Annotated in this window: 48 protein-coding genes and 1 pseudogene; 25 read left to right on the top strand and 24 right to left on the bottom strand. The window is 65.8% G+C overall.

Annotated elements, in window-relative coordinates; genetic code table 11:
• The first annotated feature begins 5 nt into the window (after positions 1–5).
• Positions 6–3,332: an XVIPCD domain-containing protein gene (locus H9654_RS17800; protein ID WP_225212000.1), complete on the top strand. Its 3,327-nt coding sequence runs from the start codon at positions 6–8 to the stop codon at positions 3,330–3,332.
• Positions 3,333–3,418: 86 nt separating this feature from the next.
• On the opposite strand, the gene H9654_RS10955 is transcribed toward H9654_RS17800, so the two are convergent.
• Genes H9654_RS10955 through H9654_RS10945 form a run of 3 tightly spaced genes read right to left on the bottom strand, consistent with a single transcriptional unit; the run spans position 3,419 to position 4,341 of the window.
• Positions 3,419–3,625 (bottom strand): hypothetical protein, encoded by a 207-nt coding sequence (locus H9654_RS10955; RefSeq protein WP_406833469.1) that lies wholly within the window; start codon positions 3,623–3,625, stop codon positions 3,419–3,421.
• A gap of 9 nt (positions 3,626–3,634) precedes the next feature.
• On the bottom strand, positions 3,635–3,928 hold the full coding sequence (locus tag H9654_RS10950; protein WP_191770861.1) for a helix-turn-helix domain-containing protein: 294 nt from the start codon (positions 3,926–3,928) through the stop codon (positions 3,635–3,637).
• Positions 3,925–4,341 (bottom strand): hypothetical protein, encoded by a 417-nt coding sequence (locus tag H9654_RS10945; RefSeq protein WP_191770860.1) that lies wholly within the window; start codon positions 4,339–4,341, stop codon positions 3,925–3,927. Before H9654_RS10945 ends, H9654_RS10950 begins: the two co-directional genes overlap by 4 nt.
• Positions 4,342–5,078: 737 nt before the next feature.
• Here H9654_RS10945 and H9654_RS10940 point away from each other — a divergent pair.
• The 3 genes from H9654_RS10940 (at position 5,079) to H9654_RS10930 (ending at position 8,040) form a co-directional block, all read left to right on the top strand.
• Entirely contained in the window at positions 5,079–6,275 is a 1,197-nt protein-coding gene (locus tag H9654_RS10940; RefSeq protein WP_191770859.1) for a phospholipase D family protein, read from the top strand.
• A gap of 167 nt (positions 6,276–6,442) precedes the next feature.
• Positions 6,443–7,087 carry a hypothetical protein gene (locus H9654_RS10935; protein ID WP_191770858.1) on the top strand — a complete coding sequence of 215 codons (645 nt, stop codon included), beginning with the start codon at positions 6,443–6,445 and terminating at the stop codon, positions 7,085–7,087.
• A 2-nt stretch (positions 7,088–7,089) separates the two neighbouring features.
• The gene (locus tag H9654_RS10930) at positions 7,090–8,040 is read left to right on the top strand and encodes an XVIPCD domain-containing protein (protein WP_191770857.1); all 951 of its coding nucleotides are present in this window, start codon (positions 7,090–7,092) and stop codon (positions 8,038–8,040) included.
• 105 nt (positions 8,041–8,145) lie between these two features.
• Here the strand turns inward: H9654_RS10930 and H9654_RS10925 are convergent, their stop codons facing one another.
• Complete coding sequence (locus tag H9654_RS10925; RefSeq protein WP_191770856.1) at positions 8,146–8,946, bottom strand: hypothetical protein; 801 nt, start codon at positions 8,944–8,946, stop codon at positions 8,146–8,148.
• A 379-nt stretch (positions 8,947–9,325) separates the two neighbouring features.
• On the opposite strand from H9654_RS10925, the gene H9654_RS10920 reads away from it, so the two are divergent.
• A complete protein-coding gene (locus H9654_RS10920; protein ID WP_225211999.1) occupies positions 9,326–10,486 on the top strand; it encodes a YncE family protein in 1,161 nt (386 codons plus the stop codon).
• A 617-nt stretch (positions 10,487–11,103) separates the two neighbouring features.
• On the opposite strand, the gene H9654_RS10915 is transcribed toward H9654_RS10920, so the two are convergent.
• From H9654_RS10915 to H9654_RS10895, 5 genes are all read right to left on the bottom strand, one after another.
• Positions 11,104–11,316, bottom strand: a complete 213-nt coding sequence (locus tag H9654_RS10915; protein ID WP_191770855.1) for a hypothetical protein — start codon at positions 11,314–11,316, stop codon at positions 11,104–11,106.
• Between the two features lie 144 nt (positions 11,317–11,460).
• Complete coding sequence (locus H9654_RS10910; protein WP_191770854.1) at positions 11,461–11,760, bottom strand: hypothetical protein; 300 nt, start codon at positions 11,758–11,760, stop codon at positions 11,461–11,463.
• Positions 11,761–11,762: 2 nt separating this feature from the next.
• Complete coding sequence (locus H9654_RS10905) at positions 11,763–14,015, bottom strand: RHS repeat-associated core domain-containing protein (protein WP_225211998.1); 2,253 nt, start codon at positions 14,013–14,015, stop codon at positions 11,763–11,765.
• Complete coding sequence (locus tag H9654_RS10900) at positions 14,015–17,704, bottom strand: DUF6531 domain-containing protein (protein ID WP_225211997.1); 3,690 nt, start codon at positions 17,702–17,704, stop codon at positions 14,015–14,017. The genes H9654_RS10905 and H9654_RS10900 overlap by 1 nt, the downstream gene beginning before the upstream one ends.
• Positions 17,705–18,065: 361 nt before the next feature.
• On the bottom strand, positions 18,066–20,756 hold the full coding sequence (locus H9654_RS10895) for a UvrD-helicase domain-containing protein (protein WP_191770853.1): 2,691 nt from the start codon (positions 20,754–20,756) through the stop codon (positions 18,066–18,068).
• Between the two features lie 495 nt (positions 20,757–21,251).
• Here H9654_RS10895 and H9654_RS10890 point away from each other — a divergent pair, with 495 nt between their 5' ends.
• From H9654_RS10890 to H9654_RS10875, 4 genes are all read left to right on the top strand, one after another.
• Positions 21,252–22,064 (top strand): alpha/beta fold hydrolase, encoded by an 813-nt coding sequence (locus tag H9654_RS10890; RefSeq protein ID WP_191770852.1) that lies wholly within the window; start codon positions 21,252–21,254, stop codon positions 22,062–22,064.
• Positions 22,065–22,138: 74 nt separating this feature from the next.
• Positions 22,139–22,303 (top strand): hypothetical protein, encoded by a 165-nt coding sequence (locus H9654_RS10885; RefSeq protein ID WP_182657244.1) that lies wholly within the window; start codon positions 22,139–22,141, stop codon positions 22,301–22,303.
• Positions 22,304–22,350: 47 nt separating this feature from the next.
• On the top strand, positions 22,351–23,319 hold the full coding sequence (locus tag H9654_RS10880; RefSeq protein WP_191770851.1) for a polysaccharide deacetylase family protein: 969 nt from the start codon (positions 22,351–22,353) through the stop codon (positions 23,317–23,319).
• Between the two features lie 484 nt (positions 23,320–23,803).
• Positions 23,804–25,561, top strand: coding sequence for a tetratricopeptide repeat protein (locus H9654_RS10875; RefSeq protein ID WP_191770850.1), 1,758 nt, complete (start codon positions 23,804–23,806; stop codon positions 25,559–25,561).
• On the opposite strand, the gene H9654_RS10870 is transcribed toward H9654_RS10875, so the two are convergent.
• Entirely contained in the window at positions 25,562–25,936 is a 375-nt protein-coding gene (locus H9654_RS10870; protein ID WP_191770849.1) for a hypothetical protein, read from the bottom strand.
• Between the two features lie 331 nt (positions 25,937–26,267).
• On the opposite strand from H9654_RS10870, the gene H9654_RS10865 reads away from it, so the two are divergent.
• Positions 26,268–26,942: a hypothetical protein gene (locus H9654_RS10865; RefSeq protein WP_191770848.1), complete on the top strand. Its 675-nt coding sequence runs from the start codon at positions 26,268–26,270 to the stop codon at positions 26,940–26,942.
• Between the two features lie 57 nt (positions 26,943–26,999).
• On the opposite strand, the gene H9654_RS10860 is transcribed toward H9654_RS10865, so the two are convergent.
• The 5 genes and pseudogenes from H9654_RS10860 to H9654_RS10840 all read right to left on the bottom strand — a co-directional run bounded on the left by H9654_RS10860 (position 27,000) and on the right by H9654_RS10840 (position 32,060).
• The gene (locus H9654_RS10860; RefSeq protein ID WP_191770847.1) at positions 27,000–27,845 is read right to left on the bottom strand and encodes a class I SAM-dependent methyltransferase; all 846 of its coding nucleotides are present in this window, start codon (positions 27,843–27,845) and stop codon (positions 27,000–27,002) included.
• Between the two features lie 72 nt (positions 27,846–27,917).
• Positions 27,918–28,205 carry a hypothetical protein gene (locus H9654_RS10855; RefSeq protein WP_197974362.1) on the bottom strand — a complete coding sequence of 96 codons (288 nt, stop codon included), beginning with the start codon at positions 28,203–28,205 and terminating at the stop codon, positions 27,918–27,920.
• 57 nt (positions 28,206–28,262) lie between these two features.
• Complete coding sequence (locus H9654_RS10850) at positions 28,263–28,640, bottom strand: MerC domain-containing protein (protein ID WP_191770846.1); 378 nt, start codon at positions 28,638–28,640, stop codon at positions 28,263–28,265.
• Between the two features lie 58 nt (positions 28,641–28,698).
• Positions 28,699–30,302, bottom strand: a pseudogene (locus H9654_RS10845) (ATP-binding cassette domain-containing protein).
• A 156-nt stretch (positions 30,303–30,458) separates the two neighbouring features.
• Entirely contained in the window at positions 30,459–32,060 is a 1,602-nt protein-coding gene (locus H9654_RS10840; protein WP_191770845.1) for an EAL domain-containing protein, read from the bottom strand.
• Positions 32,061–32,304: 244 nt separating this feature from the next.
• Here H9654_RS10840 and H9654_RS10835 point away from each other — a divergent pair, with 244 nt between their 5' ends.
• The gene (locus tag H9654_RS10835) at positions 32,305–33,075 is read left to right on the top strand and encodes a lytic transglycosylase domain-containing protein (protein WP_191770844.1); all 771 of its coding nucleotides are present in this window, start codon (positions 32,305–32,307) and stop codon (positions 33,073–33,075) included.
• Positions 33,076–33,180: 105 nt separating this feature from the next.
• Positions 33,181–35,256, top strand: a complete 2,076-nt coding sequence (locus tag H9654_RS10830) for an NHL repeat-containing protein (protein ID WP_191770843.1) — start codon at positions 33,181–33,183, stop codon at positions 35,254–35,256.
• 33 nt (positions 35,257–35,289) lie between these two features.
• On the opposite strand, the gene H9654_RS10825 is transcribed toward H9654_RS10830, so the two are convergent.
• Positions 35,290–35,667 carry a YciI family protein gene (locus H9654_RS10825; RefSeq protein ID WP_191770842.1) on the bottom strand — a complete coding sequence of 126 codons (378 nt, stop codon included), beginning with the start codon at positions 35,665–35,667 and terminating at the stop codon, positions 35,290–35,292.
• 207 nt (positions 35,668–35,874) lie between these two features.
• Here H9654_RS10825 and H9654_RS10820 point away from each other — a divergent pair, with 207 nt between their 5' ends.
• From H9654_RS10820 to H9654_RS10790, 7 genes are all read left to right on the top strand, one after another.
• On the top strand, positions 35,875–36,294 hold the full coding sequence (locus tag H9654_RS10820) for a YciI family protein (RefSeq protein WP_191770841.1): 420 nt from the start codon (positions 35,875–35,877) through the stop codon (positions 36,292–36,294).
• 98 nt (positions 36,295–36,392) lie between these two features.
• Positions 36,393–36,815 (top strand): VOC family protein, encoded by a 423-nt coding sequence (locus H9654_RS10815; protein ID WP_191770840.1) that lies wholly within the window; start codon positions 36,393–36,395, stop codon positions 36,813–36,815.
• A gap of 2 nt (positions 36,816–36,817) precedes the next feature.
• Positions 36,818–38,062, top strand: coding sequence for an RNA polymerase sigma factor (locus H9654_RS10810; RefSeq protein ID WP_406833472.1), 1,245 nt, complete (start codon positions 36,818–36,820; stop codon positions 38,060–38,062).
• Positions 38,063–38,151: 89 nt separating this feature from the next.
• Positions 38,152–39,801, top strand: coding sequence for a M28 family metallopeptidase (locus tag H9654_RS10805; RefSeq protein WP_191770839.1), 1,650 nt, complete (start codon positions 38,152–38,154; stop codon positions 39,799–39,801).
• A gap of 138 nt (positions 39,802–39,939) precedes the next feature.
• Entirely contained in the window at positions 39,940–41,199 is a 1,260-nt protein-coding gene (locus H9654_RS10800; protein WP_191770838.1) for a sensor histidine kinase, read from the top strand.
• The gene (locus tag H9654_RS10795) at positions 41,189–41,959 is read left to right on the top strand and encodes a LytR/AlgR family response regulator transcription factor (RefSeq protein WP_191770837.1); all 771 of its coding nucleotides are present in this window, start codon (positions 41,189–41,191) and stop codon (positions 41,957–41,959) included. Before H9654_RS10800 ends, H9654_RS10795 begins: the two co-directional genes overlap by 11 nt.
• Positions 41,960–41,992: 33 nt before the next feature.
• Entirely contained in the window at positions 41,993–42,334 is a 342-nt protein-coding gene (locus tag H9654_RS10790; protein ID WP_191770836.1) for a hypothetical protein, read from the top strand.
• A gap of 3 nt (positions 42,335–42,337) precedes the next feature.
• Here H9654_RS10790 and H9654_RS10785 read toward each other — a convergent pair whose 3' ends face one another.
• The gene (locus tag H9654_RS10785) at positions 42,338–42,952 is read right to left on the bottom strand and encodes a hypothetical protein (RefSeq protein ID WP_042612764.1); all 615 of its coding nucleotides are present in this window, start codon (positions 42,950–42,952) and stop codon (positions 42,338–42,340) included.
• Between the two features lie 318 nt (positions 42,953–43,270).
• Here H9654_RS10785 and H9654_RS10780 point away from each other — a divergent pair, with 318 nt between their 5' ends.
• Positions 43,271–44,191, top strand: coding sequence for an oxygenase MpaB family protein (locus tag H9654_RS10780; RefSeq protein WP_191770835.1), 921 nt, complete (start codon positions 43,271–43,273; stop codon positions 44,189–44,191).
• A 44-nt stretch (positions 44,192–44,235) separates the two neighbouring features.
• On the opposite strand, the gene H9654_RS10775 is transcribed toward H9654_RS10780, so the two are convergent.
• Positions 44,236–46,353 (bottom strand): M13 family metallopeptidase, encoded by a 2,118-nt coding sequence (locus H9654_RS10775; RefSeq protein ID WP_191770834.1) that lies wholly within the window; start codon positions 46,351–46,353, stop codon positions 44,236–44,238.
• Between the two features lie 305 nt (positions 46,354–46,658).
• On the opposite strand from H9654_RS10775, the gene H9654_RS10770 reads away from it, so the two are divergent.
• The 3 genes from H9654_RS10770 to H9654_RS10760 all read left to right on the top strand — a co-directional run bounded on the left by H9654_RS10770 (position 46,659) and on the right by H9654_RS10760 (position 52,379).
• The gene (locus H9654_RS10770; RefSeq protein WP_191770833.1) at positions 46,659–49,616 is read left to right on the top strand and encodes a bifunctional diguanylate cyclase/phosphodiesterase; all 2,958 of its coding nucleotides are present in this window, start codon (positions 46,659–46,661) and stop codon (positions 49,614–49,616) included.
• 191 nt (positions 49,617–49,807) lie between these two features.
• Positions 49,808–50,617 (top strand): DODA-type extradiol aromatic ring-opening family dioxygenase, encoded by an 810-nt coding sequence (locus H9654_RS10765; protein WP_191770832.1) that lies wholly within the window; start codon positions 49,808–49,810, stop codon positions 50,615–50,617.
• A gap of 115 nt (positions 50,618–50,732) precedes the next feature.
• Positions 50,733–52,379 carry a Na+/H+ antiporter gene (locus tag H9654_RS10760; RefSeq protein WP_191770831.1) on the top strand — a complete coding sequence of 549 codons (1,647 nt, stop codon included), beginning with the start codon at positions 50,733–50,735 and terminating at the stop codon, positions 52,377–52,379.
• 108 nt (positions 52,380–52,487) lie between these two features.
• Here the strand turns inward: H9654_RS10760 and H9654_RS10755 are convergent, their stop codons facing one another.
• Positions 52,488–52,739: a DUF3297 family protein gene (locus H9654_RS10755; protein WP_042612769.1), complete on the bottom strand. Its 252-nt coding sequence runs from the start codon at positions 52,737–52,739 to the stop codon at positions 52,488–52,490.
• A gap of 147 nt (positions 52,740–52,886) precedes the next feature.
• Between H9654_RS10755 and H9654_RS10750 the strand changes: the two genes are divergently transcribed.
• Positions 52,887–53,429 carry a DUF6630 family protein gene (locus H9654_RS10750; protein ID WP_042612770.1) on the top strand — a complete coding sequence of 181 codons (543 nt, stop codon included), beginning with the start codon at positions 52,887–52,889 and terminating at the stop codon, positions 53,427–53,429.
• A gap of 21 nt (positions 53,430–53,450) precedes the next feature.
• On the opposite strand, the gene H9654_RS10745 is transcribed toward H9654_RS10750, so the two are convergent.
• The 5 genes from H9654_RS10745 to msrB form a co-directional block, all read right to left on the bottom strand.
• On the bottom strand, positions 53,451–53,729 hold the full coding sequence (locus H9654_RS10745) for a DUF4031 domain-containing protein (protein WP_191770830.1): 279 nt from the start codon (positions 53,727–53,729) through the stop codon (positions 53,451–53,453).
• 17 nt (positions 53,730–53,746) lie between these two features.
• Positions 53,747–54,265, bottom strand: coding sequence for a hypothetical protein (locus H9654_RS10740; protein WP_191770829.1), 519 nt, complete (start codon positions 54,263–54,265; stop codon positions 53,747–53,749).
• A 63-nt stretch (positions 54,266–54,328) separates the two neighbouring features.
• Positions 54,329–55,291: a flagellar motor protein MotB gene (gene motB, locus H9654_RS10735; protein WP_101100139.1), complete on the bottom strand. Its 963-nt coding sequence runs from the start codon at positions 55,289–55,291 to the stop codon at positions 54,329–54,331.
• Positions 55,292–55,294: 3 nt separating this feature from the next.
• On the bottom strand, positions 55,295–56,149 hold the full coding sequence (gene motA, locus H9654_RS10730) for a flagellar motor stator protein MotA (RefSeq protein ID WP_101100140.1): 855 nt from the start codon (positions 56,147–56,149) through the stop codon (positions 55,295–55,297).
• 100 nt (positions 56,150–56,249) lie between these two features.
• Positions 56,250–56,717, bottom strand: a complete 468-nt coding sequence (gene msrB, locus H9654_RS10725) for a peptide-methionine (R)-S-oxide reductase MsrB (RefSeq protein ID WP_042612775.1) — start codon at positions 56,715–56,717, stop codon at positions 56,250–56,252.
• Between the two features lie 126 nt (positions 56,718–56,843).
• Between msrB and H9654_RS17795 the strand changes: the two genes are divergently transcribed.
• Positions 56,844–57,266, top strand: coding sequence for a classical arabinogalactan protein 4 (locus tag H9654_RS17795; RefSeq protein ID WP_225211996.1), 423 nt, complete (start codon positions 56,844–56,846; stop codon positions 57,264–57,266).
• The last annotated feature ends 405 nt before the right edge of the window (positions 57,267–57,671 follow it).

Here is a 57,671-nt window from a genome sequence, read left to right as displayed (position 1 = left end):
GATCCATGCCCAACTACTCGACACACTTCCAAGACCATCATGGCATTGAGCAGCAGACGCTGAAGAACAGCGCGTTGCTTGCCAAGCTACAACAGCTTGGACGGTTCGACATCCACGCGCCGGAAAATCGGCTTTTCCTCCCTGTTAACCCCCAGTTCGCAGACACCTTAGGCGTCACACCGCACAATGGCGGTCCGCTTGGTGCCTACCAAAAGGGGATGCTGGAACGCCTGGATGACTTGGCGAGAACAAGGGACGGTAGGGCCGCTCTGGAAGGTGATCCGGCCGCCATGGATCGTATAGTCCACCGAGTCGAGCAACTACGTGACACGGTCAAGGTCGGCCTGATCAACGGTGATTTGAATACGAATACACCGCTCGGCCAAACGGCTGCGCTGACCAATCAAAAAGTCGAGGACTTCTTCCGAAATGCTTGGGCATACAACAAAAACCACGCCCAACAAATAGAAGCCCTGAAAGGCTTCACCGGCATAGACCACGGCTGGGGCGCAGTTGCTAGTTCAGAGTCACGCATCGTCACCACGCTCAACCAGATTCACGTGGACAGCCGCCCACCGACGCGCGGCGGCAACATTGAACTCCAGCGCAGCGGCCTGTCCCTCGCCATCGCCAACGCACACCACGACGGCCGCATCGTCCTATCCACCCAGGGCATCCACACTGTTGAAAAGGTACTTGGCGAGGAGGCTGCTTACCGCATCCGCGTCCCCCGCGGCCAACAAGGCGCCGCGTCCCTCGATCTCCTGATGGGCGAGGCATCTGCCCGCACGCTCGTCCGCTCCGGCGGGTTGCTCGCCACAGGCGCCGATGCCGTACTCACCGCCCGCCGCTCGGCCGAGCTGCTCGAACAGGGCAACGCCACCGCAGCCCAATCCGAACTCAACCATGCCATCGCCCGCAACATGGGCGGCTGGGCGGGCGGTGCCTCGACGGCCATGGCCCTTGGCGGCAGCGGCTTCGTGCCGGCTGCCGTGGTCGCGGCGGACGCCCTGCTGCTAAGCAAGGCCTTCGACAAAGGCGCGGATCTGCTGGACAACCGCGCCATCTACCACCAGACGGACAAGGCTGGCGTGGACTGGCAGTTCAACGGCCGGAACTGGGAACGGCAGGCGGCGATCGACCGCACGGCCGATGGCCGGAGTAACCCGGTTGAGCAGGGCATAGCGGCCAGCTACGAGAAGTCCCAGGAGCTCGGCGCCATGGCGGGCGCCAAGGCGGTGGAGCTCGCGCTGGCCAAGACCCCGACGCCCCAAGATCCCTTCCGCATTCCCGCCCAGCCAAGCGACCAGCGCGGGTTGGACAATGCAGACTGGCACCGAAACCCGGACAGCCAAGCCTGGGAACGCCAGGTCAAGACCGGGCTTTCCGGCGCCAATGACCGTGGTACTTACGAAACCCAGGTCGCCACGCCGGAGCGTGCCCAGCAGCTCAACCAGCAGTCGCTGGGGCGCATTGAATCCAACATCGCGACGGGCCAGGAAGCAATGGCGGCGACCTACCTGGCAGGCCATGCAGCCCAACGCGCGCAGCAGTACGGCGTTGCTATTCCCGCAGCGGTCGAGTCGGTGAAGGCCACCCCGCATGTAGTCCTCGGCTCGGATGGGCACCGCTATCAGCGTAGTGAAGCCGGGCACTGGCAGGGTGCGGAAGGGCAGGCCAGCGGAAACCTCGCCGCCGAGCTGGAACTCACCAACCAGATGCGCCAGCCCTCGCTGGAGCAGTGGCAGGATGAGTTGGCAGCCATCCAGTCCCGGCCGGCACCGTCGCCCGCGCAGGTGGAACAGAATGAGCTTGTGCATCGCTACCGCAGTGCCGGTGTAGATCTTTACGTAAACCCTGAAACCCAGCAGGCGATCGAACTGGCCGTGCAGCGCACCCGCGAGGCCAGCGGCATCACCGGACCGTCGCTGCAGCAGCTGCAGCGCAACGAGAGCGGGCAGTACGGGTATGACAGCCCCATTGCGCACTATCAGACTGGGCAGGATGGTGTGGCTCGCCAGGTGGCCGTTACGGGGAGCGATGAGCTGCGCCAGGCGCTGGGTGAGGTCCGCGCCCAGCAGGCAGTGCAGGCCCCCGTTCCGAACTCGCCGGAACTACGCATCGCCGCGCTGTCGCCCGATGAGCGCGAGGCCTACCAGCAGGCACTACGCGAGGCCAATCGCCAAGGCGTTTCCACGCAGGAAGCGCAGCAGGTGGCCAGCTTCGCTGCAGTCAGCGTGCATACGCCGCTGCAGGATGAGACCCACGCGCCGCAAGCGGCCGTTGATGTGGAGCGACAGCGCGATGCGGAGCCGGCAGCTGCCCTACCGCCGCAGACGATCCAGCCGGCCGCCGCGGTGGCCATGGCAGCAGCGCCCCCTGGCGCCGCGCCGGCGGAACCAGAGCGCCTCCAGCAAGCTCCGCCACGCGTGCAGCGAGAGGAGCTGCACGCCGAGCAGAATGCGCGTGCGGGCGCAAAGGCGAGCGAGGAGACGAGCCAGCGTGAAGCGCATAGCGCGCAGCAGGCCCAGACGCGTGCACCCACAACTACAGAGCACCATGCCGCTCAGGTCCAAGCTCCCGGCAGCCCGCAGCAGCCTGCGCAGGAAAGGGAGGCCAGCGTACAGCAGCGGCCGCCGCTTGCGCCTGAGTCAGGTGCCGATGCCTCAATCATCGCGACCACCGCGCAGCAGGTACCGTCGTTGCAGCAGCGCCCGACTGAGATTGCGGCGGCTGAATCTGCTTCGCATCCAGTGCCTTCCGCGAGTGCCCAGCAACCGCCCCATACGCCCATGCAGCCCGAGATTGAGGCCGCACAGCAGCCGGTGCACTCTGCTTCGACCACGCAAGCAGCCACTGCCTTTGCCGATGAGGCACAGACGCCACGTCCGTCCCCAGCACCCCTGCAGCCCGAGCATCCCGACCACGCGCTTTACCAGCAGGTGCGCGCCGGTGTGGCGGCGCTGGATGCCCGGCACGGGCGGGAATTCGACGAAACCAGCGAGCGCATGACTACCAGCCTGCTTGTACTGGCTAAGGACAACGGTCTTGAACGGGTGGACCACGTCCTGCTGAGCCAAGCGACGCCTGAATCACACGCAGGGAAGAATCTGTTTGTTGTCCAGGGTGAGCCGGATAACCCGGCGCACCTGCGTGCATCGATACCCACAGAACAGGCAGCGCAGACGCCGGTTGAACAGTCTGTGCAACAGTTGGAAGTGGTCAGTCAGCGGCAGGAGCAGGAAGCGTTGAAGCAGCAGCAGCAGGAGCAGGTGCAGCTGGATCAGGTGCAACAGCAGGATGCGCAGGCGCGTTCGATGGGCATGCGCTGAACCTCCTTCCTGTCAGTCCTCCAACGTTGGCTTCCGTTGCCTATTCACCCCTTGCACGTGTGGCTAGCCAGCATCGCGTTGCATTCCTACGTCGCTATTCTCCCCCACGACCACCAGTCCAGCCGCGCCAGCTCATAATCCTCGGCAAAGGCCATCGCCGCCTGGTCTCCCGGCAGGTCCACATACCGCTGCAGGACGGCCGCGTCCGCCCCAGCAGCCAAATGATCAACGGCGAAGTAGCGCACCAGCGTGGCATCAAACGCAGTCAGCCACGCCTCCGGCATGGGTGCCACGCCGACCACTCAAACCACCTCTATCCGCAACCGGATACCCAGCGCCCGCATGGCGCCCAGCACGCTGTCGAAGTAGAGCGGGCGGGTACCGCTCAGCTGCCGGCGCATGGCGTCGCTGCTCAGTCCGCACTCGTACGCGACGTGGCTCATTCCATATAGCTCGGACGCCAGCAGGAGGGATCGCGCGAAAGTCGATTCATCGTAGTTGATCATATGCAGGCGGCCATCCAGATACTCGGCCATTTCCGCTGCACGCAGATTGGTGACGCGCGCGTTGGCAAATCTGTTGTCCGGCACGCTCATGGCTGGCCCCCCATGGCACCTGCCGATGACCGCACCAGTTCTCGTCCGCAGACGCTCAGCTCTTCGATCAGGAAGCGGCCGAGCCCGCTATCCTGCTGACCGTCCTGCTGCCTCATATGCAACGAGTGCAGCACTTCAAAGATGGAGGCCAGTGCCTGCAGCGTGCGGATGGACACGGCCACATCAGCCTCCCGCTGAGGCTCCCCAGCGCAGCCGCAGGCAGTCAGCGGCACACCGGGTTCGGTATCGCGCACCACGCGAAGGTGCATCACGCGGCGCGCGTTGGTGCGTGACGTCTCAAACTCTTCGAGCCTGCGCTCAAGGCGCTCTATGAAATGCGGCGGGAAGTCGATCATCCGGTCGCCCATCAAGGCATACAGACGCTCTGCGCTAAGAGGATAGTGCGGATCCATCGGCGTACCTCACAAGGCTTGAGGCCACCTGCGCCGAGGCGTCAGGTGGCGGGCGATGCGGGTTGGCATACCGGGCGACCAAACCAAAAGACCGGCGGATCAGGGATCCCCACGCACCGCCCACCGTAAGACCGGTAACCGATGCAGTGCATTCTCCGCCGTGCCCAAAGGGCAAAACAGAGTCCAAGGTTTGGTGCGCTAACAGGATGCCAATCCCGGCTGACGCTCTTCGTCGCCAGCGCGTCCATACCATCAGCCATAGGTCATTGCGTACATGGGCGAATCTGCAAAAGTGACAGCGCATGGTTCTTCATAGGCGACGCAAGCGTGATCCCGGCCCATGGGCGCCCGGGGCTCACCGCAACGGCCTGTTGCGAACGTGGCGGCGGCCCGAAGCGACACGCGGCCTCACATTATTTTTGCAACTCCTCCCCCGGCCGTTGCTAAGTTCGCCCCATGCCACCCAAGGAACCTGCGATGACCCGGACGTCCCCCCTGACCCTGCTTGCCCTCTGCCTCAGCCCCGCCTTGGCCTTCGCACAGGAGCTCTCCGTGGCGCAATATCATGATCAGCTGCGGGCATAGTCTGAGCACGCAGCAGGAAACACGAGCTCTTGTGCAAGCGTGGGGAGAAGAGGGCTGGTGGGGTCCGAAACTGAACCGCGGACGCTTCAATGCTTAAGCTTCGCCTGTCGCTGCCGATAGCAGCAGATCGATCAGTCCAGGAAGGGCAACGCATGAAGCTCCTGCTGCATGATGAGAACTCGAAGAATTTCCTGCGTGAGCACTATGCAGCGGCCATCGCCGACGCGGTAGAGCTGTATATCGTTTCCGCTTACCTAACACACTGGGATTCAAGTATCCCGGCCCCGGCAAACGTTAAGCGCCTACGCGTAGTAGTCGGGATCGACTTCGGAATCACCCGGAAGGTAGCCTGCCGTGAGCTGCTGAACTGGATGCCTGCGGACAAGCTGAATGATTTCCGCGCAGCGGAGGGAATCACTGGCTTTCATCCGAAAGCGATATTCTGGAAGACAGCCAGTGGTGATTGCCGCTCCATCGTCGGCTCATCCAACCTCACGCGAGCTGCGTTCGACGGCAACGTCGAAGCCAACGTATACGGCACCCTTTCTGCGAGGGAGTTTGCTGCTGCGCGGAGCTGGATCGAGGATATGTGCGAGCCCAACCTGTCGGTGCCGATTTCAGAGGAATGGATCGAGCAGTATCAGGAAGGTCAAGTCCGTCCGAAGCGCACCGCCGAAAGCCAACCGCAGGCGCTGTCAGCCGCCAACAGCTCGCAGACGCCAACGCCGGTTATTCAGTTCCAGTTGCCCGACATCTCGCCCGAACGCGCTGCGGAGCTCATGAGGCGCAGGCGCGGCCAGCTGGCGATATTCGAAAAGGGCAGAGGCCAGTTTCAAGCACTTTTCCGTGCTGCTGCGGCCGGCAATGTGAGCAGCGCTGATTTCTACGCTCAGATAAATCAGCTCTGGAGCTTGAAAGCAGGCAATCGTCTCCAAGGGGCCGGCTGGGAGAGAAGAGGCGCAAAGGCTGACTTCTGCGAACTCGCCCGTGCATTCGTCTCGATCCTAGATGCGACCAGTGCCGAGCGCGATTCCGTGGTCCGCACCCAGCTCAACAACCTGCGAAAGACAGCCAATCCTGCGCGTAAGGCTTGGTTTTCGGAAATGCTTTCGCTGCACTGGCCTGCACGTTATCCGGTACTAAACAAGCCCGTCAGGCAGTTCCTCGCCGAAAACCGGTTCCGTCCGCCGCGCCGGGCGCCCGAGGGCGTCCGCTACATCGATTTGGCGCAGAAGCTCGCGGCGGCCTTGTCTCGCGCACCTGCAGGATATCCGGCCAAGACCATTGCAGAGCTGGACTACCTAATTTGGGCAGTAGCACCCGGTAATGAAGATAGTTCTAAACAATAAGATCTTCACGCTGGTAGCCACGCACCACAGCTGAGCAAGCAATGACCTAGTCGCAGCCCGCCGATTCTGTCATCACTTCCCGATAAGTCGCTTCCCTTATGCTCGGCAGGGCAAGGAAACCAGACTGCACGTCACTCAGTGCGGGAAGCCTCGAATAGGGATGCATCATGTTGAAATCATCATCAGGACGCCTTCAAAGCACTGCGCTGGCTCTCGCATTGGCCGTGCTCTCCGCCTGTAGTGGTCCGCCGCCTGCGCCGCCGTCCGTAGCGCCGCTTGATGCCGTACAGGCGGCCGCACGCACGCGGGTGCCGCTGACGCGGCCTGTCGCGCTGGATAAGCCGGGTGTGATTGCGGATCTGGAGTTTGATCTGCCGCCGCCTGGGGAGCTGGCAGGCTCTTCGTTGGTTATTGGTATTCGGATCGCTGAGGAGACGCCGAAGGCGATCGTTGCGCGGTCAAGCCTGATCGTGCGGGAAGGGCTGCCAGCACGCGTGCGCCTGCAGAAGCTTGACGGAGAATCGCGGACTGATGTGTCCCTTCTGCGAATAGCGCCGGAGTTGAAGAAGCGAGTCGAGCTTGGCGCTGATGGCTTCACGCCCAAGGCCTCGCCACATAGTGTCAATACAGGGATGATGCGCGAGGCTGGTCTGCTGCAGGACGGGCTTATCTATGATGAGCTCGCGCTTGCTTACGCGGGCTCGCCCGCGCCTGGCCGATACCACGTAGTGATCGAGTTGCTGGAGGATCGTCCAGCGCTCAAGGACAGTCCGGCTGAATTGATCATCGCCTATGACGGAAAGTCGAAGTGACCATGGATAAGAATGACGCATATACCCTGACCGTTTACGTGGCAGCGCCTGGCACGCCGATGGTGAATCCTGAGCAGCCGAACGAGTCCCGGGGGACATCGCTGACAGGACATATGTATCTGGAGACATCCCACGGCGCCGATGTGCGCAGCGCAGGTTGGCAGCCTGGGGATCGCCTACCCGGCGGCGGATATCTAGGCGATCCCGCAACTACCGACACCTCGACCTACGTCGCGCCGTATTACGCGCGCACTATCGAGATCAGCGAAGAGCAGTTCAACAAGATCCGCGAGTACTCGGCTGACCCGGTGAGGTACGGTCTGGATGCGAAGTACGACGCCTTCAGCAACAGTTGTACGGATTTCACCTGGGGCGCCCTCAACCACGCGGGGCTCCACGCCAAGGCGGTCGGCATCGAGTTCAAGAACTTCGAAGGCGTCATTCAACCCGCGAGGAATGTTCCGCATATCCAGAGCATTGAGGCGCCTTTTCCGGATAGCCCGCTCAACAAGGAAGAGCGAAACCCGTTGCCGAAGCAGACGTTCGAGCAGTGGCTGTATACCAGCAATGACCAGGCCTTGGGCGGGCAGATATCGCGGGGTGTTGCGGCACTCGACGCCTCCCACGGCCGTACCCCGGACGAAGCCAGCGAGCGCATGTGCGGCAGCCTGTTCTGCCTGGCAAAGGAAAACGGCCTGTCCCGCGTGGACCACGTGCTGCTCAGCCAGGCTAATGAGCAGGGGCACGCAGGCACCAACGTGTTCGTCGTCCAGGGCGATCCGTCAGACCCCGCGCACCTGCGCGCCAGCATGCCCACTGCGGTCGCAGTGCAGACGCCCGTGCATGAATCGATGGAGCAGGCGCAACACATCAGCCAGTCGCAGCAGCAGGTGGCCATGCAGGAACAGAGCCAAGTGCAGGAACAGCAGGCCGCCGTGCAGCGGATGGGGTGAGCCTGTAGAGCCGACTTCAGCCGGCTGGATTGAGGTTGTTCAAGCTGTGCCGACCAAGGTCGGCACTACAGGGACGTCACGGACGTCACGGACGTCACAGGTCGATTACTTCACCTCAGCCCGGCCAATCTGCGCACGTACGCCATCCTCCATCTGTTTCCAGTCCTTCAGCCACGTGCGCTGGTAGCTCATCTGGACGAACAGATTCCGCTTGGCATCGATGAAGTAGTGGATGCAGCCGGCGAGCTGCGCGGGGTCCATTGCGGCGATGGTGGGGTCGTTGCGCCCGCTGAGCGAGGGCTGCAGGGCCTTCGGGGGATCGCACGAGATGAAGGTGCCCAAACTGCCATCGGCGGACTTGGCGATGTACCAGTCCGGTTCATTACCGGGCGTGCGCGTCAGGGCCTTTTTGTAGCGGGCCTGGTAATCGCGGGCGTAGGCCGTCATCAGCTGTTCGTTGACTGTGTAGGGCGACAGTCCCCACTGCGGTGGCTGTTGCAGGCGCAGTTCCAGGCGCTCGCGTGGGTCGCGCCGCTCCAGGGAACCCGCTGCGCTGCTGCCGTCATTGTCCAGCTTGCGTTCCAGCATCGCCGTCGCCGATAGGCCTTCAGGGAATTCGATGGTGATCGGCACCTCGGCCAGCATTGCCTGCACCGCAGCCGCGCCCCGTAGGTTCGAGTCTGTGACGCGTGGACACATGGTCGGCGCGATGAGCGTGAGCTCCACCGGGCCCCGCGCGGGCGGCGCTTCGTCACCTGCCAACTCGCTCAATGGCCAACGGTAGGCCTGCGTGCCCAACACCACTACGGCGCTACCGGATTGATTGCCCGCGTACGCGCAGGGAAGCAGGCCGGCGAAAAGGATCGGAATCAGCACCGCTCGGGGATTTACTGACGGACGTGCCATGGGAAATCTCCACTCAGGTTGGTCCGATGGACTATGGAGATCGCTTGATGGACGAAAACCTGCTGGTCATCGATAGGCGTTACAGGTGCGTGGGAAGCGTCGTGGAAGACACCTTCAACGCGTGTTTCGCAGTGCGATTGGCGCCCTACCTCACTTCAAGGGGCGCGCTGGTCACAGGAATAAGGTGTCGTGCATGCGCCGAGGACCGACCAAAGTCGGCCGCCTCCGGGGAGGACGCGTCCACGGAGCTGGGTTACCATGTCGTCCTCAGCCAGCCTGCCCACGCATTCGTCGTGTGGCCGGCCGCTTCGGTGTTTCTGCACTGCATACGCGGCCGCGCGAGCCAAGGATCTTTCCTGACTCACACAAGGACGCTGCAATGAATTCGATCTCTTCCAAGACCCGGGGCATGGCCCGTCGCTGCACCGTTGCTGCCTTTGCCGTGGCGATTGCCATCGGCATGGGCGTGCCGGCTGCCTACGCGGCCACGCCGGCCGTCAGCAGCGCTGCCGCCGTGCAGCGCAGTGCCGTGGCGCAGGGCCTGTACGAGCTGGCCTACAGCGCCAGGCAGAACGCGGTCTACGTGGCCTCTTCGGGCGGCTTCGGCGACGGCGCCGGCCCGGCCCAGGTGCTGAAGCTGGACCCGGCCACCTTGGCCGTGCAGGCCACCATCCCGCTGGAGCGCAAGGGCTTCGGCGTGGTGCTGGACGATGCCAATGACCGCCTGTACGTGGGCAATACCGTGGACACCTCGGTGACGGTGGTCGACACCGCGCAGGGCAAGGCGCTCGGCATCGTGCAGCTGATGGAAAAGAAGGTGGGCAAGGATGGCAAGGCCAGCTACACCCACGACCTGCGCGAGCTGGTGGTGGACGGCGCCAACCACCGCCTGTACGTCACCGGGCACTCTGGCCAGGGCAGTGTGCTGTTCGTGGTGGACACGCAGTCGCTGAAGCTGCTGGACACTATTCCGGGCCTGGGCAACGCAAAGGCACCTGGCCTGGCATTGGATGCCGCCAACAAGCGCGTGTACACCAGCAACCTGCTGGGCGAAGTGGTGGTGGTAGGTACCGATACCGGCAAGGTGGAGCAGCGGTACAAGGTCACCGCCGAGCAGCCGATGAACATCGCGCTGGACCCGGCCGGCCCGCGTCTTTTCATCACCGACCAGGGCTCGGAGATGATCCGCAAGTACCAGGGCAGCAGCATCGAAGGCTTCACGTCCACGCACCCCGGCAAGCGCGTGCTGGTACTGGACCGAACCACCGGCAAGGAACTGGCCAGCATCCCGGCCGACGCCGGCACCCTGGGCATCCTGCTGGACGCACCGCGCAAGCGCCTGTACGTGACCAACCGCGAAGCAGGCACGGTGACCGGCTATGACAGCGACAGCTACCAGAAGACGGGCGAGTGGTCAGTGCCCACGCACCCGAACAGCCTGGCACTGGATGCCAGAAGCAACGTGCTGTACGTGAGCATCAAGAACGGCGACAAGGAAGAGAAGGGCGCACAGGAAAGCGTAGCCCGCATCGCCCTGTAACCCGGTAGTGAAGGCCGCTGGCCGTCAAGCTTTTGCGCGTGATGCCGCAAGCGGAGGGTGGGTGACGACCGTTGGTCGTCACTGATCCTTCCGGCGCCGGTCCGTCCTCACTCCGCGAACCGCTGACGCTGCACCCCGGTCGCCTACCTTCTGCGCCTGTTGCGAAAATTCACTACTGAAAGAACGGCGAGAAGTAAGGAAAAGCAGCCTAGGTAGCCGAGCAAATAGTGTCGGAAGAACAGCGCCTCTTCTTCCAAAACCTTGACCACCAACACTGCGGTGCATAGGGCGAAGATTGCGAAAGTCACGGCCGCGTTTATGAGATGAATGGCGTTCTTACTCATGGCGATCCCAGCCAGCCTTATTCACCATCCAAGAAACAATCTTGTTGGTTGCAAAGACCCACGCGATCGCAAAGATTGGTGTCAGGTTGTTTGCTATGCCGGGCGTATTCCAGGCTATAAGAACTCCGCAAGCGTATACGAGCACAAATGCCAGTGAGGCGAGAAATCGTTTCATGTGACTATCTTCCTCTGGGGGGCATCCCCGTACTTCATTGCCATCACGTCCAGGTACAGGCCTGAACGGCATGACGTTGATGGGATCGATGCAGCCACCTACGGATAGACCTCGACCGAAAGCTCCAGTGACAGCTCGGCCAAGCGCCTCATATCGTCAGTTGCAAGCGTAAAGCCGCTGTCCCCTTCGACGAAGACGCCGACATACAGCTCGGTTATGCCGCCTGTGAGCGCGATCTGGCGGAAAAGTTCTTGGCTTACTTTCAGCTGATCGATCCAGTCGCTTAGTCCCCTCACCGACATTACGGTCATGTTTCCGTGACGACCCCGATCATATACTTTGGAAAAGCAGTTTCCGCAGACAGCCATCCTCAGGCAAGGGTGGCCGTCTTAACGGCGAAAAACGCGAGAGGATTTCAGCCTGATTAACATGCTGGGCTACTGGGGTCCGGTAAGTCACCTGTTGACACGTCGGACCTCTTTCCATTTCTCTTTGAACAGGAGGAGACCTTGGAATGCATATAGATCCATCAACCTCATCCCCGCGATCAATGCTGCCGTGGAGAGCATCTCGACGAAGTCTCCCCTGATGTCGGGCATAAAAAGGTAGCCGTACGCGAACGGGAGAGCCCCGCACAACGCGGCGTACGAGAATGCGTAGGAAATCAGCGCTACGCGAGTCGTCGCTGCCGCGACTCCAACGGAGAGCGGAATGACAAATAAGAATGGTGCTAGCATAATTACGAGGATGTGCATCTCTAATCGCACCCGCAGCCAGAGCTGATTGTTGATCCCGCGAGTTCACCTGCCCCCGTAATCGATCCCTCCGCAATAGCAGCAGCCGTCCGACCTGGTGTTCTCAAAATGTTCGTCGCGCCCACCGGTCGCCCCACGACATTGAGGCGGATAACAGGGGAGAATTTGACAAGCGCATTTCCTGCAAAGCTTGCTGCACCTCCTCCAACCATTGATCCAGCCACGGCTCCTGCATTGTAGTTCTCGGCATCGAGCGCGTCCCTTCCCGACGCAATATTGCCTGCTGCTTGTCCAGCTGCGCTAGCCAGCGCCCCTCCAGCTGCTGCACCGGCCCAGTGCGAAGCATACGGGTTCACCGCACCAACGGCTGCACCGGCAAGAGCACCTACAATTATGCTTTTGGCGTCACCGCCTGATACGTAGCCGCCAATAGCTCCCGCAATGGCGCCATAGCATGCGCCGGGGAGACCGACCTGCCCCGTTGGATCGACGAAGGAAATAGGATTGCCGTTGGCGTACGCGTAGGTGTTAGTTCCACCAGCCAAGCCGATCGGATCGCTCTGCACATACCGGCCACTCTCCGCATCGTAATCCCGGAAGCCGTTGTACCAAAGCCCTGTCTCGGCATCGTAGTACTGCCCTGGGAAACCGATGTTGAGTCCGCCGATGCTGTCCTGGGTGACGCTCCGTCCATACGCGTAGTTGTAAGCCTTCCATACGACCGATTGGTTGCTGTCAGTTGCGTACTCGGGCCGCCCCAAGTGGTCGTTGTGGATGTTGACTACGTTGCCGTTGCGCACCAGACCCACCAGTTCATTACCAAACCACAGGTAGTTGGCCCACAGCCCATCCGTCTGCTCGGCAAGCAACTGGTTCTGACCAGCATAGAAGTAGCGGCTCGTGCTGGTCGCACTATGCTTGCTGACGCGCTGTCCCTGGGCGTTCAGCAGGTAATCAGTAACGCGCCCATCGACGTTGCTGCGCTCCATTCGGTTGAAGGCGCCGTAGTCATAGGTCGTCGTCCGAGCACCATGCGTCTGGCTGATGCGGTTGCCCAAGGCGTCATATTGATAGCGGCGGGTGCCTGAAGGATCAATAGCTTCCAGCAGGCGATTGCTTTGAGAATCGATGACAAAACGCGTCAAATCGGCGCCTGACTGGATCCCTACCAAGTTGCTGCCCGCGTCGTGGGAAAGCTGACTTTGCACGCCATTGCGGCTCAGTGATCCCAGTCTGCTCAGCTGATCGTAGCCAAGGTTCTGACTGAGACTGCTTGTACGTGCATCTGCAATCTGGGCGATCTCGTTATCTGGACTGTAGGCATAGTCGAGATAGCTCATCCAATCGCTAGGTCCTCTCACTGACATGGCGGTCATTCGACCGTCGAGATCGTGATTATATCCCCTGCCAAGACCGTTCCCGTAAGACAGCCATGCCCTGGCGCCGATGGCTTTCAGTTGCACGCCATTGATGACGCCATGGGTGCTGCCACCTGCACTGACAGAGAGTGAGTTGAGATGGCCTCCCGCAGCATAACCGTAGTTCGCCACGGATCCGTCAGGATAGAAGATTCTGGCGGACCGACCTAACGCGTCGTACTCATAGCTGGTGGAATTCTGCGTATGTGCGCCGCCATGGGTGATCCAGTCGTTCCTTCCGGTCAGCTGCCCTTGCGCGTTGTAAGCAAAGTTCGAATCAGTCCCAGGAGCACGGATACCACAGAGTCGGCCTTTACCACTGCTGCAATCATCGTACACGTAGGCGAGTTGCTGGCCATCGGAACTGGCTGCCAGTAACCGCCCCAGCCCATCGTAGGCATAGGTCGTGCTCGAGCCATCGTTGCGCGTCGTTGAGGAGAGCAGACCGGTTGCATCGAAGATATGCGAGGTGGTGCCGGTATCGGGACTGTTCTGGCGCCACAACTGCCCGAATCCATCATAGGCATACGTTGTAGCCAGTCCGCGTGGATCAACCACCCGCGTCGCCCGGTCGCCCAGGTCATACGTGAAGCTGGTCGTTCCGCCCGCGGCATCGATCTGCTTGAGCAGCCTGCCACGTGCGTCGTACTCCATGCGTGTAACACGGTTCTGTGAGTCGGTGACCTGGGTCAGGCGACCTTCGGCGTCATAGGCGTAGCGGACGTTCTGACCGCTGTTACCCCGTTCTGCGATCAGACGCCCCATCTCGTCGTATTCGTAGTTCGCGCTGAAGACGACGCTGTTCAGGCCCATCAGGGCAAGGGTCAATGCGGACATCAGCGAGCTCCTTCCTTGGCGTCCAGTCCTACACCCGGGGTGACGCGGCGCGGATCCTCACAGATACGTCCGGTGCAGATTGGCAGGTTGTTGTGTACGACCACCCCCGTCGTGGATCGTGGGCCCCATGCCGTGCCATTCGTCGCCATCTGCGCGGAGTACTCGAAGTAGCGACCGCCGTTCCCTGGATTCTCAGGAGAAATACGGCGACTGAACGTTACGGTCTCTCCCGGCTTTACAGGGGCGCCCAGCTGCATGTTCTCGGTGAGATGGATGAAGCCCCATGCGAGGTAGGTATCGCCATGCCAGACCACGTTGCCCGTGTTGCGAACCTGGGCACTGAGTGTGGTGCCTTCACCGTTAGTGATGTTATCGGGCGTTGTGGTGAAACTGAGATTCTCCGCCGTGCGCACGATCGATGGCACGCTGTAGGTGCCGGAGTTGTTGATAGTGAGGTTCGGCTGACCAAACGGCGAGATTCCGTGAATGTAGATTGCCTTTCCGCCGTGTGCACTACGTGTCGATAGGTCCAGTGGCAAGCGGAACCGGTATGCCTGGCCTTGGCTCTGACATGCATTGGCGACTTCGGGGCCGGTTGCCAGATCCGCGCGACCACCCGCCGCGAAGCTTCCCGTGCCCGCAGAGCCGCCGACATAGGCATGGACATCGATCGACCCCGCGTGTCCAACGGAACAGGCCCAACCCTCCACGAAGTAGTCCCAGTTCTCGTCTCGCGTCACTCCACCAATATCCCCGATGACGGGTGCCAGAGCGATCGCATGAACGCCCGAGCCTGGCAACGCTACGTTGTGGGACTGGCCGCGAGGCGATATTCCGTAGACAGTGACACGCTTACCACCCAATTGTTGTCGATGTGCGAGCGTAATCGGCAACTGGAAGCGATATGCGGTTCCGTTAGCTTGGCAAGTATTTCGCAAGGAAGCGTCGCCAGCTTGATTGGCCTGCGCGCTACCCAGATAGACGCCCCCTTCAGCGTAGCCGTCGACTTGGATTGATGACGCTGAACCCACAGCGCAGGCCCAGCCGTCGACATAGTGATTGAGGGAAGCGTCCCGGCCTATGCCATGGATTTGCCCCACCACCGGCGCATCTGGGATGGCGTAGCTATTGGAACCAGGCAAGGGCCTGTTATGCGCGGACCCCTGAGGCGAAACTCCATAGATAGTCACTCGCCGCCCACCCAATTCCTGGCGCTGGGCGAGGGTGATCGGGATGTTGAATCTGTAGCTGTTTCCGCTCGCACCGCAGGCCGCAGCCACGCCAGCTTCGCTGGCCTGATTCGCCGTAAAGCCTCCTATGAGAGCACCGTTATCAGCGTAAGCATGAACGTCAATGGAGCTGTTGGATCCGGAGGTGCACGCCCAGCCACCTATGGACCAGTTCCAGTTGGCATCGTGATTGATGCCCTCGATCACACCGGTCACCGCGCTCCCCATAGGGAAGTCGGCATGGCGCACTTCGGTCCGGGTCAGGTTCGACGCGTTGTCATAGCTGTTGTACGTCCAGGCATAGGTTCCATCGCCCATCGGACGCACTTCCTGCATCAGCCGCCGTGCCGCGTCATAGCTGAAACGGGTGGTCACACCGTCCGGGCGGGTGACACTTGCCACGTTGCCAGTGGCGTCGAACGTAGTGCTGGACGTTGCCCAGCCGGTGCCTATGCTTTGCTTCTGCGAGGTAATGCGTCCGCGGGCGTCATAGGTGATCTCAGTGACCTCACCGTTTGCGCCGGTAATCTTTCGTGGCAGGCCCAGGGCATTGTAGTTGGCGTAGGTAACCTGATGGCCTAGCGCGTTACGGACCGAGGCCAGATCGCCCTGGCCGTTGTAGGTCTCGGTCACATCGTCCTGGGCGAGGGGGCCGTCCGTCTTGACGGTGGCCTTCAACCCATTCGAATGATAGGTGTATGTGAACCGAAGCACGCGGCTCTGCTGGGATTGACCATTGGTACTGAGATTCTTTGTCGTGACTGTGGCGACATTGCCACGACTGTCATAGGTGTAAGTGACCTCGTGGTCGCCCGGCACGGTCATCTTGGTTAAACGATTGGTCGTGGCATCCCATTGCCACTGGGTGGTACGGGCGGCACTACTTCCCACCGCCTCAACCCGCTTGAGCATGAAGCCCTTGGCGTTGTAGTCGTAGTCCGTAAGGTTGTCTGTGAAATCATGGACAAGATCCGGGTAGCCATTGGCATCGTAGGACGCTTCCTTGAAGCTCGCGGGGCAGCGCGGCGATGCATCCCCGGCCACCGATACCTGTTTGCCGTCGTCATAGGCGGTGGTGGTGCGCCTGCCCAGCGGGTTGGTCGTGGTGACCTGGATCTTCACCGGGCGCTGCTTGGTCCCCGTCGTGCTGGCAATTGCGTTCAACGGCAATCCAGCGCTCATGCCTGCGGGCACAAAGCCACCGCCTGGGAGGGACCGCGGCACGTAGCAGATTTCCCCGCCGGGACGCGGTTCGCACCAAGGCGCCTCCGGTTCGGCGCCTCCATTCATTGGCTTGCCCGGAGCGACAGGAGCCGGTGGCGGGCTCACTGCCTCGGTGCTCAGCACGGAATAGCCAAAGGTATAGCGCTCCACACCACCGGCATGCTCGGACAGGGTTGCGCGCCTGTCGACGTCGTAGGCGAAGGTGGAGTAGCGGACGCCGTTGAACGACTTTCCGGTGAGCCCGCCCGCGAACCGCGCATCCTCGTAGTGGTACGTGATCGTGGTGGCAGGCGCGCCGGGGAGCGTGGTGCTGGCGAGCCGTGCTGTGCCACTGCCGAATGCATTGGCGGTATAGGTGTATTTGTAAACTCCACCCGCCGGATCCGTTACTTGGGTCAGCTGGCCGTTGGTCCACGCAAAGGTGACCTTCCTTCCAGAGGAATGGGTAACGGTTTGCAGGTAACGGTTGTTATAGGCGAACGTCCATTTCACCCCCTGCTCGTTACGGCGCTGGGTCATGAAGCCCTCGGCGTCGTAGGTCTCCACCCCACGGTCTTCGTTGACGAGGGTCAGCACGCCACTCGCGTCGCGGGTGATATAGGCCACCGGCTGGGCTTTGTCTTCGTACCAACGACCACTCGCGGTATCGAGCAGGAACTTGATGCGTCGGCCGTCGGGACGTTGCGCCCACAGGATATTCTGGGCGTCGGAGTAGACCAGCGAGTAATCGAAATTGCTCAGCCAGTGGCGGCCGAACAGGCCGGTGGCGCTCCAGTGATGGTTGTAGGTGCGCTGCAGGTAAAGGCCCATCTCGCCATTACTGGCGAAGTCGAGCTCATGTTCCACCTTGTTACCGGTGTAGAGAACGACGGGGTTGCCCGCCTTGCCTTGACAGTCGTCTTCCTTGTCGTCGGTTTCCTGCTCCTTGGAGGTCTTGGCGGCAACGAAAGCGCCGCGGGCTCCAGCGCCGGCCTCCATACCCGTTCGACGTCCCATCTCATTGAGATACGAGGTCGAAAATCCGCGATATGACTTCATGCCGGGAACAGTAGTGGTTACCCGGCCTAAATCTGTGGGCGGCGGAAGGCCGCCATTACCGTCCAGCACGCTTCGTACGCGAATCCCCTTCCTCGAATCCATGTCTGACGAGGCGCCGAAGACCGGCAATACCATGACGAGCCAAGGCAACGCTGTTGCCAGAGACGCAGCCAGCATCCGCTTGTCGCAGAATTCCATTCTCAATCCCCCGAGTGATACGCATGGCGCGTACTGCGCCTTCCCTGCGCTGTTGATTGGCTGAATACTATGTGAACTTCTGGCGAAATCCAACCGGGCGTCAGTTTGTGTGGCTTCGAAGGTGGTGAGTAGCGCCAAAAGCGACATATGGAGCGGGCACGCTTTCGCATGAGCGAAATCTGCCAAGCACTTCCGGCTCTGATTTCAGGGCTCAGTCGTCCGCTTGATACCGGAACGCGAGAGCTACGCGGCTGTGTAGAGCCGACTTCAGTCGGCTCGGCTGCGAACGCGCCGACCCGAGTCCGTTCTTGTCACGTATGACGGCCAGCGGCCGTCACTACCGTTCCCAGGCAACGTGCTGCTACGCGGTCAGCCGCGGCTTATGCTCGCACCGCGGGTATCCGGAGCACGAATGGAAGTCACCGTACTTCCCGGTCTTCTTCACGATGACGCCGGTACCGCATGCGGGGCACCGCTGCTCTTTCACCGGCGTTCCGTCCAGCGTGGTCACCTGCAGCGCGCCGTCCCGTTCCAGCTCGTCAAGGAATGCCGAGCGCTTGCCGGAAACAGTGAACATCGCCACCGAGCGCCGTGCCCGTGTCAGCGCCACATAGAACAGCCGTCGTTCTTCGCCCAGCGGAAACGTGTCCCCACTGGGCATCGCCAGCGACAGCACGTCATCGTCCGCGCGCAGGTTGGGGAAGGCGCGGTCCAGCAGCGCCGGCAGGATCACCACGTCCGCTTCCATGCCCTTGCTGCGATGGGCAGTAAGGAAGCTGACCTCCAGCGTCGCGCCGAAGCGTGAGCGCCAGTTGCCGGGCAGGTAGGTACGGTCGGCGTTGTAGCGGCCCAGCACGAACACACTGAGCTTGCCGTCGCGGCCTGCTGGCATCGCGCCGCTCAGGCACGCTTCGTGCAGCTGCTGCAGGTATTGGCCCACGGCATCGCTGAGCTGATCACGCGCGGCAACCTGGAACGCCTGCAGCACCGGCCCATGGCTCGGCGTGCTTGACCATACGTGCTTGCGGATCTGCGCCGGGTTGGCGCTGATGAAGCGGCTGGAGACATCGCACAGGGCCTGCGGGCAGCGGAAGGTCTGCTCCAGCCGCAACACCTGCCCGTGGCCGAACCATTCGCTGAAGCGGGTCATCACCGAGACGTCGGCACCGGCGAAGCGGTTGATTGACTGCCAGTCATCACCCACCGCGAAAAAGTACGTGCCCGGCTGCTGCACCAGGGCGCGGCACAGGCGTGCGCGGGCGCGCGATGCATCCTGGAATTCGTCCGCCATCACCAACGTATACGGCGATGCATGGCGGCCTTGTTCCAGGTGCTCCGCGGCCTGGTTGAGCATGTCCTCGAAGTCGATGGCGTGCTCTGCATCCAGCGCGTCGTCCCACGCCTGCAGCACCGGTCCGGCGATCTCCAGGAAGCGACGATAGCGCTCCTTGAACTGGTCGTCGGGCATCTCGCGCAGTCGCGCTGCCATGTCATCCAGGCCGAGGCAGTTGCTCTTGGCATGGCTGATAAAGGTGCGCATCAGACCGATCAGCTCGGCGTCGGGCATCGGCTTCTGGCCGTCGTCCGGTGTGTCGCGGTCCGGGTTGGGATCGACCGCCACGCCGCCCTCGGCCAGTGCCTGGCCCAGATCGTCGAAGGCCCATCCCATGCGCAGATCGTGCGAGCTGGTGTCCAGATGAGGGCCTTCCGTGTGCGGCAGCGGATCGGTGTCCGCGCCGCCATGCCGGTGATGCAGCCCGGCATCCGGGTAATAGAACTGCGTGGGCTGTGCATGGAAGGCCTCATCGCCTGCGTCGAAGCGTTGGCTGCGGTCGTACGCATAACGCACGCCGTTGTAGAACAACCAGTCGGCCAGGATGCAGTCTTCCACGCTGCGCACGCGCTCGCCCTGCAGGGTGCGCACGTAGCCGCTGCCGTCCTTGTCCCAGCCGTCGGCATCCATCGCACCGCCCTGTGCCGGCAGGTCGCGGCCGAACACCAGCCGGAACATGTCCCAGCGGGTGCGGAAGGCGTGCGAACGGTCCTTCAGCTGGTCGATGAGGTCGGCCAATCGATGGAAGCCGAGCGTGGCATCCACCGCCCAGTCGGGCACCTTGGGCCGGCGCCCGGTGACACTGGCGATGATCGCCAGGCCGAGCGCGTGGAAGGTGCGCGCCTGCACGACGCTGTCGCCCATGCCGAGGCGGGCGAACGCGCGATCAGTGCGTTGCTGCAGTTCGCCGGCGGCTTCCTTGTTGAAGGCCAGCATGACGATCTGGCGCGGCTCGGCGTAACCGCGCTGGATGGCATAGGCGGCCTTGGCGACCATGGTGGAGGTCTTGCCGGAACCGGCGGCGGCTACTACCTGCACGCGGTTGTCGAAGCAGATCACCGCGTGCGCCTGTTCGTCGGTGAGCGGGCGGCTTTCGACGCGGTCCAGCAGGGGGCGCGCTGCGTTGCGCTCGGTGGCGAGGATCTGCGCGTTGACGGCGTCGCAGGCCGCGTTCCAGTCCTGTTCCCACAGCTCCAGTTCGATCAACGCCGATTCGCGTTCGTCCTCATCCAGCGGCAGGTCAGCATCATGGAACAGCGCGTGCAGCGCGGTGGGTGAGAGACCCATCGCGGGGCGCGCAGCCAACAGGGCCTGCTGGTCGTCGTGGCCGATCCAGCGCCGTTGCGCGCGGCGCTCGGTCAGCAGTTCCTCGGCCTCACCGTTCCACTGCCGCATCAGGTCGAGGCTATGCAGGAACGCCGGACGACGGTCACGCTGGTCCTGTGCGCGTTCGGCTGCATCAAGGGCCGTGGCGAGGGTGCTGGCGTCCGCGTGTGAGAGACCGTCGAGGGTGATCGTTGGGCCGTCGCGGCGCTGTACCACGACGCTGGCCCACAACAGGCCGCGCTTCACGGATAGGTGCGCATCAAAGCCGAGGGTATGCCGGTGGATGGCATCGCCGAGGTGAATCAGCACGTCTTCGCCATCGAGGTGCAGTTCCCACGCGGCAGAGCGGGGCAGGGCGAGGGCCAGGCGCGAAGGTTTCCAGTGCTGCGTCATGCGTACTGCGGTCCTGCGGGATCGGTGTTTCAACGGTGTTGTCATGATAGGGCAGCGTGGGGGGGCGCGGGCGGCGAAGATGCCTTGGTAGCGCCGAGCCATGCTCGGCGGGATGCCTGCACCGCGCGGTGCGCTCGCCGACCATGGGTCGGCGCTACCAAAGCAGGTTCGCGCGATGTGCAGGTGATCACGCGGCAGGTTCGCGCGATGTGCAGGTGGTTCGGCGGGGAACGTGGACGGCAGACTGGTAGCGCCGAGCCATGCTCGGCGGGATGCCTGCACCGCGCGGTGCGCTCGCCGCCCATGGGTCGGCGCTACCAGAGCAGTTCGCGCGATGTGCAGGCGATCGCGCGGCGGGGTCGCGCGGGGTGCCGGCGATCCGCGCCGCAGCCCCGCCCCGTGCAGGCCATGTCACGACGTCGCCACGATCTTTCACGACGGCCCAAGCCCCGGCCCCTTAGCGTGGGGCACTTGTTCCCCTTGCATGGAGTTGCCATGACTGCTTCCCGTGTCCGTCTGCACGTTGAAGACTCCGGTGGGACAGGCCGCCCGGTCGTCCTGATCCATGGTTGGCCGCTGTCGGCTGATTCCTGGAAGGCCCAGGTGCCGGTGCTGCGCGATGCCGGCTACCGGGTCATCGCCTATGATCGCCGTGGCTTCGGGCGTTCGGACAAGCCGGCCGAGGGCTATGACTACGATACGCTGGCGGCCGACTTGGCCGGCCTCATCGAAGACCTGGACCTGAAAGATGTATCACTGGTCGGCTTTTCAATGGGCGGCGGCGAAGTGGCGCGTTACATCGCCAACCACGGCCAGGACCGCCTGCACAGCGTGGTGTTCGCCGCGGCGGTGCCGCCGTATCTGCTCAAGGGCAGCGACAATCCGGATGGGCCGTTGAGCAAGGAAGCCGCCGATGAGATGGCCGGCGCGTTGGCCAAGGACCGTGAGGCCTTCTTCGACGACTTCACCAGGAAGTTCTTCAGTGCCAACGGCAAGCTGAAGGTCACCGAAGCGCAGTGCCTGGAAGCGGTGGCGCTGGCCCACCAGTCCGACCAGGTGGCCGCACTGGGCTGCCAGAAGGCCTTCGGTACAACGGACTTCCGCGAGGACCTGAAGAAGGTCACCGTGCCCACCCTGATCATCCATGGCGACAGCGATGGCACGGTGCCGTACGAGGGCTCCGGCAAGCGTACGCACCAGGCCATCGCAGGCAGCGAAGTGGTGCTGCTGGAAGATGCGCCGCACGGCTGCAACACCAGCCACGCCGATGATTTCAACCTGGCCCTGCTGAACTTCCTCAAGAAGTAAGCGTTGCCACTTGCCTTCAACGACGCCCGGCCGCCACGCGGGGCGTCACTGCGTCCACGCCACGGGAACCTGTCATGCGCAAGTCGACCACGCCGCCCTGGAAGAAGCCCAATCCCAAGGGGCAGGCATCGCGCCCGCTGACGGATGCGCAGAAGGCTGCCGCACGGCAGCGGGCGGAGGAGAACGGGCGGCCGTATCCCAATCTGGTGGACAACATGTGGGCGGCCAAACAGCGGTAGAGTCTGGGGCTGCCCGACTACCCGCCCGCCGTGGCCCGGTTACCTCCATGACATCCCGCTTTTTTGCGTTGCTGTTGCTTGCCATCGCAGGCGTAGGCCACGCGGCCGAGATCGACCGGCGCATCGCGGTCACCATCGACGATCTGCCGTGGGCGCGACTGGACGAGATCCAGCCGCCGGACCTGCAGGCACGCCATCAGGCGTTGCTGGACCAGTTGAAGCAGGCGAACGTGCCGGTGGTCGGCTTCGTCAACGAGAACAAGCTGGAAGTGGGCGGCGTGGTGCAGCCGCAGCGCGTGCAGATGCTGCGCGACTGGCTGGATGCGGGCTATCAGCTGGGCAACCATACGTGGTCGCACATGGATCTGAACGCGGAAGGCGTAGAGGCGTTCCAGCAGGATTTCCTGCGCGGCGAGCGGGTGCTGCGTCCGCTGCTGGCCGAGCGTGGACAGGTGCCGGTGTGGATGCGCCACCCGTACCTGCGCGCAGGCCGCACGGCGCAGGACCGTGCCCGCATGGACGGGTTCTTCGCCGAGCACGGCTACCGCATCGCGCCGGTCACGGTGGACAACGGGGAGTGGGTATGGGCCTTCGCCTATGCCAACGTGCTCAACGAACAGGCCGATACGCCTGCGCGCGAGGTGGTGCTGCGGCAGCTGCGGCGAGGCTACGTGCCGTACATGTTGAACAAGCTGGATTACTACGAGGCGCAGTCGGTGACGCTGCTTGGCTATGCGCTGCCACAGGTGTGGTTGATGCATGCCAACGAACTCAACGCGGCGACCTTCGCCGAGCTGGTGGCGGCGACGCAACGACGCGGGTATCGGTTTGTCAGCCTGGGTGAGGCGATGCAGGACCCGGCGTATGCGCGTGGTACCACCGGGTATGACGGCCGCTACGGGCCGAGCTGGCTGCACCGCTGGGCAATGGCGGAGAAGCGCCCGAAGACCTTCTATGCAGGTGAGCCGGAAGTGCCGGCGTGGGTGAAGAAATTGGCGAAGGTGGATTACGAATAGTCGCCGCAGTGGGCGGGTGGGTCGGTAGCGCCGAGCCATGCTCGGCGAGCGCGCAGCGCGGCATGTGTCAGGCATCGCGTTGCCGGGACGCAGAGCCGCCGCGTGCGCGGCGTGGATCGAGCGAGCTCGACCCCTACAACAGCATGCGTTGCGCCCGCCTTACACCGCCATGCTGTCCTTGGCTTCGCTCAGTGCCTTGTCCGCGCGCAGCGGCTTCATCAGCGGGCTGGGTAGGGGCCTCGGTCATGGCGTCCTCTGTAGCTTTGGTGTCCACCCAAGATTACGGCAGGATCCGACAGCGAGGTTAACGCGGCCCAAGTGGAAGGCGGAGAGGCGGCTTCGTGTTCGGCTGCGGAGACTGCAGCGGCCTGGAATGGACCGCGACTTCCGGTGGCGCAGGCGGCCCGCGCTGATCGGTATTCGGCGTGCAGGCGCACAGCGCTCCTAGACTAGGTGGCATCAGGCGCACGACGGCGGAGGCGGGATGCTGCACCGGACGCTGCGGCGATCCATCGTGAGGGGCGGCTGGGCGCTGCTGGCGTTGGCCTGGCCGGTACTGGCCGGCGCGGCGGGTCCATCGGCCTGCAGCGGGCTTTCCACGAACCGCATGTTGCCCGATGCGCGTCTGTGCCGCAGCCGCCTGTTGCCTGCCGCCAACGGTGCGCCAGCGGAGGTGGTGGCGGCCTTGTTGGCCAACGCGGGCGAGGCGATGCACGGCGCGCGCGACGCCGTTGCCGAGCGGCTGCTGGACTGCGCCGATGCAGCGGTAGAGGGCACTGGAAGCGGCGCGGACGCATTACGTGCGGCGGTTTCCCGCCAGCGCGGTGTGCTCGACTATCGCCGCGAGCGGTTGCCCCAGGCACTGCGTCGGTTCGAATGTGCCGCAGCGTGGTCGCGGGCGGCCAACGATGCGGACGGAACCGCCCGCGCGCTCAACAACCTGGGCTCGGCGCAGCGTCGCATCGGTGATTTCCGGGCCGCGCTGGGCAGCCTGACCGAAAGCCTTGCGCTGCGGCGCGCGCAGGGCGGCGCGACCAACGCGGTGCTCAACAACATCGCCGATGTGTACCGCGCGCTGGGTGAGGGCGGGAGCGCGCTGCGCTACTACCAGCAGGCGTTGCAGGCGACCCGCGCGACCGGCGATGACATCGAGGCAGCGCACGTGCTGGAATCGATGGCGGACGTGACTCTGGACGCCGGGCATCCCGCGCAGGCCGCGGCCTGGCTGCGGCAGGCGCTGCAGGAGTACCAGCAGGCAGGCAACCGCGTATATGCCTTGCGCGTGCACGATGGGCTGATCCGGGTGGCACTGGCGCAGGGCGATGTGGACGACGCGCGCCGTTGGCAGGAAGCGGCGCTCGCGCTGGCCGATTCCTGGACGCTGCCATTGCCAGCGGCCCTGCAGTTGCAGGTGGCCCGCGTGCAGCGGACAGAAGGGCGGCTTCCGCAGGCGCGGATGCAGCTGGAATCGGCATTGGCGGCGCTGGCCGACCGGGACCCGGTGGAAGTGGATCTGCTGAAGGAGCTGGCTGCGGTGCAGGGCGCCAGCGGCGAGGTGACGGCAGCGAACGCGACGTTGGAGCGTGCCAATGAACGCGCGCTGGCGCAGGCGCGTGCCCAGCACGACCAACGACTGGACTGGATGCGCGTGCGCTTCGAAGCGGAAGAGGATCGTCGGCTGCAGGCGAGTACGACGTCGTCGCACTGGGTCGCGGCCGGGCCCGTTGCTGCGTTGCTGGCGATGACGCTGGCCGTGGTGGTCGCTTTCGCGCTGCGGCGTCGCCGGCGTCTACAGCGTGCGCCGTCGCGCCCGAGGACGGCCGATCCGCCGCTGCCTGCTGCGTCCCCGCCGTCGACGTCGCCAGCGCTGTCGCCACCTCCCGCGCCAGCCCGCGCCGATCCACAGGCGTTCCGCAGCGAACTGGTCGCGCTGATGCTGGCATCGGTGGAGTCGTGGGAGCGCTGTACCGGCAGCAGCCGGCTGGAGCTGGCAGAGCGCAGTCGGCTGTGGCGCGTGAACGTGGATGACGGGCGCCTGCGCGCCCGCGCGCTGGAACGTTACCTGTCCGTGGCTCGGCTGCCGCGGCAGCCGCGATGGCGCAGCGTGGTGCGCACTGCCTACTACGTGCTCGCGCAGTGCCCGGCCCTGGATGCGGCCAGCCGGCAGCAGCTGCAGGCTGGCGTAGACGGGGTGCTGGCCCATTCGCGCAGCACTGCGCTGCAGGCGCAAACCGATGCGTGATCAGCGCGACGGCCGCACGCAGACCGCGCAGATGCCCATGATGCCGTTGTCGATGCGGTAGCGCGCATGGTGATCCTTGTCGGTGAAGCTCGACGGCCCTGAAATGAACGGCATGGCATCTTGGCGCGGCGCCACGATCCGGCACCACTCGCCCATCGCGTTGGCGACGGTGTGGAAGTGGTCCTCGCCTTCGAGGATGCCGCATTTGTCCATGACGTCGCGGATCTGGCCGCCATCGAACTTGAACGCGGCCACGCGCTCGGGCTTTGCGTTTTCATCCACGCACCAGTCGGCCGGGACGATGTCGTGTGCGACGGCGGGGCTGGCGGAGGCGGAGACGGCGAGGCACAGCAGCAAGCAGCGGATGGGTGACATGGCAGGGACCTGCAGGGATCGGATGAGCGTCCATGCTGGCGCTGGTGGCAGCCGCAGGACAGGACGTGGCCGGGAACAAACCGGGAACGAATCACGGCAAGCCGTTGATTCTGCGAAGGCGGCGATGTCTGGCTGAGGCCGTTGCAGCGCCGGGCGGTGCAGCGCAGGGGTCGGTGGGCAAGGCCTGCGAAAGCTTCCTGCATTGGCCCGGTTCGGTCCTTGAGCGGCGGCAGGGCGCTGCCTAGCGTGAAAACGGTGCAGCGGACGTGGCGCGGTAACGAAGGCCTGCCGCCGTCGCTGCACTTTCCAACCACTGACTGAAGGATCCACCATGCGTAGCAAGACCCTGATCGCTTCCGCCCTGCTGCTGGCCGCTGCCTGCAGTGGCAACGCCTTCGCTGCCGGCAACCCACAGGACCGCGTCGGCGTGCAGCACAACATGTACCTGGACTGCCTGCGCAGCAACCGCGTACCGATCGAAGACATGCTGGATTACCTGGTGGGCCAGTGCGGCTACAAGCCGGAGATGTCGATGGAGCAGTTCCGCAAGACCTTCGAATGGACCTATGACCTGGATCCGACGCTGCCGCTGGCCAAGCGCATGGATCCGTATCGCAAGCAGTTCAGCGAACGCGAATACAGCTTCTTCCAGCGCATCGACGAGGTGAACGTCAAGGCCGGCAGCCTGGAGAATGCAGCGGCGCTGTACGAGCGGTTGGAGCAGGAAGCGGTGGCAACGCTGGACCCGCGTTCGAAGGGTGCGGCCAGCGTGCTGGCCAGCCTGAGCGTGGGCCGCCATTCGCTGGCCTATTGGACGCGGGAAGAGGGCGAGGGACGCTTCGGCGGCAGCGGTCTGGTGACCACCGCACGCTGGGGTTGGGGCAAGGTGCTAGCAGTGGTGGGCGCCGATATCGCCGGGGCGGCGATCACCACCGGCATGGGGCTGGCGCCGGCAGCCGGTGCGGTGGCCGCCGGTGCATCCAATGCGGTGTCGCACGCGATGTAACGCCGCCGGCGCAGGTGTCGGCGCAGCGCCGGCACCTGCGCCGTGGCAGCAACAGGCTCAGCCGCGATAGGTTGCCAGCACGCCATCCAGCGCCAGCTCGGCCTTGAAACCGGCTTTTTCCAGCCGCTTGGCGACTTCGCGCGGCACATCGCGGCCGCTGGTCAGCTTGTTCGGTGCGCCGGTGTAATGGAACAGCTTGCCACCGCTGCGGATCACCCGTGCAAGCTGGTCATAGAACACCTGCGAATACAGTTCGCCGGCGATGCCGAAGCGCGGCGGGTCATGCAGGATGGCGTCCACGCTGTTGCTGGGCAACGTGGCGATTTCTTCGGATACATCGCCCCGCGCCAGCTGCAGGCGGCCACCGGAACGGGCCGCGTCCGGATCCGGTGACCACGGGTTGAGCGTGCGCAGCCATAACACGTCCGGATTCTTTTCGAACGAGCGGATCTGCGCCACGCCGGCGTCCAGGCAGCAGGCAGCGAAGTAACCCAGTCCGCCGCAGGTATCGAGTACGGTCTTGCCGGCCGGGGCGATCAGTTCCACCTTGCGGCGCGCATCGTCGAACGGCGACAGCTTGGCGCTGGGCAGCATCTTGATGCCGTCGATTTCGAAGGTTGGCGCGCCCCATTCGGTGGGCACCAGCTTGATCAGCGATGCGCTGAAGCGCGAGATCGGCAGGAACTCCTCACCATCCCAGTAGTACAGCGTGCGGTCCTTTACCCTGCCCGGCCACGGGTAGGACTGGCCACGGAAAACGAAACCATCGGCAGACAGGCCGACGTCTTCTTCGCTGCGTCCCAGGTCCAGCGAACCGGCCCAGCTGGGCGCGCCAGCATCGGCCGCGCGCTGCAGGGCAGTGGCGGTTTCGCGGGTCAACAGGGGGCCGGAATAGTGGGGCACGGGGGCGTTCGCGTGGCAATCAGGGGCCGCTAGTGTAGGACGCAGCGGGTGATCGCGTTACCGGTGCGGGGCTCAGTGGAGGATCATCGACACCAGGAACAGCGCCAGCGGCACCGCGGAAAAGGCTGCACCGGCCAGTGCCAGCCACGGCCAGCGCTCATCGCGCACGCGCGAGGCCAGCACCGCGCAGAACCCACACATGGCCGCAGCCAGCACGCCCACCGCGGTGGCGCTGTTGCCGCTGGCGCCCATCGCGCGGGCCGCCTGTTCGATCAGCACGCCGATCACCATGCCCAGCCAGCTGCACAGCCCGAACCAGGGCACCACGCCGCGTTTGATCGCACTTCCTCTTGCTGACATCGCCTGCGCTCCGTTGCCTGCACGGCCGGATGGCCGCCGCCTACAGTAACCGCTTGCTCAGCACTGGCGGTGACGGCGGCGTGCGTTCCACAGGTGGATGGCGGCGAGCAGCAGGCTGCCAATCACCGTGACCACCGTCTCGCTGTCGTGGCTGGGGAACTCCAGCGCGCCCGCGAGCAGCAGCGCCAGGCCGGCTGCTGCGGCCAACCAGGCCGGCGCCGGCAGCGGGTGCTGGCGATGGGCGCGCCACAGTGCGAAGCCGGTGACCGGCAGGGCAATGGCCACGAACACAGCGTGTACCCACTCCGCTTCGGCCCACGCACCGAACAGCGGAAGCGCGGCGGCCAGCAGCGGCAGGGCCAGGCAATGCAGCAGGCACAGGCTGGACAGGGCGACGGCGCTGGCGTCGAGCAGGGCGGCTTGGCTGGATTTCATCGGAGGCGGGAACAGGAACCGGGTGTTACATAGTAACACTAAGCCGACGGACCTCCTGTCACCACGGCCGCAGGGTCCAGTCGGTTTCGTTCATCTGCAGCACGTGGGTGGGTTGCATGGCCTGCAGCAGGGCGGGGTCGTGGCTTGCCATGACCAGCGTGCCGGTGAACTGGCCGAGCAGGGTTTCCAGTGCGTGCAGCGCGTCCAGGTCCAGCGCGTTGCCCGGTTCGTCCAGCAGCAGCAGGCCGGGGGCGGGATCGGCATACAGGGTGCACGCCATCGCCGCCTTCAGCCGCTCGCCGGCGCTAGCGTGGCGCTGGTCCGTTCGATGCGCGCGGCATCCAGGCCCAGCAGGGCGAGCCGGGTGCGCAGTTCGGCTATTGGCGTCGCCGGGCAGGCCGCCTGCAGCGTCGCCAGCGCGCTGCTGCCCGCGTGCAGCGTGACCAGCGCCTGGTCCAGCAGGGCCGCCGGTACGCCGATATCACAGCTGCCGGCACGCGGCGCCAGCTGCCCGGCCAGCACCCGCAGCAGGGTCGATTTGCCGCTGCCGTTGTCGCCCACCACGGCCAGCCGCTGGCCGCGCTGCAGGATGAGGTCCAGCGGTGCGCGGCAGCCGTGCGGCAGCTGCATGCCCTGCAGCCGCACGACCTGCTGGCTGGCGTGCGGGCTGGGCGGTGCGAAGGCCACCAGTTGCGTGCTCGGGGTGACTCCGGCGCTGGCGTCGCGCAGGCGGTCGGCACTGTCGGCAAGGCGCTGCGCCTGCAGCTGCGCATGCCGTCCGGCGCTGGCTTGTGCGCGCTGTTTCTGCAGTCCCAGCAGGATCGGTGCCTGGTTGGCATCGCGCGCGCTGCGTGCACCGCGCGACTGCCGCTGCTGGGCGCGTTCGTGCAGCGCGCGCGCATGCCGTTGCTGCTGCCGGTGCTGCTGTCGCGCATGGTCCAGCTGCGCCTGCGCGGCGGCTTCGTGCGCTGCCTTGGCGTGAACGTAGTCGGTGTAGCCACCGCCGAACCGCTGCAGCCCGTGCGCATCCAGTTCGACGATGCAGGCCATCTGCCCCAGCAGTTCGCGGTCATGGCTGATCACCAGCAGCCCGCCGCGCCAGCGCTGCAGTGCGTGGCGCAGCTGGGCACGCCGCCGTGCGTCCAGGTGGTTGCTGGGTTCGTCCAGGATCAACCAGTCTGCGCCACTGGCCCAGGCACCGGACAACGCCACCTGCATCGCCTGCCCGCCACTCAGGCGCGCGGCCGGATCTTCGGGCTGCAGGTCGGCGGGCAGCCCGGCGCGTTGCCACTGCAGGCGCAGTTGTTCGCGCAGGTCCCAGCGCTCCCCGACGCGGTTGAAGTCTTCGATGTCGACCTGCCCTGCGCCGATCCGGTCCAGCGCATCCAGCACATCGCCGACGCCGGCCAGGTCGGCCACGCGGCCCTGCGGCACGCCACTCAGTGCGGGTAGCAGCAACACCCGCCCACCCCCATGGCAGCGGCCGGACGTAGGCGCCTGGGTGCCGGCCAGCACGCGCGCGAGCACGCTCTTGCCGACCCCGTTGGCGCCGACCAGTCCGGTGGCGATGGGGTCGAAGGTAAAGCACAGATCGGTAAACAGTGCGCGCCCATCGGGCAGGCGGCAGGTCACGCGTTCAAGCGTGAGCGGATGCGTGGTCATGCAGACCTCCAACAGATGCCATCGACTCCCCCTGCGTACAGGGGCGGGAGAAGAATCAGGCCGTCGATGAAGACGGCGGCATCAGTGGCGCATTGGCGTAAGCCTCCAAGTGGATAGGCCGATTATAGGACGGCCGCATGAACCATACGAAGACGGCTACTGTCCGGGCTGGCGCTGGGTGTTCTGCATGTCTTCGCGTGCCGCGCCATACAGTTCCTGGCGGCGCTTGTGGAAGGCGATGAATTCTTCGCGCGGCAGTGCCTTGGCGAACAGCCAACCCTGGGCGAATTCCACCTGCCGGCTGTGCAGGTAGGCCAGCTGGTCTTCGGTTTCCACCCCTTCGGCCACCACGAACAGGCCCAGCGTCTTGGCCATGTCGATGATGTGGCCGGTGACCGGGCTGGTGGCGCTGTCGGTACCGATCGCATCGATGAACGACTTGTCGATCTTCAGCGCATCCAGTGGCAGCTGCTGCAGGTACTGGAGGTTGGAATACCCCACGCCGAAATCATCGATGGCCACCGCATGCCCGGAGTGGCGCGCGGCGGAGATCACCGCACGTGCCTTTTCAATGTCCATGAAGCCGCGCTCGGTGGCTTCCAGCCAGATCTGCTGGTTGGCGATGCCGGTGCCTGCCAGCTTGGCGGCGATCACCTTCAGCGCACGGCCGCTGATCATGTCTTCCGGTGCCAGGTTGATGGCGATGTGCGCGCTGCGGTCGCCGACCAGCAGGTCGCGCATGTCCACGATCACCCGCTGGATCACCTCATCGGTGATCGCCCCGACCAGTCCGCTGGCTTCGGCCAACGGAATGAACAGGTCCGGGCGGACTTCGCTGCCATCGGCGCGACGCCAGCGCACCAGCGCTTCGGCCCCCACGCAGATACCGGTTTCCAGCTCGATGATCGGCTGGTAGACCACGTACAGTTCATTGCGGCGGATGGCATGGCTCAGCTCGCCTTTCAACGAATAGCGCCGCCGCGACAGGGCGATGGTGCATGCGATCGCCGCTGCACCCAGCAGCAGGCTGATCGGCACCAGCACCCAGGCTTGCTGCAGGAAGATCCCGGCCATCCCGGTGCGTGGCGCGGTCACGATGGCCAGCCACGCTTCGCTGCGTGCACTGGCGAACAGCAGTGTGCCGTCATCGCCGGTGCGTGGTTCGCGCAGCAGTGACTGCAGCAGCGCCTGGTCCGGGAGTGACTGCTGGGCGATCAATCGTCCGTCCGGGGTGGCGATGGCGATGCGGATGTCGCGCGTATCGATCAGGTCGACGAAATGGTACGGATCCATCAACGCCTCGTAGTCGCCCAGCCGCAACGACAACATGCAACGCCCGTAGGGTGCGCGCGGTTGCTGGTCCAACTGCAGGGTGGCGCCTTCCGCGGTGGTGTGGTCGGGCTGGCCGGGCGCAAGCGCGGCGACCGGACGGCCCCACGAGGTGCAGCGCACGCGGCCCTGCTGGAAATAGCTGATCTGGTCCACCGACGAGGTGGTGACCACCCGGGTCTGCATCAGCTGGATATGTTCGGGGCTGCACGGCGCCAGCGGGGTGCGCTGCATGGCCTGCAGTGCGGACAACGCCTGCAGGTAGGAGCGGTCGGCGCGCTCCAGGGCACGCTCGGCGGTTTCGCGCAGCTGGGCCTGGGCGGTGTTGGCGGCATGGTGCCAGCTGAGCCAGGTCATCATCGCCAACGGCAGCGCAGCGGCGAGCAGGCCCACCAAGGCCATCAGCAGCAGCATGCGCGTGCGGTTCATCGACAGCTCCGTGTCCGGGGGTGAGGCGCTCGGCCGGACCCTGCATGCAGGCCGCCTTGCCCTCCAGCCTAGCTGAACGTCGCAGCGGATGGGGGGGCTGGGCGACGAGGGCGCCGCCAGCGCGTGCCGCGCGCCGGGCCGGGCATCAGCGCAAGCAGCCAGACGCGTCACTCGGCGTCTTCACTGGGGATTCCGCACCGCAGGACCAACATGCCGCCGACCTCCCTGCCGGCTTCCCCTGCTGATGCGCCTGCCTCCCTGCCTGTGTGTGCTGCTGCTGGGGTTGGCCTGTGGGCCGGCGCAGGCGCGCACGGTGTACCGCTGCGTCCAGGGCAACACGGTCAGCATGGCGACCGCGCCGGAGCCGGGATCGCGCTGCACGGCCAAGGAAATCGATGACAGCGCCGTGCAGGCGCCCAACCTGTGGGGGAACATGGGGGTGTTCAGCGGCACCCTGTACGAACGCGAGCAGGACGGCAGGCTGGTCTACTCCACCCGCAACCTGCCGGGATCGCGGGTGTACCTGAAGTTCACCGTGGCCACCCCGCCGGGCGAGCCGGCACATGCCGGGCTGGGGCGCGTCGGCGCGGCCCAGCTGGCACCGCATGCGAAACAGTTCAAGGCGGCGGCCAAGGCGACCGGCGTGGAAGATGCGTGGCTGCGGGCGATCGCCCATGCAGAGAGCGGTTTCGATGCGGCCGCGGTGTCGCCGAAGGGCGCGCAGGGGGTGATGCAGCTGATGCCGGACACCGCCAGCGACTATGGCGTGCAGGACCCGCTTTCGGCCGCGCAATCGATAGATGGCGGCGCCCGCCACATGCGCGCGCTGCTGCGGCGCTACAAGGGAGACCACGTGTTGGCGGCGGCTGCCTACAACGCGGGCATCGGCGCGGTGAGCCGTTACAACGGCGTGCCGCCGTATGCCGAAACGCTGGCCTACGTGGAAAAAGTGATGGCGCTGTACGCGCGCTACCGCGAGGCGATGGGCATCCGCAGCGAAGTGCCTGCGCGCTGAGCGTGCCACGCAGGCGTGCTGCGGAGACGCGCGCGGCGGCACCGCCTTGGCACGCGTTGCGGCAGCGGCTATCGTCCTGCCTGCGAAAAAAACGAAGGGATGCAGATGGTGCGTGTGCGATGGATCATCGGGATTGCCGCGGTCACCGCACTCGCGGTTGCGGCGACCTTCCTGCCGCGAACCGTCACCGGGCCGGTGCCCGCAGGACCGGCACCGACCCCCCTGGGCTGGACCGCGCAGCTGCAGCCGTTGGCCGGCGATGGCGTGCCGGGCCTGCGCGACGGGGCGGCAATGCAGGCGCGCTTCTCCGATCCGTATGCGCTGCTTGCGCTCGCCGATGGCAGCCTGCTGGTGGCCGACGCCGGCGACAACAACCGGATCCGTCGGGTGGCCGCCGATGGCAGTGTGTCCACGCTGGCCGGCAGCAGCGAAGGGCTGGCTGATGGGCCGGCGCTGCAGGCACGTTTCCACACCCCTTCCGGGTTGGCGCGCGATGCAGCCGGGGTGGTGTACGTGGCGGATACCGGCAACCATGCGATCCGCCGGATCGGCGTGGACGGCCAGGTCACCACGCTCGCTGGCGGCATCCGCGGCTTCGCCGACGGTCCGGCGGCCCAGGCACGTTTCGACGGCCCGATGGGCGTGGCGGTGGATGGGCTCGGCAATGTCTACGTGGCCGATACCTGGAACGACCGTATCCGGGTGATCAGCCCGGATGGCAGGGTGCGCACCCTGGCCGGCGGCGGTGAGCCGGCGCACATCGATGGCTTCCCCGGGGTGGCCCGCTTCGATACCCCGGTGGCCCTGGCGTGGGACGGCGACGGGGCACTGTTGGTGGCCGATTTCCACAACAACGCGATCCGCCGGGTCGGCATGGACGGGCAGGTGGATACGCCGGTGCCGTCCTCCAACGTGATCAATGGTCCGCTGTCGCTGGCGCGCAGCCATGACGGCGTGCTGTACGTGGGCGACCGCAGCGGGCGCATCGTCCAGGTATCGGCGCAGGGCCACCAGATCGCGCTGGTCGGCACCGGCCAGGTACCGCGGCTTGCCCGCCCCAGTGGCATGGCGGTGGCCGCTGATGGCAGCCTGCGGGTGGCCGATGCCGCGGCGTGGCGCCTGCACCGGGTGGCCGTGCTGGATCCGGGCCAGACGCCTGCACCGGCACAGGTGGGACCGGCTGATGATGCGCCGTTGCCGCGCACCGAGGGCCGCTGGCCGCTGGCGCCGCAGCAGGGCTGGCACGAGGTGGTGGGCACGCTGGGCGAGGTGCGCGGCAACTTCAAGGGCGAGAGTCGCCATCACCTGCACGATGGCTTCGACGTGCGCGGCGATGTCGGCCAGACCGTGCTGGCGATCGCCGATGGCAAGATCGACAGCCCGTTCTCCAGTTGGACCGTGGGTGGACAGGCCGAAGGGCTGGAGGTCGGGCCGCTGCGTTACCTGCACATGCGGGTGGGCCGCGATCCGCGCGGGGTGGCTTTCGACGAACGCTGGCAGCAGCTGTTCGATGCGGAGGGCAAGCTGGAGCGCGTCCGCCTGCGCCGCGGAACGCGGATCCACGCCGGCGACCGTCTGGGCAGCATCAACAGCCAGGCACACGTGCACCTGAGCGTGGGCAGCAGTGGCTTCCAGCGCAATGCCGCGCTGCTCGGGTTCAACGGCTTCGTGGATAGCGTGGCGCCGCGCATCACCGATGTGGCGCTGCTGGACGACGCCGACCAGCCGCTGCGCGCCGATGCCCAGGGACGCGTGCCGGTGTCACGCAGGGGGCGCGGCGTGCAGATCGTGGTGGAGGCCTGGGACCAGGTGGACGGCAATCTGCCACGCCGACGGCTGGGCCTGTACCAGGTGGGTTACCAGATACGGGATGCGGCCGGGCAGCCGCTGGCCGGCTACGAGCAGCCGCGCTGGAACATCGTGTTCAACCGCATGCCCCCGCAGCAGCAGGCGGTGCGCGTGGCGTATGCGCCGGACAGTGGCATCACCGTGCACGGCAGCGCGGTCACCCGCTTCCGTTACCTGGCGACCAACACCGTGCGCGATGGACTGATGGCGGCGGGACGCTGGCAGCCGGCGGCCTTGCCACCGGGTGAGTACGTGATCCGGGCGCACGCGCGCGACCACAGTGGCAACGATGCGCTGGGCGGGCGCGACCTGCGCGTGGTGCTGGTCGACTGAGCTGCTGCGGACGGCTGGTGGCGCGTTGCCGGCTCAGGCGCCGACGCGCAGCCGTTCGGCGTCGAGGTCTTCCAACGGACGCACTTCGATGCTGCCAAAGCGTGCCCACGGGAAGCCGCGGGCGATGCGCAGGGCGCTCTCGTGGTCGGGTGCCTGGATCAGGTTGAACCCGGCCAGCAGTTCGCGGGTTTCAGCGAAGGGCCCGTCCAGTACGCGTTCCTCGCCACTGCGTACCCGCAACGTGCGGGCTTCTTGGATCGGCTGAAGTTTCTGCGATGCCAGCAGCGTGCCTTCGGCCTGCAGGGCATCGGCATGCTGCAGGCATGCGCGCATCAGCGCATCGAATTCCTCGCTGGGCAGGGCGCCCAGCAGAGCGGGGTCGATATAGATCAGCAGGGCGTACTGCGGCATGGGGCGACGTCCGTTGGCGGCGGGTGCCCATGATCGCGCAGACCCGCGCCAGGCTGTGTTGCGGCGCCGCATCGGGGCGTGCTGCATGGCCCTGCACGTGACCGGATGGCGGGTGATCCAGCGTTTGCGGGGGGTGTCGATTTCCCTGCCCGTGGTTCGTCGACATCATGAAGGCCGGGCACTACCGGCTGCTTTGGGAGCGTAGACATGAAGGTGATGGTTTTCGTCAAATCCAATGCCAGGATCGAGGCGGGCACCCTGCCCAGCACCGATGAAATGATCGCGATGGGCAACTTCAACGAAGCGCTTGTGCGCGCCGGGATCCTGCTGGCGGGGGAAGGCCTGCATGCCAGTGCCCGAGGCAAACGCGTGCGCTTCGGCGATGCGACGCCGCCGCAGGTCGAAGCCGGTCCGTTTGCCGATCCCGGCTCGCTGGTGGCCGGCTTCTGGCTGTGGCAGGTGCGCTCACTGGACGAGGCGCTGGAGTGGGCGCAGCGCGCTCCCTTTGCGCCGGGCGATGTGCTGGAACTGCGGCCGATCATGGCCGAAGAAGATTTCGGCGAGGCCTTCACCACCGAACTGCACGAGAAGGAACAGCGCCTGCGCGAACAGAGCGCCGCGCGCTGAACGGGGTCAGAGTCAGGGGTCAGAGTCCTGACTCTGACCCCTGACTCTGACCCCTACTTCCTGGTCGTTCGTAACCACCTCTGCACGGAGTATCGAAAATGAAATTGATTCCATTCCTTGGCTTCAAGGGCCAGGCACACGAAGCGATGGCGTTCTATGCACAGGCGCTGGGCGGCAAGGTCACCGCGGAAATGCAGTACCGCGACATGCCGCCTTCCGACGGTTCGCCCGGCTGCAGCGAGATGCCGCCGGAGACCCTGGATCATGTCGCGCATTCGCAGCTGGAGGTGGGCACGGCGGTGCTGATGGCCGCCGATGGCCCGGGCGAGGAGGGCGGTGGCAGCACCACCATCAACGTGGACGTGGATACCCCGGAGGAAGCCGAGCGGGTATTCGCCGCGCTGGCCGAAGGCGGGGTGGTGCACATGCCCATGGCCGAAACGTTCTGGGCGCATCGCTGGGGCATGCTGCAGGACCGCTATGGCAAGCCGTGGATGGTCAACTGCATGAAGACGCCCTGAGCATGCAGGAGCGGCTGCAGGCACTGTGGCGGATGGAGTCGCCGGGACTGATCGCGCGCCTGGCACGGATGCTGGGCGGTGACATCGGCCGGGCCGAGGAGCTGGTGCAGGACTGCTGGCTGGCCGCGCTCGAGCGTTGGCCGCTGGAGGGCATGCCGGACAATCCAGGAGCCTGGCTGATGACCGCTGCGCGCAACCGTGCCATCGATGTGCTGCGCCAGCGCCAGCGGATTGCCGGGCAGCATGCGCAATGGGGCGACATGCTGCATGCAGCCGCAGCGTCAGCGCCGGATGACGATGATGCGCTGGGCGATGACATCGGCGATGACCTGCTGCGACTGGTCTTCGTGGCCTGCCATCCGGTGCTGTCGGCCGATGCGCGGGTGGCGCTGACCCTGCGCCTGCTGGGCGGTCTGACCACGCAGGAAATCGCCCGCGCGTTCCTGCAGCCCGAGCCGACCATCGCCCAGCGCATCGTGCGCGCCAAACGCACGCTGGAACGCCGCCAGGTGGCCTTCGAGGTGCCGCGCAGCGCCGAGCTGCCGGCGCGCCTGCACTCCGTGCTGGAAGTGGTCTACCTGGTATTCAACGAGGGCTACGCGGCCAGCCACGGCGAAGACTGGATGCGCCCGGCGCTGTGCGAGGAGGCGCTGCGGCTGGGGCGGGTGCTGGTGGCGCGGCTGCCTGCGCATGCGGCGGTGCACGGGCTGCTGGCACTGATGGAACTGCAGGCCTCACGCGGCGCCGCGCGCACCGATGCGGACGGGCGTGCAGTGCTGTTGGAACAGCAGGACCGCGCGCGCTGGGACTGGCTGCAGATCGAGCGTGGGCTGGCGGCACTGCAGCGTGCGCGGGAGTTGCGCGGTGAAGACGACCGCTATGTGCTGCAGGCCGGCATCGCTGCCTGCCATGCACGTGCGCGGGTTGCCGCGCACACCGATTGGGCGGCGATAGCGGCGCTGTACGACCGTCTGCTGCAGGTGCAGCCGGGCCCGGTGGTGGCGTTGAACCGGGTGGTGGCGGTGCTGCGCGCGGAGGGCCCGCTGGTGGCCTGGGGGCAGCTGCAGCCGCTGCTGCTGGAACCAAGGCTGCAGGCACATGCGCCGTTGTGGGTAGTGCGGGGGGAAGTGCTGGCCCGGCTGGGGCGCGATGAGGATGCGCGTGCTGCGTTCCTGCACGCGGCTGGGTTGAGTGGAAACGCGCGCGAACGCGAGGCGCTGGTGGCGCGCGCGGATGCGTTTCGGTGATGCTTGGAATTGACGGCCAGCGGCCGTCACTACCGGCGCATGCAGCGGCTACACTCGAGGTCTTGTCGCAGTCCCTGCTGGAGAGAGCAATGAAGCGAGTGGTAATGAGCGTGCTGGCCCTGTCGGTGTCCACCGCGGTGATGGCGGCGACGCCGAAGTTCGATGGCGCGCGGATCTCCGCCGACGTCAAGGAACTGGCCTCCGATGCCTACGAAGGCCGCTCACCGGCCACCGCCGGCGAGGCGAAGACCATCGCCTTCCTGAGCCAGCAGTTCGCTGCCGCCGGCCTCCAGCCCGGTGGTGACCTGCAGGACGGAAAGCGCCTGTGGACCCAGGCCGTGCCGTTGCTGAAGGGCGACATCGTCGGCATCCCGCAGCTGTCTCTGCAGCAGGCCGGCAAGGCCGTGCCGCTGGAACAGGGCAAGCAGATCGCCGTGCGCGCGGCAATGAACGGTGCCCACCAGGTCGACATCAGCAAGGCCCCGCTGGTATTCCTCGGCTACGGCGTGAAGGCACCGGAAAAGAACTGGGATGACTTCAAGGGCGTGGACCTGAAGGGCAAGATCGCAGTGGTGCTGATCAACGATCCGGACTTCGAGACCGGCCAGGGCGACTTCGACGGCAAGGGCATGACCTACTACGGTCGCTGGACCTATAAGTACGAAGAAGGCGCACGCCAGGGCGCGCTCGGCGTGCTGATCGTGCACGAGACCGCACCGGCATCGTATGGCTGGGCCACCGTGGCCGGATCCAACACCAACACCATGTTCGACGTGGTGCGTGAGACGCCGGCCGAAAGCCACCCGTTGCTGGAAGGCTGGATCCAGCGCGACCTCGCGGTGGACCTGTTCCGCTCGGCCGGCCTGGATTTCGAGGCGCTCAAGCAACAGGCGCAGCAGCGCGATTTCAAGCCGGTGCCGCTTACCGGTGCCAGCCTGGATGCGAAGTACGCGGTGAAGACCGAGGTGATCACCTCGCACAACGTGGCCGCACGCCTGGACGGCAGCACGCACGCCGATGAGACGGTGGTGTACAGCGCGCACTGGGACCATATCGGCGTGGGTGAGCCGGATGCCCGAGGTGACCGCATCTTCAATGGGGCGCTGGACAACGCCAGCGGCACGGCGTCGCTGGTGGAACTGGCGCGGGGCTTCGCCAAGGCGCCCAGGCCGCAGCGTTCGCTGTTGTTCCTGGCGGTGACCGCCGAAGAGAAGGGGCTGCTGGGTTCGGAGTACTACGCGACCCATCCGCTGTACCCGCTGGAAAAGACCGTGGCGGTGATCAACATGGATGGCATGGCGCCGTTCAGTCCGTCGCGCGATTTCGGCATCTACGGCACCGCGCGCTTCGAGCTGCTGGACCAGCTGAAGACCGTGGCGCAGCGCTGGGACATCCGCTATACGCCGGATCCAAAGCCGGAAGCCGGCCTGTTCTTCCGCTCTGACCACTTCCCGTTCGCCAAGCGTGGCGTACCGGCGCTGTCCTGGTCGGCCGGGCAGGACTGGGTGGACGGCGGTATCGCGGCGGGCAGGAAGGCATCGGACGACTACACCGCCAAGCGCTACCACCAGCAGGGCGATGAGTGGCAGCCGGACTGGAAGTTCGCTGGCGCTGCGCGTGACCTGGAGGTGCTGTACACCTTGGGCAGCGAGCTGGCGAACTCACGTGCGTGGCCGAACTGGAACGCCGAAGAAGCGTTCCGCGCGGTGCGCGACCAGAGCGCTGCGCAGCGTCGCTGAGGCGGGGGGGGCTGACGGCCAGCGGCCGTCACTGCCAGGGGGCGGTTGGTCGGCTGATTCCCGGCTTTCGTCGCCGGGTGCTTGCGGTGGTGGGCTGGCGCACTATGCTCGGCCCATTCCTTCGTTAAGGCAGCCTCCGTGTTTCCCAGCGTCTCCTTGATATTCCGACACCTGTTGGCCTGGACGGCGGCGCTGATCGTGGCCGGCATGGTCTGGAGCGGGCTTTTCAGCGGCATGAACGATGGTCCGGGGTGGGTGTTCGGGCTGCTGGCGATGTTCCTGATGCTGTCCGCACTGGGCAGTGCGATCACCCATGTGCGTCGGGTGTGGCTGGTGGCCGGCAAGCTGGATGGCAGCACGCTGTCCAGCCGCCAGCGGCGGCAGATCGAGCTGCCGATGGATGCCGGCCCGGCCTTCGCCCTGCTGGAATCGGCCATTGCCGAGCTGCCGCGCGTGGAAGACATCGAGAGCGCATCGGGCAGCCTGCAGGTGCGTGCGTACGTGCGCCGGGTGGATCCCTGGAATGGCCGCCAGCCTTCGCGCTGGAACCTGCCGGCGCGGCTGGCGATCAAGCGCAACAGCATCCTGGCGACGATCACCCCGGGCCAGGGCACCAGCACGGTGACGCTGTTGTTCGAACCCGATGCCGGCTGGTGGGCCGACCTGTTGGCACTGGATGAGGGCAGCAACTACGAGAATGCCGAGGCCGTGACCCGAGCCGTCAGCCGCCGCGTGGCCGACCAGCGTCGCGACGAACAGGCCGCCGCCGAACAGACCCACGTGGAAAAAGAACTTTCGGTCGCACGCCTGAACCTGCTGCACGCGCAGGTGGAACCGCACTTCCTGTACAACACGCTGGCCAATGCGCAGGTGCTGACGCGCACCGATCCGGTACGTGCGGACGTGATGCTGGGCCATCTGATCCACTACCTGCGTAGTTCGTTGCCGAGCATGGACGAGTCGGTGTCCACGCTGGGCGTGGAGCTTGAGCGTACCCGTGCCTATCTGGAAATCCTGCGCATCCGCATGGGCGCCCGGTTGGGCGTGGACGTGCAGGTGCCCGATGCCCTGCACAGCGTGCAGTTGCCTTCGATGGCGCTGCAGACGCTGGTGGAAAACGCGGTGAAGCATGGCCTTGAACCCAAGCCCGGCGGCGGCACGATCTGGATCATCGCGCGGGCCTTCGATGACCACGTCACCGTAACCGTGGCCGACGACGGCCTGGGCTTCGGCCACGGCACCAGCGGTACCGGCATCGGCCTGAAGAACCTGCGCGAACGCCTGCGCCTGACCTGCGGTGAACAGGCCGGGGTGGCGATCGTCGCCAATTTCCCCAGTGGCGTAGCCGCCACCATGACCCTGCCGCAGGTTGCCAAGGAGCCGCGCCATGCCGCTTGATGCCTTGATCGCCGAAGACGAAGAGCTGCTGCGTAGTGCGCTGGTGGACCAGTTGCGCCGGCTGTGGCCCGAGCTGCGCATCGTGGCCGAGTGCGAAGACGGCGCCAGTGCGCTGGAGCAGTTGGCCGAGAAGCAACCGGACATCGCCTTCCTGGACATCCGCATGCCCGGAATCAGCGGCATCCAGGTGGCGCGCGCGCTGGGCGAGCTGAGCCCGCGCACGCAGGTGGTGTTCGTCACCGCTTACGACCAGTACGCCATCGATGCCTTCGAACAGGGCGCCATGGACTACCTGCTCAAGCCGGTGAGCGACGAGCGCCTGCTGGCCACGCGCGAGCGCCTGCTGGCGCGCCTGCCTTCAGCGCGCAACGACGATGCCGTGCTGGAGCGGCTGCTGCAGCGCCTTGGCAACGGGCAACCGCGCGCCGACGCCCCGCCACTGGCCTGGATCACTGCAAGCAATGGACGCGATACCGTGCTGATCATGCTGGAAGACGTGGTGTATTTCCGCGCGGACAACAAGTACACCACGGTGGTTACCGCGGCCGGGGAAAGCCTGTTGCGCACCCCGCTGCGCGAGCTGCTGGAGGCGCTGGATGCGCGGCAGTTCCGGCAGGTGCATCGCTCCACCATCGTCAACATGAAGGCCGTGGCGGCGGTCAGCCGCGATGACACCGGACGCGGCGTGCTGCGCCTGCGCGACCGGCCTGAAACGCTCACCGTCAGTCAACCGTTCATGAGCCTGTTCCGCGGCATGTAAAGCCGCCCCGGGCCAACAAGGAAGGACCGTGCCATGCGTTATCTCACCACTCTGCTGAGTTGCCTGCTGTCGTTGTTCGGTTGCCAGGACAAGGTCACCAGCACCTCGATCACCCGCATCAGCGAACAGGGCATCGACCAGCTGTTCAGCCGCACCTCGGTGCGCGCGGAAAGCGCGTCGTTCGACTGCGTCCGCAGCGCCAGCGGGCGCTGCTATTACCAGGTCTTCAAGGAAACCTGCGACGGCCAGCAGCGCTGCGAACGCGGCATGCTGCAGGCCTTCGACATCCGCGCTGGCCACACGCAGAAGCGGGAAGGCCTGCCACAAGGCTTCAGGACCTGCGTCAGCAGCAGCGCCAGCGTCCCCTGCCAGTAACCGTCAGAAGGCCGGTTGCAGGGTGAGGTCGCGGTGGCTGCTGGTTTCGCCGACGTGGTTGAGGCGGCCGACCAGTTCGCTGTGCTGCCGCATGCGCCCGATCTCGGTCATGATGCGGATGTCTTCGTGGCGCAGCTCACGCCGGCTGGTGACGGCCTGCTTGTAATCCAGCACTTCCGGATAGTGCTCGGCCATGCCCAGCGCATCGGCCACGCATTCCACGCTGTCGGCGCTGGAGGTGATGCGCGCGCGGCTGTTGAAGGCCTTCATCCAGCGTTCGAAGCCGGCCTGCTGGTCGAACATGTTGGCCATGAACCAGATCACGAACAGGATCGAAACCCAGGAACCGATGATGATCACCACGCGGGTGAAGGTGATATGGAAGTCATCGCGCCACAGGTAGTTGGCGATCAGGCCGAGGATAAGCAGGGAGGAGGCCTGCCAGCCGACGATGGAGGCCATCAGCCATTGGCACTTCGCCTGCGCCAGCACGGCGACCTCGTCGCGGATCTGCTGTTCGCTCATGCCGCGCCAATGGGCGACCTGTTTTTCGAACGGACTGTGGTACAGCTCGTTGTCGCGTAACAACAATCCTAGACCTTTGAACAAAGCAATCATGGCGGGCTCCCTGTTGGAACGTGCGGCGATGCGTTGAGCGGTGAGGCGGATTCAGTTCTAGCACTTCCAGCGAGGCGTGCAATAAGGGCGGCGCGAAGATCACGGGGGCGGTCGGGATGAATACGCGGGCAGCCGAGGGGGGTGATGCGATGCAGCATCGGCGGGATGGCCTGCGACAAGATGTCGCAGTGGAAATCGTGCTGCGGCCGCACATCCTTCGCTGGGGCAGACACCGTGAGGCGTCCGGTCACCGCCGATGACCGACAATGGGCCGGAAACGCGCAATCTGCGCCGACCCGACGAGTCTTGAGCCGCCGCATGTCTTCTCCGCTCTCTCCACTGACCGCCCCGATCCGCCGCTGGGTACTGGACGCCTTCCCGCGCGGCCAGAGTGGCATCGACTATGACCACCCGGCAGGCGATCCTGGCTGGTTCGGGCCGGACAGCATGACCTGGCGGGTGCACGCCGAACTGCCTTCGATGCTGGCGGGCGGGCTGTGCGCGTTGATGCTGCAGCTGTTGCATCCGCGTGCGCTGGCCGGAGTGTATGACCATTCCAATTTCCGCGAAGACCTGGTCGGCCGGCTGCGCCGCACCACCGCGTTCGTCGCCGGCACCACCTACGCGCCGACAGCCGAGGTGGAAAAGCTGGTTTCGCGTGTGCGCCGCATCCATGCCAACGTACGTGGCTGCGTGGATGGCGTGCCCTACGCGGCGGATGATCCGGCGCTGTTGACGTGGGTGCACGTGACCGAGGCGTATGGCTTCCTGCAGGGTTTCCGTCGCTACGGGCGTGCGGTGCCCGGGCCGCTGGCCGACCGTTACTACGATGAATACCGGCGCGTGGCCGAGGCGCTGGGCGCCACCGGCGTGCCGCGCAGCGAAGCCGAAGTGGACGCTTGGTTTGCGCTGCAGCAACCGCAGCTGCGGTTGGATGAGCGGGCCCGCGAGGTGCTGCAGGTATTGCAGTCGGTGCGGCTGCCGGTACCGGTGCCGGGCCTCTCGCGCGATGTGTTCCTGGGCGCCGCGGCGGCGCTGCTGCCGCCGTGGGCAGGCGAGATGCTGGAACAGGGAACGCGGCAACGGCTGCAGGCGCGCGCTTCGATGCGCGTGCTGCAGGGCGCGGCGCCGTTGTTCCGCCGCGCCCTGCCGGATGGCTTGGCCAGCCGCGCGTGTGCGCGGATGGGGGTCGGGGTGGAGGTGCTGAAGGTGTGGCCTGGGGGAGGGCGTGACGACTGACAGTCGTTAACCCACCCCTGCCGGTCGCCCACGAGACCTGCTGCTTACCAGACCTTGACGCGCTTTTCCGGTGCCAGGTACAGCTTCTGGCCTTCCTTGACCTCGAAGGCGGGATACCACGCATCCAGGTTGCGCACGGTCAGCGCACGGAACTGCCCCGGCGCGTGGACGTCGGTCAGCAGGGAATTGCGCAATGCCTGTTCGCGGCTCTTGCTGCGCCATGCCTGGGCAAAGCCGAGGAAGAAGCGCTGGTCCGGGGTGAAGCCTTCCAGCGTTTCGCCCGGCTTGCCCTGCAGCGACAGCTGGTAGGCATCGTAGGCGGTGCCGAGGCCGGCCACGTCGGCGATGTTCTCGCCCAGCGACAGGCGCCCGTTGACGTGCACGCCGGGGAACGGCTCGTAGCTGCTGAACTGTGCCGCCAGCGCGTCGCCGGCCGCGTTGAACTTCTCCAGGTCCTGCGGCGTCCACCAGTTGTGTAGGCGGCCGGTTTCATCGAACAGTGCGCCGGCGTTGTCGAAGCCGTGGCTGATTTCATGGCCGATCACCGCACCGATGGCGCCGTAGTTCACTGCATCGTCGGCCGCACCGTCGAAGAACGGCGGCTGCAGGATGGCGGCCGGGAACACCAGGCGGTTTTCCAGTGGCACGTTCATCGCATTGATGGTCTGCGGCAGCATCGCCCACTCGCCGTGGTCCGGCGCCTTGCCCAGCTTGGCCAGGTTGCGCTGGTATTCGAACTGCTCGGCGCGCTGTGCGTTGCCGAGCGGATCATCGCGCTTGATCTCCAGGCCGCTGTAGTCACGCCAGCTGTCCGGGTAGCCCATGCCGACCTTGAGCCCGGCGACCTTGGCCTTTGCGCTGGCCTTGGTCTGCGGAGACATCCAGTCCAGTGCATCGATACGCTTGCCGAAGGCGGCGATGATGTTCTTCGCCATCTCGTCGGCACGTTCCTTGGTCTTCGCATCGAAGTGCTTTTCCACGTAACGCTTGCCGATGGCCTCGCCGATGGCATGGTTGGCATCGTCCACCGCGCGCTTCCAGCGATCGCTCTGCTGCGGGGTGCCGCTCAATGCGGTGCCATGGAAGGCGAAGCGCGCATCGGCGAACTTCTTCGGCAGGTAAGGGGCTGCGCGATCAAGCGCGTGGAAGGTCATGTAGTCCTTCCAGGCCTCCAGCGGCTCGGTGGCGACCAACCGCGACAGGCCGGCAACGGCCTTCGGCTGCCACACGATGAAGTCCTGCTGCTGCGACAGTCCGGACGCTTCCAGGAACGCAGCCCAGTCCATGCCGGGTGCCTTGGCGCTGAAGTCTTCGCGGGTCCACGGGTTGGCACCCTTGGCCACGTCGTTGGTTTCTTCCTGGGTGGCGTGCGCCTTGGCGATCTTGGTTTCCAGGGCGACGATGCGCTGCGCCTTGGCACCTGCATCGGCAACGCCGGCCAGGGTCAGTACCTGGCCGATGTATTCCTGGTACTGCCGGCGCAGCTCGGCCATGCGGCCATCGCCCAGGTAGAAGTCACGGTCCGGCAGGCCCAGGCCGCCCTGCACCAGGTAGGGCGCGGTGCGTGCCGGCTGCAGCAGGTCCACCGATACCCACAGGCCGAACAGGCGGTCGGTATAGAAATTGGTGGCATTGAGCAGGTCCACGTCGGCGCGCACGTCGGCACCCAGCGCCCGCGCCAGGGCGGCCTTGTCGGCCAGTGCGTCGATCGCCTGCAGCTGCGGCTGCACCGGCGCCAGCCCGCGCTGTTCAATCCCGGCTTCGTCCATGAAGGCGGCGTAGTAATCGCCGATCAGCTTGTCTTCGCCGCTGGCCTGGGCGTTGTTGGCGGCGCCTTCCAGGATGGCGCGGGTGTCGACCTGGGTCTTCTCGGCGATTACGTTGAAGCTGCCGAAGCGCGAACGGTCGGCCGGGATTTCGGTGTTCTTGACCCAGGTGCCGTTGGCGAAATCAAAGAAGTTGTCGCCGGCGGCGATGCTGCGGTCCATGCCGTCGGCGTCGAAACCGAAGCTGCCCAGCTGCGGCCTGGGCGCCTGCTCGGCCGCTGCCTGCTGTTGCGCAGCGGGCGCGCTGGGCGGGGTGTCGCCGCTGCACGCAGCCAGCGAAAGGGACAGGCTGGCGGTGATCGCCAGCAGCAGGGGAGCGCGACGCAACGTAGGCATGAAGTACTCGGGCGACGGGAAACCGCCAGTCTAATCCCTGCTGGTGGGGCTGGTTGCAAAGGCCACCGTACCGAAACCGGGCGCGGCGTGTGCCGGATCTGGCTGAACAGGCGCGGGCACTCTTCCTGTCGTCATCGGCCTGATGCATGCTGCACGACGGGGCCGGGAGGAAGCGCGTTCGACGTGGTACCCCCGGAGAGTGGACAGCACGGTCAAGAAAGCCGATCCGCGGCCGCTTAGGTCTGGATCACAGGAAAACGTTAGCGAATGAGAGCTCCAGGCCACCACAGCCGACGTTGCCATCAATGGCCGCACTGAGCCGCATGCTGGTTCGGCCGCAGCGTGCCCTGTTGTGGGGTGGAATGCTGCTCGGCCTGCTGTTCGCCGCGGGGCTGGCGACGATGCTGGCCAGTGACTTCCAGCGCCGGCAGGACGTTGCCCAGCGCCAGAGCCGCACCTTGGCCGTCGGCAGCCAGCGCCTGCTGTGGCTGGAAATGCGCAACCTGGAACGGGCGATGCAGGGCGTCGGCGCAGACGCTGCGCAACTGTTCCGCAGCGTGCCCGGACAGGCACCGGAGCTGCTGGACCAGAACATCGCCGGCGTGCTGCACCGGCATGCCGAGCTGGACAGCATCGTGGTGGTGGACCAGCACGGCCGCGCGCTGACCAGCGGCGTCGGCGACCTGCAGCTGCCGCTTTGGGTGGACGGGCAACGGCGTGGCACTGGCAGTGACCTGTACCTGGGGCCGCCGCAGCGACGCGACGGCTTGAACTGGGTGCTGCCGTTGGCCCTGCAGCTGGAACAGGACCGCTGGCTGCTGGTGCGCCTGCATACCAGTGAACTGCAGCGGATCATCGGCGGGCTGGACATCGGCACGCGCGGGGTGGTGTCGATCAGCGATGTGGAAGGCCATGTGCTGGCGCGCTCACCGATGGACGGCAACGTGGTGGGGCAGCGTTTCGGGCTGGCCCACCGCGAGGCGCTGGGCAGTGACGCGGTGCGTTCGCTGGGCGTGGAAACCAGCCCGGTCGACGGGGTGGCGCGCATATCGGCGATGAGCACGCTGCATCAGTATCCGCTTGCGGTGTATGCCGGGCTGGGCCATCGCGAAGTACTGGCCGCATGGTGGCCTTACGTGTACGCCTCGGTGGCGATGTTCCTGCTTTACTGCGGGCTGCTGGCCGGCCTGGTGTGGGGTGTCGGCCGCGCAGCGCGGCGCCAGCATGTGCTGGCCGAGGAACTACGCACCGGCCACGCCGAGCTGCTGCTGGCCCATCAGGTGGGCCATGTCTGCACCTGGCACGTGGACGAAGATGCCTGCCAGCTGCACTGGTCGCCGCTGGCTCGGGAGATCTTCGGCGTTGACGTCGATGCGCTGCCGTTGTCCGAGTTCTTCCAGCGCGTGCACCGCGAAGACGGCGTGCGCATGCAGGCGGCATTCGACCGGGCATTCGCCGGGGATGCGGTGCTGGACGAGGTGTTCCGCATCGTGCTGCCGGGCGGCGACGTGCGCTGGGTGTCCGCACGCGGTCGGCGGGTGATGATCGGCGATCGCCAGCGGCGGATGATCGGTGCGATGACCGACATCAGCGAACGCTACCTGGCACGCGAGCGCGCCGACCAGGCCGAACGCCAGTTCCGCCTGCTGTTCGACCGCAATCCGGCGCCGTTCTGGGTGTTCGACCCGGATACGCTGCGCTTTCTGGAGGTCAACCAGGCCGCGGTCAGCCAGTACGGCTATACGCGCGAAGAATTCCTGGCGATGAGCATTCTGGACATCCGGCCGCGCGAAGGCTGGGAAGAGATCCGCGGCGCGATCGCTGAAGCCCGCATCGGCGAGGTGCAGGACGCGAAAATCCGCCTGCACCAGCGCAAGGACGGCACCGTGTTCGAGGTACGGGCACATCTTTCGCGGCTGGATTTCGATGGACGCGCGGCCTGCCTGGTGCTGGCTGAAGACGTGAGCGAGCGGCTGGCCTACGAGCGCGAGCTGGCCTACCACGCCAGCCACCATCCGCAGACCGGCCTGCTCAATACGCGGGCGCTGGCCGAAGCACTGGACGAGTGCGGCGAAGGCTACACGGTGGCCTTCATCCAGTTGCGTGGGCTGCGGCTGATCTCCGATGCGTTGGGCAATGACATCGGTGATGCAGTGCTTCAGGCGATGGCCACGCGGCTGGGCGGACTGGGCGCGCGGTTTGGCTGGCTGGCCTTCCAGCCGGCTGAAGACTTCGTGTTCGCCTTCAGCGATGCCCACGATGCGCAGAACGCGCTGGATGCGCTGGTGCAGATCGTGTCCGAGCCGGTGCGCGGGCAGGACTCGCTGCACCAGTTCGAGCCGAGCATCGGCGTGGCCGTGCACGCGCCAGGTGATGGGCTGCTGGCGGCGCAGGTGGTTGGCATGGCGGCGCAGGCCGCGCACAGCGCGCGCGCCGAAGGCGATGTGCTGGCGCGCTTCGATCCCAGCGTCAATGCACGCCTGGCCGAGCGGCTGCGGCTGGCCGGCCGTATCCACAACGCCATCGATGCCGAATTCGAACTGTATTTCCAGCCGATCTGCCACGCCAGCGACGGCACGCCGGCCGCGCTCGAGGCGCTGCTGCGCTGGCCACAGGCCGATGGCAGCTTCATCCCGCCGGGCGATTTCATCCAGCTGTGCGAAGACACCGGGCTGATCCTGGCGCTGGGGCGCTGGGTGATCCGTGCTGCCGCGCAGGCCCAGCGGCAACTGGTGGATGCCGGCTGGGCCGACCTGCCGATCGCGGTGAACGTATCGGCGGTTCAGTTCTTCAACAGCGACCTGGTCGGCGAGTTCGGCCGCGCGATGGAGGAGTTCGGGCTGGCACGCGGTGCGTTGCAGGTCGAGCTCACCGAGAGCAGCCTGATGCGCAAGCCGGCCCAGGCGATGCAGACCATGCAGCGGCTGCACGAACAGGGCATCTGCGTGTCGCTGGATGACTTCGGTACCGGTTTCTCCAGCATGTCCTACCTGCAGCACCTGCCGCTGGACATCCTGAAGATCGACCGCAGCTTTGTCGCCGATGTGGAGATCAATCCGCGCAATGCCTCGATCTGCCGCGCGCTGTTGTCGTTGGGCCACAGCATGGGCCTGACCATCATCGCCGAAGGCGTGGAGACGCCGGGCCAGCTGCAGTGGCTGGCCGCGCACGGTTGCGACCAGGTGCAGGGTTACCTGCTCGGCCGGCCAGCGCCGCTGAAGACGGTGATCGAGCGGCTGGACGCGGTGGAAGGGGTTCTGTAGCGCCGGGCGATGCTCGGCCGAATGCCTGCACCGCGCGGAGCGCTCGCCGAGCATGGCTCGGCGCTACCGTTCGAAGCTGGCCGCAAAGGTGTCCATTGTTTCCGTTCCTGCAACAAACCGGCTCGGTGCAACGTATTTTTCGCGCGGGCCGCTGGCACTAAGCTTGAGCGATGTCCTATCAGGAGTCCGCCGTGCGCCGCCTGCCCAGCCTGTACATCTCGCATGGTTCGCCGATGACCGCGCTGCAGCCCGGACTGGTCGGACAGCGGCTGGCCGAACTGGCGGCCGATCTGCCTCGCCCACGCGCCATCGTCATGGCCAGCGCGCACTGGCTGAGTACGCAACCGCTGGTGGGCGCGCATCCGCTGCCGCCGACGATCCATGATTTCGGCGGCTTCCCGGAGGCGTTGTATCGCCTGCAATACCCGGCACCGGGTGCGCCGGAGCTGGCGGCCCAGGTGCAGCAGCTGCTGCTGGATGCCGGCCTGCCGGCGCGCCTGGATCCCAGCCGCGGGCTGGATCACGGGGCCTGGGTGCCGTTGCGTTTCCTGTTCCCGGACGCTTCCATCCCGGTGGTGCCGCTGTCGCTGCAGCCGCAGCTGGGTCCGGCCCACCAACTGGCGCTGGGCAGGGCGCTGGCGCCGCTGCGCGAACAGGGCGTGCTGCTGGTGGGCTCGGGCAGCATCACCCACAACCTGCACGATTTCCGCCGTTACCAGGACGGCAAGGAAGCACCCTACGTGCGGCCGTTCATCGGCTGGGTGGAGCAGCGCCTGGCCGATGACGACGTGGATGCCCTGCTCGACTACCGCGCCCAGGCGCCGGGTGCCGTGCAGGCGCATCCCAGCGATGAACATCTGCAGCCGCTGCACTTCGCCATCGGCGCGGCAGGGGAGGGCGGACTGGGGGCACGACGCATCGATGCGGGCATCGATGCCGGCATGCTGGCGATGGATCTCTACCGCTTCGACGGGGCCGGCGGTTTGCTGTCGCCCCGCTGAGTCCGCTCGATGCAGGCGTGGGCCTGATCGTCGTGGTGTGCTAGTTTTTTCAGGTCACTGGCGCCTTGGCCGCATGGCTATCCTTCCCCCGTTGGCGCCGTCATCTGGATGATGCATGCACACCATTGAAGTGGTCCTGGCGATGCTGGTCGCCGTCGTGGCCAGCGGTTACCTGGTCCGCGTACTGCCGTTTTCGTTGCCGTTGCCGCTGGTGCAGATCGCGCTGGGCGCGGTGATCGCAGGGGTATTCAACCGCGGGCACGCGCTCGACCCGGACATGTTCTTCCTGCTGTTCCTGCCGCCGCTGCTGTTCCTGGACGGTTGGCGCATCCCCAAGCAGGGGCTGTTCCGCGACAAGGGCGCCATACTCGAACTGGCCTTCGGGCTGGTGGTGTTCACGGTGATCGGCGCCGGCCTGCTGATCCATTGGATGATCCCGGTGATGCCGCTGGCGGTGTGCTTCGCGCTGGCGGCGATCATTTCGCCGACCGATCCGGTGGCGGTGGGCGCGATCGCGTCGAAGGCGCCGATCCCCAAGCGGCTGATGCACATTCTGGAAGGCGAATCGCTGCTCAACGATGCCTCCGGCCTGGTCTGCTTCCGCTTCGCGGTGGCCGCGGTGATGACCGGTTCGTTCTCGCTGGCCACCGCCTCGATGACCTTCCTGTGGGTGGCTGCGGCCGGGCTGGCGGTCGGCGTGGCGGTGACCCTGGGTGTGTCCACCTTCCAGCGTTGGCTGTGGCGCCGCTTCGGCGAGGAGCCGGGCGCGGCGATGCTGGTCAACCTGCTGATTCCCTTCGCGGCCTATCTGCTGGCCGAAGAGATCAACGCATCGGGCATTCTCGCGGCAGTGGCGGCGGGCATCACGATGAGCTACGTGGAGCTGACCGGCCGCGTGTCCGGCAGCATGCGCGTGCAGCGTTCGGCGGTGTGGAACATGCTGCAGTTCAGCTTCAACGGCATCATGTTCGTGCTGCTGGGTGAACAGCTGCCGGGCATCGTGGAGCGTGCCGTGGCCACGATGAGCGAGAGCGGCCACCAGAGTCCGTGGTGGCTGGCGGTGTATGTGATCGTGATCAACCTGGCGCTGATCCTGCTGCGCCTGCTGTGGGTATGGCTGTCGCTGCGCTGGAACCTGCTGCGCGCGCGGCGTCGCGGCGACGAGCAGCGCCAGGCGCCCAGCTGGCGCATCGTGGTGGCGACCTCGGTGGCCGGCGTGCGCGGGGCGATTACCCTGGCCGGCGTGCTGACCCTGCCGTTGTTCCTGCCCAGCGGCGATCCATTCCCTGCGCGTGACCTGGTGATCTTCCTGGCCGCGGCGGTGATCCTGTTCTCGCTGGTGGGCGCCAGCGTGGCCTTGCCGCAGTTGTTGAAAGGCCTGCAGCTGCCGGCCGATTCGGGCGAGCGCAAGGAAGAGGACGTAGCGCGCAAGCTGGCATCCAAGGCGGCGCTGGCCGGAGTGGAGCGGATGCGCCAGCAGCTGGTGCAGAACCAGACCACCGACAACGTGCAGCTGTACAACGATGCGGCATCACGGGTGAGCCTGCTGTACCAGCGCAACCTGGAAAAAGAGCAGGGCCCGGATGCGGATCCGGAAAAGGTCAGGCGGATGGAACGGGGCTACCGCCAGCTGCGCGGCGCCGGGCTGAACGCCGAACGCGAGGAGCTGTTCCGGCTGACCCGTCGCGGACTGATCTCCGATGAAATATCACGCAAGCTGATCCGTAACCTGGACCTGCTGGAATCGCGGCAGAGGGAATGAGGGGCATGCTGGCGGTAGCGCCGAGCCATGCTCGGCGGCGTTTGCCGCGGTGCCTGGCACAGCCCGCCGAGCATGGCTCGGCGCTACCGCAGGCCCGTCCAGCAGGCCTCAGGCCTGCGGCTTCAGGTCGAGGTAGCGCACTTCGACGCTGCCCTTGATCTTCAGCGTCATCGGGTTGCCGCGACGGTCGCGCGCCTTGCCGGCCTGCACGCGGATCCAGCCTTCGCTGACCGAATATTCTTCAACATCGGTGCGCTCGACATCATTGAAGCGCACGCCGACGCCGCGCTCCAGCGCCTGCGCATCGTGGTGGGGGCTGGCCGGGTTGATGGCCAGGTGGTCGGGAGGCGTATCGCTCATTTCAGCTTCACTGTGACGGCCACCAAGGCCGGCTTCATGGGGTGAAGGATACCTGTACGCGGCGCCCGACCCAACGCCGATGCTTCCGGCGGCGGCCGCAAGGCCTCAGAATGCGTGCCACAGCACCATACCCGCAGGACCACGACCATGCCCGACAACAGCGATTATTTCGACTTCGAAGAAGACGCCCACGACTACGACGAGGACGATTTCGAGGCGCGTGCATGGAACCTGCTGGTGCTGATCAATCCCGGCGACGAAGAGCTGGCGCTGGCCCAGTTCAACCGCTGGCGCGAGCTGCTGGCCGAACAGGGTGAGCCGTTGGAGCCGGACAGCGACTGGATCCCGCCGTTGTTCACCGCGATCGGCTGGCAGAGCGGCTTCGAGGTGGAACGCGATGACCTGGAATCGCTGATGTCGGCGGTCAACGAGCTGTCGGCGCGCTTCAACCTGCAGGTGGACTGGGGCGGCGACCTGGACGACGAAGACTTCAGCATCGGTCTGGATGGCGTGCAGCTGATGTCCACCGCCTTCGACCGCCTGCGCGAGAACAATTACACGCTGTGGAGCGTGGATGCCGGCAGCGACGGCTTCACCGGGTGGATGGCGCTGACCCGCGACGACGACGCGATGCTGGCGCTGTGTTCGCTGCTGAACGTTGAAGTGCGGCTGGGCAGCGATCCGTTCTGACCGTGCCGGATCCTGTGCTCGCTACCCGGGCTGGTACTGCGCGCGGGCGTTGGCGATCACCGCCTTGACCCGTTCGCGATCGGTATGCCGGGAAATCGGCTGCGCGCCGAGCGCGATCGCCTGTTCGCGAAGGGCCACGGTGACGTCGTAGTGCGCGCCGCTGGACTTGTTCTGGAACGCGCGACGCGGGATGCCGAGCTGCGCGGCCATGGCATGCAGCTCGGCCAGGGTGTCGGCCATCAGGTGGGCCCAGCGCTGTCCGCGCCAGGCCTGTACTGCGTCGTCGACGTAGACCGTCACCTTGGTCCCGAGGCCCTTCAGGCCTTCGGCTTGTCGTCGGCTTCGGTTTCCGCTTCTGCGTCTGCGTCTGCGTCTGCGTCTGCCTGGGCCTCGGTGGCTGCTTCGCCGTCGGCGAGGTCCTGTGCAGCCTCGCCTTCAGCGGCGTCTTCGGCGTCGATGTTGTCGAACTCGGCGGCCAGCTGGTCCAGGTACGCGTCGGCGTCCAGTTCCTTTTCGGCAGCCATGACCTTGATCAGCTCGCCCAGGCCTTCGGAGTACTGCAGGTCGACCTTGCGGCCTTCCTTGCCCTGTACGTTGGCCAGGTGCTTGAGCATGGCCAGCATCGGCATCGGATCATCCGCGTTGCCCATGGTCTGGCCGCCGATCGACAGCAGCCACTGGCGGCCCTGCAGGCCGATGGCCGCGACCACCTGGCCTTCTTCGTTGGTCAGCACGGCGTGGTTCTGCACCTGCTGCTGGTCGCTCAGGCGGGCGAAGGCGCGCTTGGGCTGCTGCTTCTTGCGCTTGTCGCGCTTGGCTTTGGAGAGCTTGGACATGGTGGGAGCCTGCAAAAAGGGAAGACCGCCATTGTAATGGCCCAGCGCAGGGCGCGCTTGGCGCTACGGCGCGGCGTCACCCACCACGGCCGGCACCTGCGCGGCCTGCACGTCCGGATCGGCCACTGCGGGCGACAACGCGACCGGGGAGCCGGCGCCTGCCAGCGCAGAAGCTTCGGCATCCCGGGTCATCACCACGATGCTGATGCGGCGGTTGATCGGGTTGGCCGGGTTGGTCTTGTCGAACAGCACCGAAGAGGCCAGCCCGACCACGCGGGTGACCTTGGCCTCATCCAGTCCGCCGTCCACCAGCGCGCGGCGGGCCGCGTTCGCGCGGTCGGCGCTGAGTTCCCAGTTGCCGTAGCCGTGCTGGGTGCTGTACGCGGCGGTGTCGGTGTGGCCGGTCAGGCTGATCCGGTTCGGCACGTGGTTCAGGTAGTTCGCCAGTTCGCGCAGGATGGTCTGCGTATACGGCTTCAGTGCCGCCCCGCCGAGGTCGAACATCGGCCGGTTCTGCTTGTCCACGATCTGCACGCGCAGCCCTTCCGGGGTCAGGTCGAGCAGCAGCTGGTCCTTGAACGGTTCCAGCGCCTGGCTCTTGCTGATGGCCTCGGTGAGTTCCTGCATCAGCGCTTCCAGCTGCTTCTTTTCCTGCTGGCGCGAGTCGGGGTCGACGGCCTTGGGAATGCTTTCCTGCTGGTTCTGGAAGGGATCGTTGCTGGTGCCGCGGCTGACATCGGCCGCCCCGCCCAGCTTGATCATCGAGGTGCTGGCGCCACCCGGCCCGGCCATGCCCGGCGCCGGCGTACTGCTCGTGCCCGACAACGGGCTGGGATTGCGGAAGTATTCTGAAATGGCGCCGCGCTCGGGCTTGCTGGTGGACGCCACCAGCCACAGCACCAGGAAGAAGGCCATCATCGCGGTCACGAAGTCGGCGTAGGCCACTTTCCACGAGCCGCCGTGGTGGGCGGCGTGGCCCTTCTTCTTGACCCGGCGGACGATGACGGTGGGCTTGGTCTCGCTCATGGCTTACTTGACCGTCTTGAGGTGCTGCTCGAATTCGGAGAACGCCGGCCGCACGTCGGACGGCAGCGTCTTGCGGGCGAATTCCAGCGCGATCTTCGGGTTGTAGCCGCGCAGGCAGGCCAGCAGGGCGGTCTTCACCGATTCGTAGATGCGGCTGTCCTGCTCGGCGCGCGCTTCCATCGCCGCGGCCATCGGGCCGACGAACCCGTAGCCCAGCAGGATGCCAAGGAAGGTGCCGACCAGCGCGCCGGCCACGTGCGCGCCGACTTCTTCGATCGGGCCGCCGATCGAACCCATGGTGATCACGATGCCCAGCACCGCCGCCACGATGCCGAAGCCGGGCAGGCCGTCGGCCACCTTGGTGATGACCTGCGACGGCGCCAGCGCTTCGGCATGGTGCTTGTCCAGCTCCAGCTCCAGCAGCGGTTCCAGTTCGTGCGGTTCGATGTTGCTGCCGATCATCAGGCGCAGGCAGTCGGTGATGAAGTCGACCAGGTGGTGGTCGGCCTGGACCTTGGGGTAGTTGGCGAAAATGGGACTTTCGCCGGGCTTCTCCACGTGGTCTTCCAGCGACATGAAGCCTTCGCGGCGGGCCTTGTTGAGCAGCTCGTACACCAGGCTGAGGACGTCGATGTAGTCCTGCTGCTTGTAGCGCGGGCCCTTGAACACGGCCACGCTGGCCTTCAGGGTCTGCTTGACGGTCTTTGCCGGGGTGCCGACCAGGAACGCACCCACGGCGGCGCCACCAATGATCACCAGCTCATACGGCTGCCAGAGCGCGCCCAGTCGTCCGTGGGCGCCGAGATAACCACCGAGCACGCTGGCGATGACGACGAGGAAGCCGATGAGGATGAGCATGGACGCGACGCAGGGAGAGGGGGTATCTCCCTAACGGCGCGTTCACGCGGTTTCTGAAGAGGCAATATGTGAAATCCGTCAACGGGCCTGCCGCGGCGGATCAGCCGGCGGGTTCGGCTTCGGCGCCGCCCCGCTGCAGTGGATCGTCATAGGACGCGCCGTTTTCGGTGAACGAAAGTGAGACGGAGTTCAGGCAGTGGCGCTCGAAGGTGGGCGGCGGGCCGTCCGGGAAGACATGGCCGAGGTGGCTGCCACAGCGGGCGCAGGTGATCTCGGTGCGGATCATGCCGTGACTGATGTCGCGGATCTCGCGCACGTGTTCTGGGGCGAACGGGGCGAAGAAGCTGGGCCAGCCGGTGCCGGAATCGAACTTGGTGCTGGAGCGGAACAGCGGCAGGGCACACAGCCGGCAGCAGTAGACGCCATCGCGTTTGTTGTCGAGGAACACGCCGCAGAACGGCGCTTCGGTGCCGTGCTGGAGCAGCACGCGGGCTTCGTCGGGGCTGAGCGAGGATTCCAGTGCCTGGCGCTGCGCGTCGGTCGGGGGCGTGAGGTCGAAGGCGCTCATGCGGTATCTCCTGGGGGCTGCCTGCGGAGATGGGGGCGTGGGGCCGGGCATGCAAGCACCGGCGCTGTTCATGGCAGGCACACGGGAAGCGGCGCACGCTGCATTGAACTACTACCGGGGGCTGCCATGAAGCGTTCATTGATCCTGCTGTCTGCGTTGCTGGTGCCGGCGCTGGTGCCGGCGCTGGCGTCGGCGCAGGTGGCGTCGCCGTCCAGTCCGACGGCGACCCGCAGTGCGACCACGGTGCGTCCGCCGCCACCGCCGCCGGCTCCACAGCCGCCGCGCGTGGTGCAGCCTTCGCCGCCATCGCCGGTGCAGGCACCACGACCGATTGCCAGCCCGCCACCAGCGGCGGGGCCGATCCGCAGCACCGGGCCGGCGAAGGTGGTGGCGCCGCCGGCGAGCACGGCCCCGGCGAAGGTGTATGACCGCGACGGGCGGATCATTCCGGGGGTGAAGCCAGCGGGGCCGAACCGGGTGTTCGATTCGCGCACGGGGCGGTATCACGACAGCGTGCCGCAGGGTGCTGACGCCAGGATCAAGCCGTAGGGTTGGGTTTGTTTGTTTGTTTGCCGGGCTGCGCCCGGCACCTGCCTTTCAAGCCAGAGCCAACGTCAACGTCAAGAGCTGCAGGGCTGCTGCGTTGGCGGGGCGGGGTGGGTTCGTGGGAATCGCCGCAAGTACGTCCCTGTAGGCTCGCTTTTCGCATCCATGCGAAAAGACGGTCCTGCACAGCCACCCCGCCCCGCCTTCGACAGGTCCATGGGGGCCCATGGACAGAGCAGGGCTTGGAAGGGTGGGAGAAACACGGGGTCAGAGTCCTTTCGCGCAGCGAAAGGACTCTGACCCCTGCCTTTGTTCTTTTTTCATTACGCGGGTGGCGGCCACCGGAACCTGTCAGGGGCCGGGGGGGGGGGGGGGGGGGGGGGGGGGGGGGGGGGGGGGGGGGGGGGG

This window comes from Stenotrophomonas lacuserhaii (assembly GCF_014836545.1).
Taxonomy (GTDB): domain Bacteria; phylum Pseudomonadota; class Gammaproteobacteria; order Xanthomonadales; family Xanthomonadaceae; genus Stenotrophomonas; species Stenotrophomonas lacuserhaii.
The sequence above is the reverse complement of the archived record's forward strand: the minus strand, read 5'-3'. Positions and strand labels throughout refer to the sequence as shown.

Coding starts and splice junctions, on each gene's coding strand:
- H9654_RS10755 (WP_042612769.1), bottom strand. CDS start 52,739: ATGAGCGATACGCCTCCCGACCACCTGGCCATCAACCCGGCCAGCCCC.
- motB (WP_101100139.1), bottom strand. CDS start 55,291: ATGAGCGAGACCAAGCCCACCGTCATCGTCCGCCGGGTCAAGAAGAAG.
- H9654_RS10890 (WP_191770852.1), top strand. CDS start 21,252: ATGACTGCTTCCCGTGTCCGTCTGCACGTTGAAGACTCCGGTGGGACA.
- H9654_RS10935 (WP_191770858.1), top strand. CDS start 6,443: ATGTTGAAATCATCATCAGGACGCCTTCAAAGCACTGCGCTGGCTCTC.
- H9654_RS10810 (WP_406833472.1), top strand. CDS start 36,818: ATGCAGGAGCGGCTGCAGGCACTGTGGCGGATGGAGTCGCCGGGACTG.
- H9654_RS10835 (WP_191770844.1), top strand. CDS start 32,305: ATGCGCCTGCCTCCCTGCCTGTGTGTGCTGCTGCTGGGGTTGGCCTGT.
- H9654_RS10865 (WP_191770848.1), top strand. CDS start 26,268: ATGCGTAGCAAGACCCTGATCGCTTCCGCCCTGCTGCTGGCCGCTGCC.
- H9654_RS10915 (WP_191770855.1), bottom strand. CDS start 11,316: ATGACCGTAATGTCGGTGAGGGGACTAAGCGACTGGATCGATCAGCTG.
- H9654_RS10920 (WP_225211999.1), top strand. CDS start 9,326: ATGAATTCGATCTCTTCCAAGACCCGGGGCATGGCCCGTCGCTGCACC.
- H9654_RS17800 (WP_225212000.1), top strand. CDS start 6: ATGCCCAACTACTCGACACACTTCCAAGACCATCATGGCATTGAGCAG.
- H9654_RS10830 (WP_191770843.1), top strand. CDS start 33,181: ATGGTGCGTGTGCGATGGATCATCGGGATTGCCGCGGTCACCGCACTC.
- H9654_RS10855 (WP_197974362.1), bottom strand. CDS start 28,205: ATGTCAGCAAGAGGAAGTGCGATCAAACGCGGCGTGGTGCCCTGGTTC.
- H9654_RS10875 (WP_191770850.1), top strand. CDS start 23,804: ATGCTGCACCGGACGCTGCGGCGATCCATCGTGAGGGGCGGCTGGGCG.
- H9654_RS10945 (WP_191770860.1), bottom strand. CDS start 4,341: ATGGATCCGCACTATCCTCTTAGCGCAGAGCGTCTGTATGCCTTGATG.
- H9654_RS10780 (WP_191770835.1), top strand. CDS start 43,271: ATGTCTTCTCCGCTCTCTCCACTGACCGCCCCGATCCGCCGCTGGGTA.
- H9654_RS10760 (WP_191770831.1), top strand. CDS start 50,733: ATGCACACCATTGAAGTGGTCCTGGCGATGCTGGTCGCCGTCGTGGCC.
- H9654_RS10925 (WP_191770856.1), bottom strand. CDS start 8,946: ATGGCACGTCCGTCAGTAAATCCCCGAGCGGTGCTGATTCCGATCCTT.
- H9654_RS10870 (WP_191770849.1), bottom strand. CDS start 25,936: ATGTCACCCATCCGCTGCTTGCTGCTGTGCCTCGCCGTCTCCGCCTCC.
- H9654_RS10805 (WP_191770839.1), top strand. CDS start 38,152: ATGAAGCGAGTGGTAATGAGCGTGCTGGCCCTGTCGGTGTCCACCGCG.
- H9654_RS10770 (WP_191770833.1), top strand. CDS start 46,659: ATGGCCGCACTGAGCCGCATGCTGGTTCGGCCGCAGCGTGCCCTGTTG.
- H9654_RS10795 (WP_191770837.1), top strand. CDS start 41,189: ATGCCGCTTGATGCCTTGATCGCCGAAGACGAAGAGCTGCTGCGTAGT.
- H9654_RS10840 (WP_191770845.1), bottom strand. CDS start 32,060: ATGAACCGCACGCGCATGCTGCTGCTGATGGCCTTGGTGGGCCTGCTC.
- msrB (WP_042612775.1), bottom strand. CDS start 56,717: ATGAGCGCCTTCGACCTCACGCCCCCGACCGACGCGCAGCGCCAGGCA.
- H9654_RS10880 (WP_191770851.1), top strand. CDS start 22,351: ATGACATCCCGCTTTTTTGCGTTGCTGTTGCTTGCCATCGCAGGCGTA.
- H9654_RS17795 (WP_225211996.1), top strand. CDS start 56,844: ATGAAGCGTTCATTGATCCTGCTGTCTGCGTTGCTGGTGCCGGCGCTG.
- H9654_RS10910 (WP_191770854.1), bottom strand. CDS start 11,760: ATGCACATCCTCGTAATTATGCTAGCACCATTCTTATTTGTCATTCCG.
- H9654_RS10825 (WP_191770842.1), bottom strand. CDS start 35,667: ATGCCGCAGTACGCCCTGCTGATCTATATCGACCCCGCTCTGCTGGGC.
- H9654_RS10790 (WP_191770836.1), top strand. CDS start 41,993: ATGCGTTATCTCACCACTCTGCTGAGTTGCCTGCTGTCGTTGTTCGGT.
- H9654_RS10930 (WP_191770857.1), top strand. CDS start 7,090: ATGGATAAGAATGACGCATATACCCTGACCGTTTACGTGGCAGCGCCT.
- H9654_RS10885 (WP_182657244.1), top strand. CDS start 22,139: ATGCGCAAGTCGACCACGCCGCCCTGGAAGAAGCCCAATCCCAAGGGG.
- H9654_RS10740 (WP_191770829.1), bottom strand. CDS start 54,265: ATGTCCAAGCTCTCCAAAGCCAAGCGCGACAAGCGCAAGAAGCAGCAG.
- H9654_RS10850 (WP_191770846.1), bottom strand. CDS start 28,640: ATGAAATCCAGCCAAGCCGCCCTGCTCGACGCCAGCGCCGTCGCCCTG.
- H9654_RS10895 (WP_191770853.1), bottom strand. CDS start 20,756: ATGACGCAGCACTGGAAACCTTCGCGCCTGGCCCTCGCCCTGCCCCGC.
- H9654_RS10775 (WP_191770834.1), bottom strand. CDS start 46,353: ATGCCTACGTTGCGTCGCGCTCCCCTGCTGCTGGCGATCACCGCCAGC.
- H9654_RS10820 (WP_191770841.1), top strand. CDS start 35,875: ATGAAGGTGATGGTTTTCGTCAAATCCAATGCCAGGATCGAGGCGGGC.
- H9654_RS10940 (WP_191770859.1), top strand. CDS start 5,079: ATGAAGCTCCTGCTGCATGATGAGAACTCGAAGAATTTCCTGCGTGAG.
- H9654_RS10950 (WP_191770861.1), bottom strand. CDS start 3,928: ATGAGCGTGCCGGACAACAGATTTGCCAACGCGCGCGTCACCAATCTG.
- H9654_RS10785 (WP_042612764.1), bottom strand. CDS start 42,952: ATGATTGCTTTGTTCAAAGGTCTAGGATTGTTGTTACGCGACAACGAG.
- motA (WP_101100140.1), bottom strand. CDS start 56,149: ATGCTCATCCTCATCGGCTTCCTCGTCGTCATCGCCAGCGTGCTCGGT.
- H9654_RS10815 (WP_191770840.1), top strand. CDS start 36,393: ATGAAATTGATTCCATTCCTTGGCTTCAAGGGCCAGGCACACGAAGCG.
- H9654_RS10905 (WP_225211998.1), bottom strand. CDS start 14,015: ATGTCCGCATTGACCCTTGCCCTGATGGGCCTGAACAGCGTCGTCTTC.
- H9654_RS10900 (WP_225211997.1), bottom strand. CDS start 17,704: ATGGAATTCTGCGACAAGCGGATGCTGGCTGCGTCTCTGGCAACAGCG.
- H9654_RS10750 (WP_042612770.1), top strand. CDS start 52,887: ATGCCCGACAACAGCGATTATTTCGACTTCGAAGAAGACGCCCACGAC.